General features: G+C 74.8%; 41 protein-coding genes and 2 pseudogenes. 23 read left to right on the top strand and 20 right to left on the bottom strand.

Annotated elements, in window-relative coordinates:
• From ACFXPX_RS28185 to ACFXPX_RS28195, 3 genes are all read left to right on the top strand, one after another.
• The coding region (locus tag ACFXPX_RS28185; protein WP_380643941.1) for a serine hydrolase at positions 1-1,147 on the top strand (1,147 nt) is incomplete at its 5' end.
• A gap of 315 nt (positions 1,148-1,462) precedes the next feature.
• Entirely contained in the window at positions 1,463-3,277 is a 1,815-nt protein-coding gene (locus ACFXPX_RS28190; protein ID WP_380643942.1) for an alkaline phosphatase family protein, read from the top strand.
• Between the two features lie 203 nt (positions 3,278-3,480).
• Positions 3,481-3,756 carry a hypothetical protein gene (locus ACFXPX_RS28195; RefSeq protein ID WP_380530712.1) on the top strand — a complete coding sequence of 92 codons (276 nt, stop codon included), beginning with the start codon at positions 3,481-3,483 and terminating at the stop codon, positions 3,754-3,756.
• Between the two features lie 59 nt (positions 3,757-3,815).
• On the opposite strand, the gene ACFXPX_RS28200 is transcribed toward ACFXPX_RS28195, so the two are convergent.
• Positions 3,816-4,382 carry a TetR family transcriptional regulator gene (locus ACFXPX_RS28200; RefSeq protein WP_380530709.1) on the bottom strand — a complete coding sequence of 189 codons (567 nt, stop codon included), beginning with the start codon at positions 4,380-4,382 and terminating at the stop codon, positions 3,816-3,818.
• A 220-nt stretch (positions 4,383-4,602) separates the two neighbouring features.
• Between ACFXPX_RS28200 and ACFXPX_RS28205 the strand changes: the two genes are divergently transcribed.
• A complete protein-coding gene (locus ACFXPX_RS28205; protein ID WP_380588134.1) occupies positions 4,603-5,787 on the top strand; it encodes an MFS transporter in 1,185 nt (394 codons plus the stop codon).
• A gap of 68 nt (positions 5,788-5,855) precedes the next feature.
• Complete coding sequence (locus ACFXPX_RS28210) at positions 5,856-6,245, top strand: nuclear transport factor 2 family protein (RefSeq protein WP_380588137.1); 390 nt, start codon at positions 5,856-5,858, stop codon at positions 6,243-6,245.
• A gap of 78 nt (positions 6,246-6,323) precedes the next feature.
• Here the strand turns inward: ACFXPX_RS28210 and ACFXPX_RS28215 are convergent, their stop codons facing one another.
• The gene (locus ACFXPX_RS28215) at positions 6,324-6,860 is read right to left on the bottom strand and encodes an NUDIX hydrolase (protein WP_380643943.1); all 537 of its coding nucleotides are present in this window, start codon (positions 6,858-6,860) and stop codon (positions 6,324-6,326) included.
• A gap of 119 nt (positions 6,861-6,979) precedes the next feature.
• Between ACFXPX_RS28215 and ACFXPX_RS28220 the strand changes: the two genes are divergently transcribed.
• The gene (locus ACFXPX_RS28220; protein WP_380643944.1) at positions 6,980-8,503 is read left to right on the top strand and encodes an HD domain-containing phosphohydrolase; all 1,524 of its coding nucleotides are present in this window, start codon (positions 6,980-6,982) and stop codon (positions 8,501-8,503) included.
• Positions 8,504-8,703: 200 nt separating this feature from the next.
• A pseudogene (locus ACFXPX_RS28225) lies at positions 8,704-9,105 on the top strand (class I SAM-dependent methyltransferase); the annotation flags it as partial.
• A 263-nt stretch (positions 9,106-9,368) separates the two neighbouring features.
• Here the strand turns inward: ACFXPX_RS28225 and ACFXPX_RS28230 are convergent.
• The 6 genes from ACFXPX_RS28230 to ACFXPX_RS28255 form a co-directional block, all read right to left on the bottom strand.
• Positions 9,369-9,908 (bottom strand): GNAT family N-acetyltransferase, encoded by a 540-nt coding sequence (locus ACFXPX_RS28230; protein WP_380643945.1) that lies wholly within the window; start codon positions 9,906-9,908, stop codon positions 9,369-9,371.
• Between the two features lie 155 nt (positions 9,909-10,063).
• Positions 10,064-10,717: a TetR/AcrR family transcriptional regulator gene (locus tag ACFXPX_RS28235; protein WP_380643946.1), complete on the bottom strand. Its 654-nt coding sequence runs from the start codon at positions 10,715-10,717 to the stop codon at positions 10,064-10,066.
• Positions 10,714-12,264: an MFS transporter gene (locus ACFXPX_RS28240; protein WP_380643947.1), complete on the bottom strand. Its 1,551-nt coding sequence runs from the start codon at positions 12,262-12,264 to the stop codon at positions 10,714-10,716. Before ACFXPX_RS28240 ends, ACFXPX_RS28235 begins: the two co-directional genes overlap by 4 nt.
• Positions 12,265-12,475: 211 nt before the next feature.
• On the bottom strand, positions 12,476-13,015 hold the full coding sequence (locus ACFXPX_RS28245; RefSeq protein ID WP_380396498.1) for an RICIN domain-containing protein: 540 nt from the start codon (positions 13,013-13,015) through the stop codon (positions 12,476-12,478).
• Positions 13,016-13,242: 227 nt separating this feature from the next.
• A complete protein-coding gene (locus tag ACFXPX_RS28250; RefSeq protein WP_380643948.1) occupies positions 13,243-14,718 on the bottom strand; it encodes an MFS transporter in 1,476 nt (491 codons plus the stop codon).
• Between the two features lie 39 nt (positions 14,719-14,757).
• Positions 14,758-15,450 carry a TetR/AcrR family transcriptional regulator gene (locus tag ACFXPX_RS28255; RefSeq protein WP_380523373.1) on the bottom strand — a complete coding sequence of 231 codons (693 nt, stop codon included), beginning with the start codon at positions 15,448-15,450 and terminating at the stop codon, positions 14,758-14,760.
• A gap of 133 nt (positions 15,451-15,583) precedes the next feature.
• Here ACFXPX_RS28255 and ACFXPX_RS28260 point away from each other — a divergent pair, with 133 nt between their 5' ends.
• The 5 genes from ACFXPX_RS28260 (at position 15,584) to ACFXPX_RS28280 (ending at position 21,299) form a co-directional block, all read left to right on the top strand.
• Positions 15,584-16,441 (top strand): methyltransferase domain-containing protein, encoded by an 858-nt coding sequence (locus ACFXPX_RS28260; RefSeq protein ID WP_380643949.1) that lies wholly within the window; start codon positions 15,584-15,586, stop codon positions 16,439-16,441.
• Between the two features lie 107 nt (positions 16,442-16,548).
• A complete protein-coding gene (sigK, locus tag ACFXPX_RS28265) occupies positions 16,549-17,250 on the top strand; it encodes an ECF RNA polymerase sigma factor SigK (RefSeq protein WP_380588199.1) in 702 nt (233 codons plus the stop codon).
• Positions 17,247-18,227, top strand: a complete 981-nt coding sequence (locus tag ACFXPX_RS28270; RefSeq protein WP_380643950.1) for a MerR family transcriptional regulator — start codon at positions 17,247-17,249, stop codon at positions 18,225-18,227. Before sigK ends, ACFXPX_RS28270 begins: the two co-directional genes overlap by 4 nt.
• Positions 18,228-18,320: 93 nt before the next feature.
• Positions 18,321-19,814, top strand: a complete 1,494-nt coding sequence (locus ACFXPX_RS28275) for an SDR family oxidoreductase (RefSeq protein WP_380523370.1) — start codon at positions 18,321-18,323, stop codon at positions 19,812-19,814.
• A 159-nt stretch (positions 19,815-19,973) separates the two neighbouring features.
• Entirely contained in the window at positions 19,974-21,299 is a 1,326-nt protein-coding gene (locus tag ACFXPX_RS28280) for a cryptochrome/photolyase family protein (protein WP_380523369.1), read from the top strand.
• Between the two features lie 72 nt (positions 21,300-21,371).
• Here the strand turns inward: ACFXPX_RS28280 and ACFXPX_RS28285 are convergent, their stop codons facing one another.
• On the bottom strand, positions 21,372-22,424 hold the full coding sequence (locus ACFXPX_RS28285; RefSeq protein WP_380643951.1) for an Lrp/AsnC family transcriptional regulator: 1,053 nt from the start codon (positions 22,422-22,424) through the stop codon (positions 21,372-21,374).
• Positions 22,425-22,569: 145 nt separating this feature from the next.
• Here ACFXPX_RS28285 and ACFXPX_RS28290 point away from each other — a divergent pair.
• Positions 22,570-23,285: pseudogene (locus tag ACFXPX_RS28290) on the top strand (SDR family NAD(P)-dependent oxidoreductase).
• A gap of 126 nt (positions 23,286-23,411) precedes the next feature.
• Here the strand turns inward: ACFXPX_RS28290 and ACFXPX_RS28295 are convergent.
• Entirely contained in the window at positions 23,412-25,361 is a 1,950-nt protein-coding gene (locus ACFXPX_RS28295) for a putative Ig domain-containing protein (RefSeq protein ID WP_380588202.1), read from the bottom strand.
• A gap of 727 nt (positions 25,362-26,088) precedes the next feature.
• Between ACFXPX_RS28295 and ACFXPX_RS28300 the strand changes: the two genes are divergently transcribed.
• The gene (locus tag ACFXPX_RS28300) at positions 26,089-27,594 is read left to right on the top strand and encodes a PTS transporter subunit EIIC (RefSeq protein ID WP_380643952.1); all 1,506 of its coding nucleotides are present in this window, start codon (positions 26,089-26,091) and stop codon (positions 27,592-27,594) included.
• Between the two features lie 167 nt (positions 27,595-27,761).
• Positions 27,762-28,508 (top strand): G1 family glutamic endopeptidase, encoded by a 747-nt coding sequence (locus tag ACFXPX_RS28305; protein WP_380643953.1) that lies wholly within the window; start codon positions 27,762-27,764, stop codon positions 28,506-28,508.
• 72 nt (positions 28,509-28,580) lie between these two features.
• Here the strand turns inward: ACFXPX_RS28305 and ACFXPX_RS28310 are convergent, their stop codons facing one another.
• Entirely contained in the window at positions 28,581-30,569 is a 1,989-nt protein-coding gene (locus ACFXPX_RS28310; RefSeq protein WP_380643954.1) for a heavy metal translocating P-type ATPase, read from the bottom strand.
• Between the two features lie 122 nt (positions 30,570-30,691).
• Between ACFXPX_RS28310 and ACFXPX_RS28315 the strand changes: the two genes are divergently transcribed.
• Complete coding sequence (locus ACFXPX_RS28315; RefSeq protein WP_380408408.1) at positions 30,692-31,051, top strand: ArsR/SmtB family transcription factor; 360 nt, start codon at positions 30,692-30,694, stop codon at positions 31,049-31,051.
• 55 nt (positions 31,052-31,106) lie between these two features.
• Here the strand turns inward: ACFXPX_RS28315 and ACFXPX_RS28320 are convergent, their stop codons facing one another.
• The 3 genes from ACFXPX_RS28320 to ACFXPX_RS28330 all read right to left on the bottom strand — a co-directional run bounded on the left by ACFXPX_RS28320 (position 31,107) and on the right by ACFXPX_RS28330 (position 33,614).
• A complete protein-coding gene (locus ACFXPX_RS28320) occupies positions 31,107-32,075 on the bottom strand; it encodes an NAD-dependent epimerase/dehydratase family protein (RefSeq protein ID WP_380643955.1) in 969 nt (322 codons plus the stop codon).
• A 68-nt stretch (positions 32,076-32,143) separates the two neighbouring features.
• Positions 32,144-32,770, bottom strand: coding sequence for an ester cyclase (locus ACFXPX_RS28325; RefSeq protein ID WP_380643956.1), 627 nt, complete (start codon positions 32,768-32,770; stop codon positions 32,144-32,146).
• Positions 32,771-32,852: 82 nt separating this feature from the next.
• A complete protein-coding gene (locus ACFXPX_RS28330) occupies positions 32,853-33,614 on the bottom strand; it encodes an SDR family oxidoreductase (protein ID WP_380643957.1) in 762 nt (253 codons plus the stop codon).
• Between the two features lie 133 nt (positions 33,615-33,747).
• On the opposite strand from ACFXPX_RS28330, the gene ACFXPX_RS28335 reads away from it, so the two are divergent.
• On the top strand, positions 33,748-34,647 hold the full coding sequence (locus ACFXPX_RS28335; RefSeq protein ID WP_380523358.1) for a LysR substrate-binding domain-containing protein: 900 nt from the start codon (positions 33,748-33,750) through the stop codon (positions 34,645-34,647).
• A 48-nt stretch (positions 34,648-34,695) separates the two neighbouring features.
• On the opposite strand, the gene ACFXPX_RS28340 is transcribed toward ACFXPX_RS28335, so the two are convergent.
• The 3 genes from ACFXPX_RS28340 to ACFXPX_RS28350 all read right to left on the bottom strand — a co-directional run bounded on the left by ACFXPX_RS28340 (position 34,696) and on the right by ACFXPX_RS28350 (position 36,538).
• Positions 34,696-34,884, bottom strand: a complete 189-nt coding sequence (locus tag ACFXPX_RS28340) for a hypothetical protein (protein WP_380588175.1) — start codon at positions 34,882-34,884, stop codon at positions 34,696-34,698.
• 39 nt (positions 34,885-34,923) lie between these two features.
• On the bottom strand, positions 34,924-35,268 hold the full coding sequence (locus tag ACFXPX_RS28345) for a hypothetical protein (protein WP_380523356.1): 345 nt from the start codon (positions 35,266-35,268) through the stop codon (positions 34,924-34,926).
• A 109-nt stretch (positions 35,269-35,377) separates the two neighbouring features.
• Positions 35,378-36,538 (bottom strand): iron-containing alcohol dehydrogenase, encoded by a 1,161-nt coding sequence (locus ACFXPX_RS28350; RefSeq protein WP_380643958.1) that lies wholly within the window; start codon positions 36,536-36,538, stop codon positions 35,378-35,380.
• Between the two features lie 132 nt (positions 36,539-36,670).
• Here ACFXPX_RS28350 and ACFXPX_RS28355 point away from each other — a divergent pair, with 132 nt between their 5' ends.
• Positions 36,671-37,627, top strand: coding sequence for a LysR family transcriptional regulator (locus ACFXPX_RS28355; RefSeq protein ID WP_380643959.1), 957 nt, complete (start codon positions 36,671-36,673; stop codon positions 37,625-37,627).
• 125 nt (positions 37,628-37,752) lie between these two features.
• Here ACFXPX_RS28355 and ACFXPX_RS28360 read toward each other — a convergent pair whose 3' ends face one another.
• Positions 37,753-38,151 (bottom strand): SAV_915 family protein, encoded by a 399-nt coding sequence (locus ACFXPX_RS28360; protein ID WP_380523352.1) that lies wholly within the window; start codon positions 38,149-38,151, stop codon positions 37,753-37,755.
• Positions 38,152-38,368: 217 nt separating this feature from the next.
• The gene (locus ACFXPX_RS28365) at positions 38,369-38,959 is read right to left on the bottom strand and encodes a TetR/AcrR family transcriptional regulator (protein WP_380523351.1); all 591 of its coding nucleotides are present in this window, start codon (positions 38,957-38,959) and stop codon (positions 38,369-38,371) included.
• 118 nt (positions 38,960-39,077) lie between these two features.
• On the opposite strand from ACFXPX_RS28365, the gene ACFXPX_RS28370 reads away from it, so the two are divergent.
• Complete coding sequence (locus tag ACFXPX_RS28370) at positions 39,078-40,325, top strand: NADH:flavin oxidoreductase/NADH oxidase family protein (RefSeq protein WP_380643960.1); 1,248 nt, start codon at positions 39,078-39,080, stop codon at positions 40,323-40,325.
• A 99-nt stretch (positions 40,326-40,424) separates the two neighbouring features.
• Here the strand turns inward: ACFXPX_RS28370 and ACFXPX_RS28375 are convergent, their stop codons facing one another.
• Positions 40,425-40,886 (bottom strand): ArsI/CadI family heavy metal resistance metalloenzyme, encoded by a 462-nt coding sequence (locus tag ACFXPX_RS28375; protein ID WP_380643961.1) that lies wholly within the window; start codon positions 40,884-40,886, stop codon positions 40,425-40,427.
• Positions 40,887-40,975: 89 nt separating this feature from the next.
• Here ACFXPX_RS28375 and ACFXPX_RS28380 point away from each other — a divergent pair, with 89 nt between their 5' ends.
• The 4 genes from ACFXPX_RS28380 to ACFXPX_RS28395 all read left to right on the top strand — a co-directional run bounded on the left by ACFXPX_RS28380 (position 40,976) and on the right by ACFXPX_RS28395 (position 44,036).
• On the top strand, positions 40,976-41,347 hold the full coding sequence (locus ACFXPX_RS28380; protein ID WP_380643962.1) for an ArsR/SmtB family transcription factor: 372 nt from the start codon (positions 40,976-40,978) through the stop codon (positions 41,345-41,347).
• Positions 41,344-42,090 carry an aquaporin gene (locus tag ACFXPX_RS28385; RefSeq protein WP_380643963.1) on the top strand — a complete coding sequence of 249 codons (747 nt, stop codon included), beginning with the start codon at positions 41,344-41,346 and terminating at the stop codon, positions 42,088-42,090. The genes ACFXPX_RS28380 and ACFXPX_RS28385 overlap by 4 nt, the downstream gene beginning before the upstream one ends.
• A gap of 29 nt (positions 42,091-42,119) precedes the next feature.
• Positions 42,120-42,548 (top strand): arsenate reductase ArsC, encoded by a 429-nt coding sequence (locus ACFXPX_RS28390; RefSeq protein WP_380643964.1) that lies wholly within the window; start codon positions 42,120-42,122, stop codon positions 42,546-42,548.
• A gap of 123 nt (positions 42,549-42,671) precedes the next feature.
• Positions 42,672-44,036 (top strand): hypothetical protein, encoded by a 1,365-nt coding sequence (locus ACFXPX_RS28395; protein ID WP_380643965.1) that lies wholly within the window; start codon positions 42,672-42,674, stop codon positions 44,034-44,036.
• Positions 44,037-44,075 lie beyond the last annotated feature (39 nt).

The raw sequence follows: 44,075 nt of genomic DNA on the forward strand, positions 1-44,075 counted from the left end.
GTACGTGACGGACCACGTGACGATCGCCGACCTGTTCTCGCACCGCAGCGGCCTGCCCGACCACGCTGGCGACCTGCTGGAGGACCTCGGCTACCAGCGCGACTACATCGTCCAGCACCTGCGCGACCAGCCGCTCAGCCCGTTCCGGGCGACCTACGCCTACACCAACTACGGCCTGACCGAGGCGGCGGTGGCCGTCGCCAAGGCCAAGGGGGTGGCCTGGGAGGACCTCGCGGCGGACGTCCTCTACAAGCCGCTGGGGATGGGCTCCACCAGCTCCCGGCGCTCCGACTACGACGCCGCGGGCAACAAGGCGGCGCCGCACGTGAAGACGGACGGCGGCTGGCAGGTCAGCACCACCGAGAACGCCGACTCGCAGTCCCCGGCCGGCGGGGTGAGCTCCACCGTGCAGGACCTCGCCCGCTGGATGCGGTTGCAGCTCGCCGACGGGAAGTTCGAGGGCCGGGCGGTGATCGACCCGGCGGCCCTGAACGAGACCCGCACCCCGCACTACGTCAACAGCCCGCCGAGGGCGCCGGCCGCCACCGCGGGCTTCTACGGCCTCGGCTGGAACGTGAACACCGACCCCGAGGGGCGGTTGCGGCTGAACCACTCCGGCGGCTTCGAGCTGGGCGCGGCGACCACGGTGACCCTGCTGCCCTCCGAGCAGCTGGGGATCGTGGTGCTGACCAACGGCCAGCCGACCGGCCTCCCGGAGGCGGTCGCCGAGGAGTTCTTCGACCTCGCCCAGAACGGTCGCGAGACGGTCGACTGGCTGTCCTTCCTCGGCAAGGTGGTCCCCGCCGCCGCGGCGAGCCCCGTCTCGAAGACCGACTACGCCAAGCCCCCGGCCGGAGCCGCCCCGGCCAAGCCGAACTCCGCCTACACCGGGACGTACGGCAGCGGCTACTACGGGACGCTGACCGTCGGCGAGCAGGACGGCGGGCTGGTGATGACGGTGGGTCCCGCCGGGCTGCGGTACCCGCTGACGCACTTCGACGGCGACGTGTTCAGCTTCGCCAGCAAGGGCGAGAACGCGGTCGGCCTGTCCGGGGTGACCTTCACGGTCGGCGGCGACGGGCGGGCCGCCAAGGTGGTCGTCGAGCAGCTGGACGTGGACGGCCTCGGGACCTTCACCCGTTCCTGACGTCCAGTTCCTGACGTCCGGTTCCTGGTGTCCCGTTCCTGAGGCCCGCTTCTCGGCGTCCCGTTCCTGACGTCCTGCGCGCGAGGCCACCGGGCCCCGACCGCCCCCCCCCGGAGCTGCGACGGACCGTCCGTCGGCCGCTCCCGGGAGGGCGGTGCGGGGCCCGCTGCGCGAAGTTGTCTGACCAAGTTCGGCCCGTGTTCGCCCGCGCGCCCTTCCCCGGGCGGCGTGGAACCGGTACTTCTGTGTCCCGCCCGTGGTGCACCGCCACCGGGCACCCACCCTCACGCAACCACACGGGACGAGGTACCCCCCATGCGACTTCGCTGGAGCCCCTTCGGCGGACTGCTCGCCACCCTCCCGCTCGTCGGCGCACTGGTCGTCGGCGCCCCCGCCGGCGCCCAGGCGGCGGGCGGCAGCGGCAACCTGATCGTCAACGGCGACGCCGAGGCCGGCGGCTACTGCACCAACGACTGGAGCGCCGCCACCACCGTCCCGGGCTGGACCGTCCAGGCCGGCGGGATCGACGTGATGTGCTCCACGGTCGGCTCCTTCGGCCTGCCGGGCGACGGGCAGACCGCCGGCAAGGCCTTCTTCGCACCGGGCAACTTCGGGGACGGCTCGATGAGCCAGACCGTCGACGTCTCCTCGGCGGCCACCGCGATCGACGGCGCCGGCGTGCACTACAACCTGGCGGGCTGGCTGGGCGGTTGGACCACGTACGGCGGCTACGCCGCGGTGAGCCTGCACTTCCAGGACGCCGGCGGCAACCCGATCGGCGCCACCGCCAAGCTGCCCACCGTCTCCGCGACCGACCGCGGCCTGGGCACCAAGTTCCTCTCCCGCAACGCCACCGGCGCCGTCCCGGCCGGGACCCGCTCGATCCAGGTCGAGGTGCAGTTCCTCTCCACCGCGAACGAGACCGGCTACCTGGACAACCTCTCGCTCACCCTCGACACCCCGGTCGCCGCGCCCGCGCCGATCGCCCCGCCGGCCTCCCGAGTGCCGGGCTACGACCACGTGTTCACCGTGATGATGGAGAACACCGACTACGCCCAGATCATGAACGACCCGGCGGACACCCCGTTCATCCACAGCCTGATGTCCCAGGGCGCCACCCTCACCGACTCGCACGGCGTCTACCACCCCAGCGACGAGAACTACCTGGCGATCGCGGGCGGCGACACCTACACCAAGGGCGCCACCTACTGGCCCAACATCAACTCCCCGCAGCGCAACCTCGGCGACACCATCGAGGACGCCGGCAAGACCTGGAAGGCCTACGAGCAGGGCATGGGCACGCCCTGCAACACCACCAAGGCCTACGACAGCTCCTACATGCCCGACGACGCGCCGTTCATCAACTACACCGACATCAGCGGCAACCCGGCCCGCTGCGCGGCCCACCTGTTCGACACCTCGCAGCTGACCACCGACCTCAAGTCGGCGGCCACCACGCCGAACTTCTCCTGGATCGCCGCCGACGACTACTACGACGGCGAGGCCTCCGGCAACGGCAGCGCCACCAGCCTCAAGACCCAGGACGGCTGGCTGCAGCAGACCCTCGCCCCGGTGCTGTCCTCCCCGGCCTGGACCCAGCAGCGCTCGCTGCTCGTGCTGACCTGGGACGAGAGCCAGAACGAGGGCTACAACCACCTGGCCACCGTCGTCGTCGGCTCCCAGGGCACCGTTCCGGCCGGGACCAGCAGCCCGCTGCACTACGACCACTACAGCATCGGCCGGACCTTCGAGTCCGCCCTCGGGCTGCCCGGTCTGACCGCCAACGACACCTACGCGACGCCGCTGAACGCCGCCTTCGCGCCGTCCACCGCGACCGGCCCGACCCTGACCGGCGACCTCAACGCGGTTGCCGCCGGCGGCAACCTCACCCTGCGCTACGCCCTGCCCACCGCCGCCCAGGCCGGTGCCAAGAACTGGATCGGCTTCTACCCGGCGGGCGTCACCCCGGGCTCCCGCTCCTCGCTCACCTGGTCCTACGCCCCGAACCAGAGCGGCGCCCTCACGTTCGCCAGCGGCAAGCTCGGCGGCGCGGGCCGGTACGACGCGTACCTCCTGGCCAACGACGGCTACTCGGTGCTGGCCGGTCCGTTCACCGTCACCGTCGGCTGACGACGGGAGAAAGCCGAGGGGGCCCGCTCGGAGAAGTCCGGGCGGGCCCCTTGCCCTTCCCCCGTCCGGGGTGCGGCCGCCGCCGGCCGCGGCCGTGACCGACCCTGCCGCTGAGCTGGACCTGACAGGCAACTTGCCCGAATCGCTGCGGAGTTCGGCGATTGGTTGAGACCATTCCGGTGAAATCGAGACCGGGAGTGGCCTTGTCCGTGCCGACCGCCGGGTTGTCCGTGCGCGCCCGCATCCTGCTGACCGTCACCGCCGTACTGCTGCTCGCGGCGGCCGCCTTCGGCTTCCACCGCGCGATCGGAGTGCACAACTCCGACCGTTTCAGGGGGTGTTGGCAGCTCACCCCGGCCCCCCGCGCCCCGCACCGCTGCGGCGCCCCACCGTCGTCGGTCCGGACCTCGGCCGCCGCCCCGCTGCCCGGCGTGAAGGTCACCCGGCGGGCGACACCGGGTGGTGCGGTGTCGAAGTGAGGGCGGGGCGGGGCGGCGAAGATCGTCCCAGCGGCCCGCTGCGGGGGTTGGGCGCCGGGCTACGCCTGCTCGGCCGGCGTGCCCGGGGCGGGGAGGGTCCCGACGGCGCGGGCGATGTCGGAGCGGAGCTCGTCCAGACTGTGGTCGGGGCCGAGGACCATGCGGCGGAGCTGGGGCATGGCCAGGCTCCAGCCGACCAGGCCGAGGGCGAAGAACAGGCGGGTGCGGGGGTCGCCGCTGCCCTGGGCGGCCTGGAGCTTGTCCTGGTAGTGGCGGGTGCGGGCCTCCTCGCCGGGGACGGGCCCGTCGCCGAGTTCGAGGGCCTCCCACATGAGCAGCCGCAGCGCCTCGGGGTGGGCGCGGTGGTAGTCGAAGAGGCGCTCGGCGTAGGCGGGCAGGTCGTCGTCGCCGGGCGGGACGGCCTCGGCGAGGTCGGCCATCAGGCGTTCGAGGACGGCGGCGAAGAGCTTGTCCTTGTCGCCGAAGTAGTCGTAGATCGCCCGCTTGTTGGCCCGGGCCTGGGCGGCGATGCGGTCCACCCGGGCGCCGGCGACGCCGTGGGCGGCGAATTCGGCGGCCGCCGCCGTGAGGATCCGCTCTTTGGTCGCCGTCGAGTCGTAGGCCATGGAGCGATGGTAACGAACCGGTTCGTTTGACGATCCCGCGGCGGTCTGCGACGCTCTCCCCGAGCTTCCGAACCAACTGGTTCGTTCGAATGGAGTGGTGATGCCCAGGACCGGTCCGCCCGCGCCTACCTCGCTCGTGCCCGCCTCGCCCGCGCCTACCTCGCGTGCGCCCGTCCCACCTGCGCCCGTTCCGTCGCCGCCCGCCGAGCTGGGTCGGCGGATGCCGCTGGTGATGGCGCTGGCCTGCGGCGTCAGCGTGGCGAACGTCTACTTCCCGCAGGCCCTCGCCCCGCTCGTCGCCGACGGCTTCGGCATCGCGCCGGGCGCGGCGGCGGGCGTGGCCACGGTCACCCAACTCGGGTACGCCGCCGGGATCTTCCTGCTCGTCCCGCTCGGCGACCGGCTGCCCCGCCGCCCGTTGATCAGCGTGCTGCTGGCCGTGACGGGCTGCGCACTGCTCGCCGCCGGGCTCGCCCCGAGCAGCGGTCTCCTGCTCGCCGCCGGTGCCGTCGTCGGCCTGGCCACGGTCGTCCCGCAACTGCTGCTGCCCCTGGCGGCCGGCCTGGTCGCACCCGACCGGCGCGGCGCCGTGATCGGCACCCTCCAGGGCGGCCTGATCGGCGGGATCCTGCTGGCCCGCACCTTCGGCGGCGTGCTCGGCGACCACCTCGGCTGGCGCGCCCCCTACCTGGTCGCCGCCGGGCTCACCGGCCTGCTCGCGCTCGTCCTCGCCCTGGCCCTGCCCAGCACCGCGCCCGCCACCCGCGAGCGGTACCCGGCGCTGCTCGCCGACACCGTACGGATGCTCCGCACCGAGCCGGCCCTGCGCCGCTCCGCGCTCTACCAGGCCACCCTCTTCGCCGGGTTCAGCGCCGCCTGGACGGCACTCGCCCTGCTGCTCACCGGGCCCCACTACCGGATGGGCGCCCAGGCGGTCGGCCTGCTGGCCCTGATCGGCGCGGCCAGCATGTTCTGCGCCCCGGCCGCCGGCCGCTGGGTCGACCGGCACGGCCCGGACCGGGTGAACGGCTGGTGCATCGCGGCCACCCTCGCCGCGGCCGCCGTGCTCACCGCGGGCGCGGCGGGCGGAGCGATCGGCCTGGCCGGGCTCGTCGTCGGCCTCCTGCTGCTGGACGTGGCGGTGCAGTGCAGCCAGGTCGCCAACCAGGCCCGGATCTTCGCCCTGAACCCGGCGGCCCGGAGCCGACTGAACACCGCCTACATGACCTGCTCGTTCCTCGGCGGCAGCGCCGGATCCTGGCTGGGCATCCGGGTCCACGCCCGCTACGGCTGGCCGGGGGTGTGCGCCCTCATCGCCCTCGCCGCGGCCGTCGCCCTCGCCGCCCGACTGCGTCGACCCGGCCGTACGGACACACCGTCGACGCCCCCGGCCGAGGCCGGGTGAACGGCCGCCGGGCCTCCGCCGCTGCCACGCCCCCGACCCTCCCGCTCCACCATCCGAAAGGACCTTCCATGACCTTCCCCGCCATGCCCGCCGCCGTCCTCCAGTTCTTCCGCGCCTCCCAGGACGGCGACGCCGACGCCTGGGCGGCCGCCTTCGCCGAGAACGGCGTCTTCCACGACCCCGTCGGCACCGCGCCGATCACCGGACGCGCAGCGATCCACGAGTTCATCGCCTCCGTGCTGCCCAACTTCCGGCCCTTCCTCGGCCTCACGCCCCTGGAGGCCCACACCGTCGGCCACCACGTCGCCGTCTCCTGGCGCGGCGCCGCCGTCGCCCTGGACGGCAAGCCGGTCAACTGGTCCGGCATCAACGTCTACGAACTGGACGACACCGGCCTCATCCGGGAGGCCAGGGCGTACTTCAACAGCGCCGTCTTCCAGGCCCAGTTGACCGGCTGACCGCCTGACCGCCTGAGCCCGGCCCACCGGGCGTGGCGGGGCTGTCGGCGGCACGAAGTCGGCTGCCCCGCCCGCCGGTCAGAGGATCCGAAGGCGGTCGAGGGCGAGGTAGGCCGCCGCCGTGTCGGTCATCGCACCCCGGCGGAGCACGCGGTCGCGGAACTCCTGGAGGGGGAGGGTGACCACGTCGATGAACTCCGTGCGCTCGGGGTCCGGTTCGGCGACGCGCACGCAGTCGGTGGCGAGGAAGGCGTAGCGGCGGATGGTGGAGTAGGCGTCGTGCCAGTAGGAACCGGCCTCGGTGATGGTGCCCTGGTAGCCGGTCTCCTCCAGCAGTTCACGGCCGATGGCGTCCATGGCCCGTTCACCGGGATCGATGACGCCCCCGGGAAGTTCGTGCAGCACGCGGTCGGGCCCGGGGCGGTACTGGCGGGCCAGGATGACCTGCCGGTCAGGGGTGAGCGCGAGCACGGCGGCGCCCGGACGCTCGCGTTTGAGGTGGAACTCCTCCTGCTGTCCGTCCGGCATCTCGAAGTGGACCTGATCGACGGCCCGGCCGAACTTCTCGAAGACGGTCGTGCGTTGGATCTCGCGCCACGGCGTGGTGTCGGTCATGCGAGGACTGTACGGGGCCGGGCCCGGTAGGAGACCGGGCTTCCTCCACCGATCGAGATCAGGGCGCGTGGGGGCGTAGCGTGGTGATGGTGACGAGCCGCGCGACGGGCGGAGCGGGGGTGCGTCTGGCGGAGCTGGTGGCCGCGCTCTCCCTGGGCGTGGACCTCGGGTTCGGCCAGCCGATGGAGCACGTGCTGCGCCAGTGCCTGATCGCGTTGCGACTGGCCGAGCGGCTCGGCCTGGACGACGACACCCGGTTGGTCGTCTACTACACAGCGTTGCTGGTCAACGTCGGCTGCCATTCGGACGCGCACGAGCAGGCGAAGTGGTTCGGCGACGACATCACGTTGAAGTCCGGCAAGTACGCCCACGAGCAGCGCAGTCTGGCGGGCGCGGCGGCGACGCTGCGGTTGATCGGATCGGGCAACCCGCCGCTGCACCGGTTCCGGGTCGGCCTGGAGTTCACGCTCGGCGGGTTCCGCGAGATGAACGGGATGATCAGCTCGCACTCGGCGCTGGCCCGCGAGCTCGCCCGCCGGCTCGGTCTGCCGGACGCCGTGCAGGAGGCGGTGGCCTGTTCGTACGAGCAGTGGGACGGGCGCGGCTGGCCGGGAGAGCGCAAGGGCGAGGCCGTGCCGCTGCCCTCCCGGCTGGCTCAGCTGTCCGAGTACGTCGAGGTGGCACACCGGATCGGCGGGACCGGCGCGGCCACGGCGCTGGCCAGGCGTCGGGCGGGGACGCAGTTCGATCCCGGGCTCACGGCCGAGTTCTGCCGGGAGCCCGAGGAGATCGTGGGCGGGCTGGACACGGTCCGTACCTGGGAGGCGGTGATCGGGGCCGAGCCCGCGCTCGGCATGCGGCTCGGGGAGGAGGAGTTCGACGCGGTGCTGCTCGCGGTCGCCGACTTCGTGGATCTGAAGTCCCCGTACACGCTGGGCCACGGCCGTGCCGTGGCGGAGCTGGCCGAGGCGGCGGCGCTCGGGCTGCGGATGGGTCCGGCCGAGGTGACGACGCTGCGCCGGGCCGGCCTGGTGCACGGCCTGGGCCGCCTCGGCGTCTCCAACGCGATCTGGGACAAACCGGGACCGCTGGGCGCGGGGGAGTGGGAACGGGTCCGGCTGCAGCCCTATCTGACGGAGCGGATGCTCCGGCAGTCCCCGGCGCTCGCGCCCCTGGGCGAGGTCGCCGTGCAGTACCGCGAACGGCTGGACGGCTCCGGCTACCCGCGCGGGCTCGCGGGCGGCGCGATCTCCTGGCCGAGCCGGATCCTGGGCGTCGCGGACGCGTACCGGTCGATGACCGAGCCGCGCCCGCACCGGGCGGCGCTCCGGGCGGCGGAGGCCGCCGCGCAGCTGCACGCCGAGGTCGCCGCCGGACGCCTGGACGGCGAGGCGGTCGCCGGGGTCCTCGCGGCCGCCGGGCACCGCACGCCCCGGCGCGGCGCCGGGCCCGCGGGCCTGACCACCCGGGAGATCGACGTGCTGCGGCTGCTGGCCCGCGGCTGCTCCAGCAAGGAGATCGCCGCACGGCTGGTGATCTCGCCCAAGACCGCGCGCAACCACATCGAGCACATCTACGCCAAGATCGGGACCTCGACCCGGGCCTCGGCCTGCCTCTTCGCGGTGCAGCACGGTCTGCTCTGAGAGCGGGGCCGGCTCCGGAAACGACGGCCCGGAGGAAGATGTCGAAGATGAGGCATCCGCCCCATGTGCCGGGCACGGCACGGGCCTAGCGTCGAGGCAGAACCGTCGAGGCAGAACCGTCGAGGCAGAACATCGGACCGTGGAGCGAGGCAGTCATGGGCGTCAGAAGCACACTGTTCGCGGTGACCTACGACCGGATGATGGCCAAGGCCGAGCGCCAGGGCCTGACCGACCTGCGCCGCCGGTTGATCGCCGAGGCCGGCGGCCGGGTGCTCGAAATCGGCGGCGGCACCGGGGCCAACCTCGCCCTCTACGGCGACGGCGTGGAGTCGCTGACGGTCACCGAGCCCGAACCGGCGATGGTCCGCCGGCTGGAGCGCCACGCCGCGGAGCGGGCTCCGCGCACCACGGTCCTGCGGGCCCCGGCCGAGGACCTTCCGTTCGAGGACGACAGCTTCGACGTCGTCGTGTCCACGCTGGTGCTCTGCGGGGTGAGCGACCAGCAGCGGGCACTGCGCCAGCTCGGCCGGGTGCTGCGCCCCGGCGGGCGGCTGCTCTTCCTGGAGCACATGCGCTCGGAGGACCCGAAGGCGGCCCGCCACCAGGACCGGATGAACTGGCTGAACCGGCTGGTGGTCTGCTGCGAGTGCAACCGTCCGACGCTCGACTCGATCCGGGCGGCCGGATTCGTCGTCGACCACGTCGAGCGCCAGGTCTTCCCCACGAGTCCGTCCTTCATCGGCCCGGCCGTGCTGGGCAGCGCCAGGCTCCCGGCGGCGACCCCCTGGTCGGGCCACCGCCCTGCTGCGGCCCGACCGAGCGACCAGGCCACAGAGCCGAGGGCCGAGCCTCCAAACCGAGAGGGTCAGACCCTCACGTCACGGGCGATGCGGTACAGCACGTTCGGACGCAGCGGCCCTTCGGGCGCGGTGGTGTCCTCGAAATCGTCAGCCGGGTCTCGGGTCATGCCGATCCGGCGCATCACTGCCTGGGAACGGAGGTTGGTCGCAGTCGTCACCGCGAGGATCTCGGGGAGTTCGAGCGTGTCGAAGCCGAAGGCCAGGCCGGCGAGGGCGGCCTCGGTGGCGTAACCGTGGCCCCAGGCCGAGCGGGCGAGCCTCCAACCGATCTCCACCCCGGTGAACGGCAGACCGTCATCCACCTGGTCCAAGCCCGCGAAGCCGACGAACTCGCCCGTGGCCCGCACCTCGACCGCCCACCATCCGTAGCCTCGCCGGTCGAACTCGGCCTGGAACCGCGCCACGGAGGCGTCGCTCTGTTCACGGGTGAGCTGGTCCCCCAAGTGCTCGCGAACCTCGAGATCAGCATTCATCGCCGCCCACGGTTCAAGGTCGGATTCTTCCCATCGACGAAGGATGAGGCGGTCGGTACGCAGTTCAGCCATGTTGCCCAGCCAACGTGAGCTCCGGCCCCAAGGCAATCCATTTTTCTCAGGACGAACGGGTCGGCCGGAAATCCCGGCTGCATCGTACTGGCCTCTACCGTCGGAGGCGCCTGACGCGGGCCCGCGCGGACGGGGCCACGAGCGTGGCCGTGGGATCAGAGGGTCATCCCCCTGGCGAGGAGGTCCATGGTCCGGTCGACGAGGTCGTGCAGGTCTTCCTGCTGGCCGCCGCTGACCCACTGCCACAGGGTCTCGTCGACGGCGGCCATCACGGCGACGCAGATGACGCGGACGGGCAGGGAGTCGGCGGGGTGTCCGGCGCGTTCGGCGAGGACAGCGGCGAGCATGTCCGCGTCCCGTGCGGCCTGTTCGGCGGTGCGGCCGCGGATCACCGGGACCTCGCGCACGAGGCGGGTGCGCTGGACGAGTTCGGTGCGGTCGGTGGCGTGGAGGTGGTCCAGGGTGTCGAGGACGGCGTGGCGCAGGGATTCGAGGACCGGTTCGCCGGCGGGGCGGGACCGCAGTCCGGCTGCCAGGAGCGGGTCCTGCTCGTCGGTGAGGACGATGTCCTCCTTGGTGGCGAAGTAGCGGAAGACGGTGCTGGGCGAGACCTCGGCGGCGGCGGCGATCTCCTCGACCCGGGTGGCCTCGTACCCGTTCTCGGCGAACAGGCGGTAGGCGGCGCGGCGGATCGCCTGCCGGGTCCGGGCCTTCTTCCGTTCCCGCAGCCCGGACCGGTCACCGGTGGTGCCCGTGGTGCCCGTGGCGGGTGTGGGGGGCGTGGCTGGCGTGGGGGTCTCGGGGGTCATCGTTCGGCGGTCCTTCGGTCGGGGGCGGTGGTTCCAGGTCGGGGTGCGGGGGCCGGTGCGGGGGCGGGCAGGAACCGGAGCACGAGCAGAGCGACGGTCAGTGCGGCGGCCGCGCAGGCCGCCAGGAGGACACGCGTCCCGTCGGTGAAGGCGCGGTCGGCCGAGGCTGCCAGCCGGCCGTCCGTGAGGCGGTCGGCCACCAGATGGGCGGCGGCGACGGACTGCCGGGCCGCCACGGCCTGGGCGGCGGGGACGGCGTCGGTGTCCAGCCGGGCCGCGTACACGCTGGTCAGGATGCCACCGAGCACCGCCACTCCGAGCGCGGAACCGCACTGGCGCAGCGTGGTCAGCAGGCCGGAGCCGCTGCCGGCGCGTTCGGTGGGCAGTGCGCCCAGGGCGGCACCCACGGCGGGCACGATCGCCGTACCGAGTCCCAGGCCGGCCAGTGCCAGCCACAGCGCCAGGGCCGGGTATCCGCCAGCCTGCCCCACGGCCGCGCCGAGGAGGGTGGCGGCGGACAGGGTGAGCAGCCCGCCGCCGATCACGGCGCGTGGGCCGAAGCGGGCGGTGAGCGCGCCGGTCAGCCTGGGGGCGGCCGCCATGGCGGCCATCAGCGGCAGCATCGCCAGTCCGGCGCCCTGGCCGTCGTAGCCGCGGACGTCCTGGAGGTGCTGGGGCAGGGCGAACATGAGGGCGGCCAGGACGAACGAGACCAGCGTGGCCGCCGCCGTGCTCCACACGAACTCCGGCTGCCGCAGCAGGGACAGGTCCAGCAACGGCCGCTCCCGGCCGCGCGAGCGCCGTACCAGAGCGGCCAGCAGCACGGCCGAGGCCGCGGCCGCGCCCAGGACCGGAGGGCTGGCCCAGCCCCGTGCGGGTCCTTCGTTCAGGGCGAGGACCAGAGCGCCCAGTCCCGCGACCGTCAGCGCGGCGCCGGTGACGTCGAGCCGGGGCGAGGCCGGGTCCCGGCTCTCCGGCAGCAGGAACACGCAGGCCGCGATGCCGGCGAGCGCCAGCGGCACGTTGACCAGGAAGACCGAGCCCCACCAGAACCGCTCCACCAGCCAGCCGCCCAGCAACGGGCCGAGCGGGAACCCGAGCGCGGACACCGCCGACACGACGCCGAGGGCCCGGTCGCGCTCCCGCGGGCCGAACAGGGACGGCAGCACGGACAGTGCCAGCGGCATGACCAGTGCGGCACCCGCACCCATCAGCGCACGGGCCACGAGGACCGGCCAGACCGTGTGGGCGGAGGCACCCAGCAACGAGGCGCCCAGGAAGACCCCCAGGCCGGCGACGAGCACGCGCCGCCGGCCGAAGCGGTCGCCCAGCAGCCCGCCCGGGAGCATCAGGGCCGCGAGCACCACCAGGTAGCCGTTCACCATCCACTGCAACTGCCCGCCCGTGGCACCCAGCTCCGCCGAGATCGAGGGCAGCGCCACGTTCAGGACCGTCGCGTCCAGGCCGAGCAGCAGATTGCAGGCCACCAGGGCCGCCAGTGCCCACCAGCGCCGCGAGCGGGACAGCGCCGACGACGGGCACGCCATGCCAACCTCCAGGAGAACCGAACCACGAATATGACACCAGACTCCCATATGGGAGTCGACTGTCAAAATAGGCGGCCCGGGCGACGGGCCGCACCGGCCCCTGGGCATGCAACGGCGAGGCCCCGTGCTCCCGGGGTCGGGAGTACGGGGCCGTTGTGCGCGTTGGGGTCAGGCCGCTCGCGTGCGAGTGGCCGGGCCTGCCGTGGTCGGGCTACATCGGAAAGATCGGGGCGGAGACGACGTTCTCCTCGGCGCTGTCGTAGCAGGAGAACAAGCGGGCCTGGGCGCCCTGGTAGAGCCCGCCCCAGGAGTTGAGGCAGTTGGCGGAGGCGACCTTCGGCTGCATCTGCCTGCCGTTGCCCTTGTGGACCCAGTTGAACCAGGTGTCGTTCGCGGAGCCCTGGGTGCAGGGGTACAGGCGCATGTGGTTGCCGGTGACGTCGCCCCCCTCCCAGTTGTTCACGCACAGGGTGTGCACGTGGTCGTTGCTCGTGGCCGCCTGGATCTGGAAGTGGGTGGCGTCCGCCGGGTACAGCGACCACTGCTGGGCCTGGGTGCCGTTGCATCCCCAGATCTGGACCGTGGCGCCGGAGACGAAGTCGGCGCCGGAGACGTCGAGGCAGTAGCCGTTGGCGAACCGGACCTCACCCCAGACGGACCTGGTATCGGCGTGGGCGGTGCCGGTGCCGAGCGTGGCGGCGAGCAGAGGTGCTGCGGCGACGGCGGCGAACGTGGCCAGGAGTTTGCGCATGATGATCTTCCCCCGTTGATCGACAAGCTGTTGATCACGATCGTAGGGGAATCCCTCCGCACGATGATCACCGAGCGGCAACGAACAGGAGACGAAGCGGGGTCGTGGGCCCGGGGCCGGCGGCGGCCTCCGCATCCCGCCCAGGGTTCGGCGGGCAGACGCAGGGTGTCGACGGCGCCGCGCGGCGAGCGGATGCAGCGCCCGGGGGATGCGGCGCCCCGGGGGATTCAGCCGCGGGCCGCGCGGGGGCCCGGGAGGGCGAGGGCCAGGAGTGCGGCGACGGTGGTGAAGGCGGCCGCGGCGAGCAGGGCCCGTCCGTAGCCGGCGGTGGCGGCCTGGGCCGCGGTGCCGCCGTGGGAGGCGGCGGTGTGCGAGGCGACGGAGGCGAGCGCGGCGAGGCCGAGGGCGCCGCCGACCTGCCGTGAGGTGTTCACCAGCCCCGAGGCCAGCCCGGCCTCCTCGGGCCGGGAGCCGGCGGTGGCCGCGACGGTGAGCGGCATCGTGGCCAGGCCCAGGCCCAGGGTGCAGAGGACGAACGGCGGCAGGACGTCGGTGGTGTACGAGCCGTCGGCGGTGATCTGCGACAGCCAGCCGAACCCGGCGGTGCTGACCGCCGTGCCGAGGACCATCAGCGGGCGCGAGCCGGTCCGCCCGATCAGCCGGGTGGCGATCCGGGCGCCGGCGATGATCGCGAGCGCGCCGGGGACGAAGGCCAGGCCCGCCCGCAGTGGGTCCCACAGGAGGACCTGCTGGAAGTAGAGCGAGAGCAGGAACCACATCGCGAACATGGCCGCCCCCAGGGCGAACACGGTCGCGTTGGCCAGGACCAGCACGGGGCGGCGCAGGATCGTGAGCGGCACCAGCGGCTGGGCGGTGCGGGCCTCGATGACGGCGAACGCGGTGAGCAGCGCGAGGGCGGCCGCGACGGGGGCCCACACCTGGGGCGCGCCCCACGGGTGGGTCTCGGTGGCGACGATGCCGTAGGTGAGCAGGGTCAGCCCCAGGGTGACGGTGAGCGCCCCGGGCAGGTCCAGGCGGCGGCCGGCGCGCGGACGCTGCCCGACGGGGACGGAGCGGACGGCGGCGACCACCAGGACCATGCCGATCGGCACGTTGACGAAGAACACCCAGCGCCAGCCCGCGTACTGGGTGAGCACGCCGCCCAGCACCGCGCCGGCCGCGCCGCCCGCGGCCATCACGGCGCTCCAGGCGCCCATCGCCCGGGTGCGGGCGCGGGGTTCGGTGAAGGTGGTCATGATCAGGGTCAGGGTGGCCGGGGCGAGCATCGCGCCGCCGACGCCCTGGGTGGCGCGGGCGGCGATCAGCAGCGGGCCGTTGCCGGCCAGGCCGCAGACCAGGGAGGCGGTGGTGAAGGCGGCCAGCCCGGTGGTGAAGGCGCGCTTGGCGCCGATCAGGTCGGCGAGGCGGCCGCCGAGCAGCAGCAGCCCGGCGAAGCCGAGGGTGTAGGCGTTGACGATCCACTGGAGCCCGGCCGGGCTGAGGCCGAGGCTGTCGCGGACCTGCGGCAGGGCGACGTTCACGATCGACACGTCGAGGACGACCATGAACTGGGCGGCGCAGGCGATCCACAGGACGGTCGAGCTCCGGCGGTCCGGGGCGGAGGTCCTGTCCGCACTTCCGTCCTGGGTCAGTTCGGCGGGCGGGGTGGTGCGTGCGCGCGGTGCGGGGGCTGGCTCAGGCATGGGGGAAGAGTAACTCTATAAATAGAGTCCTCCTATTTCCTATCCGACTGCGGTGGGCGCTGCATGTGCCGCGTCCAGGGCCGCGTCCCCCGCGTAGGCGGTGGCGATCCGCCCGAAGCCGCGCCGCAGCACCTCGTCCACACCGGCTTCGACGTCCCCGACCGGCGCCCCCTGGGCCAGCAGTCGGTGCCGGGCGCCGAACGCGGCGGAGGCCACCGCGCCCACCAGGCCGGCGAACAGCTCCTGGTCGGCCACGGCCGTCCGGCCGGCGGCCCGCTCGGTCAGCGCCGCGAGCAGCAGCTCCCGCCGCTCCCGGTCCAGCACCAGGTACGCGTCGCGCAGCGCCGGGCTCGCCAGCAGCACGCCCGCGAAGGTCCGGGACCGGGGCAGGCCGTCCTCGTCGAGCCCGATCCGGGTGACGGAACGGAAGCACGCCTCCAGGGCGGCGATCAGTCCCAGGGTGGTGCCCGCCCCCGCCACGGCCGCGGTCAGCCCCTGGTTGAAGTCGGCCCGGCGGCTGAAGAAGATCTCCTCCTTCGTCCGGAAGTGCGTGAACACCGTCGCGGGCGCGACCTCGGCCGCCGCCGCGATGTCGGTGAGCCGCACCTCCTCGAAGCCGTGTGCGGCGAACAGCCGGAACGCCGCGTCCCCGATGGTGCGACGGGTCCGCTCCCGCTTGCGTTCGCGCAGGCCGGAGGTGGTCTCGGCGGGGGTGTCGGTGCGGGTGGGCATGGATCAAGCCTAGCCGTAGTCGCCGGATTTCTGGAGTCGCTCCATTTCCGGGCCGCGCCAATGCCTTCGGTCGGACGGTTCGATGACGTAGGGTCAGCAGTCGACAGCGGAGCGAAGCGAAGGGTTGGACCCCATGGCCGAGCAGGGTGCCGCAGGCGCGGTGGAGACGGCGCGCCGTTACTACGGGAGCGCCGAGGTCGACGGCTTCTACGCCACGGTGTGGGGCGGGGAGGACATCCACACCGGGACGTACCTCGAACCGGACGAGTCCATCGCGCGGGCGTCCCGGCGCACCGTGGAACGGGTGGCGGCGAAGGTCGCCGGGCGGCTCGGGCGCCCCGGGGCCACGGTGCTGGACCTCGGGTCCGGGTACGGCGGTGCGACCCGCTACCTGGCCGGGCGCTTCGGGTGCCGGGTGGTCGCGCTCAACATCAGCGAGCGGCAGAACGCGCACCACCGGGCCGTCAACGCGGCCCAGGGGCTCGACCGGTCGATCGAGGTCGTCACCGGCTCGTTCCAGGACATCCCCTTCCCGGACGGCCACTTCGACGTCGTCTGGTCGCAGGAGGCCTTCTGCCACAGCCCCGACCGCGACCGGCTGCTCGCCGAGGTCGCCCGGGTGCTCCGGCCCGGGGGCGAGGTGGTCTTCACCGACGTGATGGCCGCCGAGGGGGTCGCGCCCGAGACGCTGCGGGCGGTGGTGGCGCGACTGGAGGTGGCCGAACTCGCCACCCCCGGCTACTACTTGAAGCGGTTCGCCGAACTCGGCCCGCTCCGGGTCGACTTCGACGACGAAGGCGGGCAACTCCTCACCCACTACCTGCGCCTGGTGGCGGAGACCGAACGCCGGGCCCCGGAGCTGCGCCGGCTCATCGGGCCGGACTACGTCGCGGGGCTGCTGGAGAACCTGCCGCTCTGGGTGGAGGCGTGCCGGCAGGGCCGGTTGAGCTGGGGGATCTTCCACGGCCGGGACGGCCGCGACGGGCACTGACCGGTCGGGGCCGCTGACCTGGACGGCCCGCCGGGCCGGCAACGCTGCGAAAACGATGCGACTACCGGTGCAGCGTGTGAGTGCGCGACGGTCGGAACGTGCAGGCAATCACCGACCGGCCACCCACCGCGCGGCCCACCGGACCCGCCGTACCGGCCGTACCCGAGCGGACCGCCGACGGGCGGGCCCGGTTGCGCGTGCTGATGGCCGGGACCGCCCGGGGCGACGAGCGGGCCTTCGAGGAGCTCTACGCGGCCACCGCCGGCGCCGTGCTGGGCCTGGTGCTGCGGGTGGTGCGCGACCGCGCGCAGGCGGAGGAGGTCGTCCAGGAGGCGTTCTGGCAGGTCTGGCGGGAGGCCCCGCGCTACCGCCCCGAGCGGGGCGAGGTGCTGACCTGGATGCTCACCGTGGCCCACCACCGCGCCGTCGACCGGGTCCGCTCCGCCCGGGCGGCCGCCGACCGGGACCGCGCCGCCGCGCTGCGCGGCTACACCCCGGACTTCGACCAGGTCGCCGAGCAGGTCGAGGGCGCGCTGGAGCGCGAGCTGGAGCGCCGGACGGTCCGGCACGCGCTGGCCGGGCTGACCGAGGTCCAGCGCGAGTGCCTGCTGCTGGTCTACTTCGGCGGCTGCACCCACACCCAGGCCGCCGCCGCGCTCGGCGCGCCGCTGGGCACCGTCAAGACCCGCATCCGCGACGCCCTCGGCCGGCTGCGCGAGGAGCTCGGCGACGCGGCCGGGCCCCCGCCCCGGCCGCGCGCGCGTCGGCCGACCGGGCCCCGGCGCCCCGTCGTAGGCTCGCGGCCGTGACCGCCCCGACCGCACCGGCCCCGGCCGGACTGACCACCGGAGCCCTCGCCCGCCGGCTCGGCGTCTCGCCCACCACCATCCGGTCCTGGGAGCGCCGCTACGGCATCGGCCCGGCCCACCGCGCCCCCGGGCGGCACCGCCGCTGGGAGCCGGAGGACGTGGCCGTCCTGGAGGAGATGTGCCGGCTCACCGCCCGGGGCGTCAACCCCGCCGAGGCCGCCCGGACGGCCCTGGCGTCCGGGTCCGGCCCTGGAACCGGCTCCGACTCCGGGTCCGGCTCCGGGCCCGGGCGGTCGACCGCCCGGACGGGGACGGCCTCCGGCGGCAACACCCTGCCGGTGGGCACCGTGCGCCCCGAGTGCCGGGGCCTGGCCCGGGCCGCCGTCCGGCTGGACGCCCCCGAGGTGGCCCGCATCCTGCGCCGCAGCGTCGACGAGCTCGGCGCCGTCGTCGCCTGGACGGAGGTGATGACCCCGGCGCTGCGGGCGGCCGGGCGCAAGTGGGTCGCCGAGGGCGAGCGCTACGTCGAGGTGGAGCACCTGCTGTCCTGGCACGTGGCGGCCGCGCTGCGCCGGGTCGCCGACCGGCCGGAGCCGCTGCCCGGCCCGGCCGTGCTGCTCGCCGGGATGCCGTCCGAACTGCACGCCCTCCCGCTGGAGGCGCTCGCCGCGGCGCTGGCCGAACGCGGCCTGCCGTTCCGGATGTTCGGCCCCGCCCTGCCGCCCGAGGCGCTGCTCGAAGCGGTGCGCCGGACCGGCCCGCCCGCCGTGCTGCTCTGGTCGCAGGTCACCCGCACCGCCGACCGGGCCCTGGTCGAACGGGTGGTCCGGACGGCCTGGGGCCCGCAGGGCGCGCGCACCCAGCCGGTGGTGCTGGTCGCCGGGCCGGGCTGGGCCGGCCCCCGCCGCCCACCGGGCACCCTGCGGCCGCGCGACCTCGCCACGGCCGTCGACCACCTGGAGGCGCTGCTCCGCTGACCAGGACCGGGGCACCCCCCCGGCCCCCGGACACCCGCCGGGCACACCCACCGGGCACACCCCGCCGTACGGAAGGAACCGAAGGAGCGGACCATGGACGAGCCGACCCCGACCGGCAAGCACTGCCTGGTCACCGGCGCCACCGGCTACATCGGCGGCCGCCTGGTCCCCGAACTGCTCGCCGCCGGGCACCGCGTCCGCTGCCTGGCCCGCGACCCGGGCCGGCTGCGCGACCAGCCGTGGCGCGCCGAGGTGGAGGCGGTCGCGGGTGACGTCACCCGGCCGGAGGCGCTGGACGGCGCCTTCGACGGCGTCGACGTCGCCTACTACCTGGTCCACTCCCTCGGCACCGGGCCGGACTTCGAGTCCACCGACCGCCGCGCCGCCCGCGCCTTCGCCCGCGCGGCCGCCCGGGCCGGGGTCGGCCGGATCGTCTACCTCAGCGGGCTGGTGCCCGCCGGGGTGCCCGAGGCCGAGCTGTCCCCGCACCTGCGCTCGCGTGCCGAGGTCGGCCGGGTGCTGCGGGAGGCCGGGGTGCCCACCGCCGAACTGCGGGCCGCCGTCATCATCGGCTCCGGCTCCGCCTCCTTCGAGATGCTCCGCTACCTGACCGAACGCCTGCCCGCCATGGTCACCCCGCGCTGGGTCAACACCCGGATCCAGCCCGTCGCCGTCCGCGACGTGCTCCACTACCTGGTCGGCGCGGCCGGGCTGCCGCCCGAGGTCGACCGGGCCTTCGACATCGGCGGACCGGACGTGCTGACCTACCGGCTGATGATGCAGCGCTACGCCCGCGCGGCCGGCCTGCCGCCACGGCTGATCCTGCCGGTGCCGGTGCTCACCCCGGCGCTGTCCAGCCACTGGGTCGGCCTGGTCACCCCCGTGCCCGGGCCACTCGCCCGCCCGCTGGTGGAGTCGCTGCGGCACGAGGTCGTCTGCCACGAGCACGACGTCGCCCGCTGGATCCCCGACCCGCCGCAGGGCCTGACCGGTTTCGACCGCGCCCTCGAACTCGCCCTGCGCCGCATCCGCGAGGCCCGGGTCACCACCCGGTGGTCCTCCGCCTCGCTGCCCGGCGCCCCCAGCGACCCGCTGCCCACCGACCCCGACTGGGCCGGCGGCAGCCTCTACCAGGACCTGCGGGAACGGCGGGTGGACGCCGACCCGGCCGCCGTGTGGCGGGTCGTCGAGGGCGTCGGCGGCGACAACGGCTGGTACTCCCTCCCGTTCGCCTGGGCGCTGCGCGGCACCCTCGACCGGCTGGCCGGCGGGGTCGGCCTGCGGCGCGGGCGACGCGACCCGGAGCACCTGCGGGTCGGCGACGCCCTCGACTTCTGGCGGGTCGAGGAGATCGAACCCGGGCGTCTGCTGCGGCTGCGGGCCGAGATGCGGCTGCCCGGCCTGGCCTGGCTCGAACTGCGGGTCTCCCCGGACGGCGAAGGCGGCGCCCGCTACCGCCAGCGCGCCCTGTTCCACCCGCACGGACTGGCCGGCCACGCCTACTGGTGGTCGGTGGCGCCGTTCCACTCGGTGGTCTTCGACGCCATGGCGCGCAACATCACCGAACGGGCCCGGCATGCCGCCTGACCGGTCGCCCACCGTGGCGGGGCGGGCCGCGGGCGCACCGCCAATCCGCGCGGCGACCCGCTCCGAAGGACCGGGAACGGTCCGGCACCCGCCGCACCCGCCAGGCTCACCGAACCCCACCCCCAGAACCCCGACCGCACCCGCTCCGAGGTCCCGCCGATGACCGTCTCGATCGCCCTGTTCACCCAGGACCTGCGCCTGCACGACAACCCCGTGCTGCACGCCGCCCGCGCCGCCGCGGACCAGGTGGTGCCGCTGTTCGTCCTCGACCCGGCCGTCGAGGCGGCCGGCTTCGCCGCCCCCAACCGGCTGGCCTTCCTGGCCGACTGCCTCGCCGACCTGGACGCCTCGCTGCGCCGCACCGGCTCCCGGCTGATCGTCCGCCGGGGGCCGACCGCCGAGCAGACGGCCGGGCTCGCCGCCGAGACCGGGGCCGGGACGGTGCACGTCGCCGCCGGGGTCAGCGGCTACGCCCGGCGGCGCGAGGCCGCGCTGCTCGCCCTGTTCGGCGACCGGCTGCACGTCCACGACGCCTCGGTGACCGTCGTGCCGCCCGGCCGGGTCGCCCCGGCGGGCCGCGACCACTACGCCGTCTTCACCCCGTACCACCGGGCCTGGCAGCAGACCCCGCACCGCACCGTGCTGGGCGCGCCCCGGGTGATCCGCACACCGGACGGCATCGGCAGCGAGAACCTCGCGGTCAGCGGCCCGTTCTCGCCCTCGCTGCCGCGCGGCGGCGAGACCGCGGCCCGGGAACGCTGGCGGCGCTGGGACGTCGACGCGTACGCCGACGTCCACGACGACCTGGCGGCCGACGACACCTCCCGGCTCTCCCCGTACCTGCACTTCGGCTGCCTGTCGGCCACCGAGCTGACCGCCCGCGCCCTCCAGCGCGGCGGCCCCGGGGCGGAGGCCTTCGTCCGGCAGCTGGCCTGGCGGGACTTCCACCACCAGGTGCTCGCCGCCCGGCCCGACGCCGCGCACCGCGACTACCGCACCCGGGAGGACCGCTGGCACCGGGACGAGCACGAGGCCCAGGCCTGGCGGGAGGGCCGCACCGGCTACCCGATCGTCGACGCCGGGATGCGCCAGCTCGCCGAGGAGGGCTGGATGCACAACCGGGCCCGGCTGCTGACGGCCAGCTTCCTCGCCAAGTCCCTCTACCTGGACTGGCGGATCGGCGCCGCCCACTTCCTCTCCCTGCTGGTCGACGGCGACGTCGCGAACAACCAGCTCAACTGGCAGTGGGTGGCCGGCACCGGCACCGACACCCGGCCCAACCGGGTGCTCAACCCGCTGCGCCAGGCCGACCGCTACGACCCCGACGGGGCCTACGTACGGCGCTGGGTACCGGAGTTGGCCCACCTGCCCGGGCCGGCCGTGCACCGCCCGTGGATGCTCGCCCCCGAGTACCCGGACCCGATCATCGCCCCCGACGCGCTGATGGTCCGGATGCGCGCGGCCCGGGAGCTGGACTCGCCGTAGCACCACCGCCGTAGGGCCACCGCCGTTCGTACCGCTCCCCGCTCCCCGCTCCCCGCTTCCGGCCACGGTCGCTCAGCGTTGTGGACGGGCGCCGGCCGGGCTGACGAGGCGGTCGCCGACGAGCCGGGTGCCGGCCTGCTTGACCTGCCTCAGCACGGGGGAGACCTCCATGCCCTGGAGCCCGGCGAGGGACCCGATCCGTTCCGACGTGAACTCGAACAGTTCGTCGAGGTCCCGGCAGTGCGCGACGGCGTGGAGGTTCCAGGGCCCGGAGACGGCCGCGGCGAAGGCGATCCCGGGCTCCTGCGCCAGGGTGCGGCCCGCGCTCTTCAGCTCCGAGGGGTGCACCCGGAGCCAGAGGTGGGCGCGGGCGTGGTAGCCCAGGGCCGCCGCGGCGATCTCCACGTCGAGGTGGACGGCGCCGTGCCGGAGCAGGGTGTCCAGGCGCCGGGAGACGCGCCCCGGGGTGAGCCCGGCGGCCGCGGCGAGGTCGACCAGACCGGCCCGGCCGTCGGCGGCGAGCGCGGCGAGCAGCTTCTCGTCCTCCGGGGCGAGGTGCAGCGGATCGCGGGGGACGACCGGGGACTCGGTGAACGGGGGTCCGTCGCCGCCCAGTGCCGCCTCCTCCTGCGGGGACAGCGTGCCCTGGAGGGCGGACCAGTAGTGGCCGCGCCCGCCGAGGAACTGGCGGAGCATGGCGACGGCGTTGATGTCGAGCACCGCGGCCGTACGGGGCAGCCGCTGCCCGAGGAGGTCCTCGCGCTGTTCCCGGGTCCGGGACTGCGTCGCGCAGGTGATCTCGCAGCCCGCCGCGTCCAGCGACACCCAGTTGACGTCGTCCCGCCCGGCCAGCGCGTCGGCGATCGCCGGGGCGCTCCCGGGGCGGCAGCGCAGCCGCACCAGCCACCTGCTCTGCCCCAGGGCGCCCGGGTTGACCACGCCGGCCACCCGGATGACGCCGTCGGCGCACAGGCGGCGGTAGCGGCGGTTGACAGCGCCCTCGGTCAGGCCGAGGGCGGTCGCGATCGCGGCGAACGAGGCCCGCGGAGCGATCTGCAACGCCCGGATGATTCGCACGTCGTCGGGCTGGATCGGAGTGGATTCCGACATCGGGGACCTTGCCATGGGGGCGATCCTACGGACGGGGGCCGGTGGCTCGCCCGGGTGGCGGTGCGGGCGGAACACTCGGCGGTGCCCGAAGCGGGAAGCAGGGCTCGCAGCAGCGAGACCCCGAAGACCCGAAGACCCGAAGAGATGGGGATGACGCCGGATGTCATCGACAGGCAGCGCACCGCACCCACCGACCGCCCTGATCGTCGGGGCCTCTCGCGGCCTCGGCCACGCGATGGCGGCGGAGGTCCTCGACCGGGGCTGGTCGGTGGTCGGCACGGTGCGCGACCCCGCGGCCCGCACGCCGCTGCACGAGCTGGCGGACCGCGCCGGCGGGCGGGTGACCGTCGAGCAGCTCGACGTCAACGACCCCGGCCTGCTGCCCCCGCTGCACGAACGGCTGGCGCACCGACGGTCCGACGTGCTCTTCGTCAACGCGGGCACCACCAGCAACGAGCGGACACCGATCGGGGCGGTCACGACCGCCGATTTCGTCGACGTGATGGTCACCAACGCGCTCGGCCCCCTGCGCGTCATCGAAGCCTTCGAGGACCTGGTCGCCCCTGCGGGCCTGATCGGGGTGATGTCCTCCGGGCAGGGCAGCATCACGGACAACACGTCCGGCGGCCGCGAGGTCTACCGGGGCAGCAAGGCGGCCCTGAACATGTTCCTGCGGAGCTTCGCGGCCCGGCGCAGCGGCACCGGGCGGGCCTTCCTGCTCCTGGCGCCGGGCTGGATCCGCACGGACCTGGGCGGCCCGGACGCGCCGTTCACCGTCGAGGAGACCGTCCCCCTGCTGGTGGACGTCCTGCTGTCCGGCTGGGCACGCCCGGACTGGCGTACCTGGACCGGTTCGGCCGGACCGTCCCCTGGTAGGTCCCGCCGGGCGCAGGCACGGGGTTGACGGGTGCCGGCGCGGGACAGGTCGGTGCCGGACAGGCCGGTGGGCCGCAGCGAGGCTGCGGCCCACACGGGTTGGAGCTGTGCGCGTCGTACGGTCGCTCAGGAGGCGTTGAGGGCCGCGTCGTCGATGACGAAGCTGGTCTGCAGGGAGGAGTCCTCGGTGCCGGTGAACTTGAGGGTCACGCTCTGGCCCGCGAAGCTCGACAGGTCGAAGGTCCGCTGCACGTAGCCGGTGCCGGCGTCGACGTTGGAGTAGGTGTGCAGGGTGGTGGAGTTGGCCTGGACGGTGAGCTTGTCGTAGGCCGTGGTGCCGGTCTCGGCGGTGTCGACGTGCAGCCAGAAGCTGAGCGTCGCCTTGCAGCCGGCCGGGATGGTGACGGTCTGGCTCAGGGTGTCGGTGTGGGTGCTGCCGTAGCCGTCGAGCCAGGCCTTCCAGGAGCCGGAGTGGCTCGGCTCGCTGCTGGAGTTGTCGATCACGCCGCTGGACGCGGTCCACGGGGAGGCGGTGCCGGTCTCGAAGCCGGGGTTGCCGAGCAGCTGGCCGCCGCCGGTGCAGGTGCCGCCGCCGGAGCCCGCGACGGTCCAGGTGAAGGAGGCGGAGCCGGTGGCGCCGGTGGTGTCCTTGGCGGTGACCGTGACGTTGTTGCTGCCCGCCGTGGTCGGGGTGCCGGAGATCAGGCCGGACGAGGAGTTGATCGACAGTCCGGCCGGCAGGCCGGTGGCCGAGTAGCTGAGGCTCTGGCCGGAGGCCGAGTCACTGGCGTGGATCTGCAGGCTGGCCGCGGTGCCGACGGTGCCGCTCTGGTTGCCGGGGCCGGTGACCGTGACGGTGTTGCCGCCGCTGCTGCCGCCGGCCGTGAAGGCGGCCAGGCCGTTGGGGGTGCCGAGGCCGGTCGGTCCGTCGTAGCCGGCGCCGGCGGTGCAGAGGTAGGTCGGCGAGCAGGTGCCGTTGGCGCCGCTGGTCACGTCGTTCAGCGAACCGGCGTGCTGGTAGGCGTACTTGGCCGGGACGTCGCCCGCGCCCGGGGCGCCCGCGTCGGCGTAGACGGCGGCGATGATCGGCGCGGAGGCGCTGGTGCCGCCGTACACGGCCCAGCCGCTGCCGCCGTAGGTCTGGTAGACGGCGACGCCGGTGGCCGGGTCGGCGACGGCGGAGACGTCCGCGATGGTGCGGTTGGCGCAGCCGCTGTCGGTCTGCCAGCTGGGCTTGGGGTCGTAGGCGGAGCAGCCGGAGCCGGCGCCCTCGCCGCCGGAGCTGGTGCCCCAGACGGACTCGCTCCAGCCGCGGGCGTTGGAGGCGCGGGTCAGCGAGGTGCCGCCGACGGAGGTGACGTACTGGGAGCCGGCCGGGTACTGGGCGCCGTAGCCGGAGTCGCCGGAGGAGGCGGTGATGGCCACGCCGGGGTGGTTGAAGTACTGGCTGTCCGAGGTGGTGTCGCTGGAGTCCTCGGCGCCGCCGTAGCTGTTGGAGACGAACTTCGCGCCCTGGGCGACGGCCTGGTTGACCGAGGCGCCGAGGTCGCCCATGGTCGCCGAGTTGGCCTCGACCAGCAGGATGTGGGCGTTCGGCGCGACCGCGGAGACCATGTCGAGGTCGAGGGAGATCTCGCCCGACCAGCCGGTGTCGGAGGTCGGGTAGCTGGTGCCGCCGTTCTGGTCGATCTTCTTGAAGCAGCCGTTGGCGGTGGTGCACGCAGGCAGCCCGTACTGCGTGCGGTAGGTCGCCAGGTCGGACTCGGCGTTGGGGTCGTCCTGCGCGTCGATGATGGCGACGGTCTGACCGGCGCCCCCGTTGGCGGGCAGGGCGTAGGCGCTCTGCAGGTCGCCGGGGCCGAGGCCGGACGGCGTCGCGTCCGGCGAGACCGCGTTCAGGGCGAAGGCGTGCGGCTGGACGACGTCGGTGCGCACCAGCGCGTCGCAGGCCATCCGGTGCGGGCCGCTCGGCTTGGCGCACACGTGCCGGACGCCGCTGCCGGCGGCACCGGCCTGGCCGGACCAGGTGGCCGAGGCGTCGGCCGGGGTGGCGAGCGCGAGGCCGGCGGCGACCACGGCGCCGACCGCGAAGGTCGCGGTGCCGGCCCGGAGCCGGCGGTGCCGCAGGGGGGAACGGAGGAAGTTGCGCAACGGAGCCCTCCCAGGTGGGGGGTGGGACCCCGGGGGCGCCGAGGAGGCCGTCGTCAGGCGGCCGGTCGGCGGGCAGGCCCGGGGTGTGAGGGGGAGACGCGCACGAGCAGACGGCTGCCCTGGAGGGTCGGCGGGGCACGGCACGTCGGCCCGTGGGGGACGGGGGCGCCGCCGGACGATCGATGATCGGGGCATGCCAAGGAGGTGGTGCCGAGCCTTCACGGCGTCAGCGGTAGGAAGGTAGCCAAGTCCGGTGGCGGCGAACAAGGCGGAAGTCCACCCCATGACCGAGGCTTGACCGGGCGGGATCCCGCCACTGGCGCCGCCTCGCCGCCGGCCGCGCTGAGCGGCGGTTCACCTCGCACACGGAACGGCCGAGGCCGGGCCGGGCCCCGCGTCGTACGGCCGGGCCGGCGCGGTGGGCGGCCGGGCGGCTTCGGTTCGTCAACACCCCACCGCACGAGGGCGGTTCAGCGGCGGTGGGGGAAGGAGCGCCGGGGTGTCAGGGCGCATCGGGTCAGGGTCGGGTCGGGGTCGGGTCGGGGTCGGGTCGCGTCAGGGCGCGTCGGGTCCGTCGCGCAGGATGGGGCGTACGGGGTTCGCCGGGCGGGACCCGGTTGGGCGCCGGGGCGATTCGGGTACCTCCCTTGGCATGTCGGACGAGAAGAACCGCGCCGTGGCCGAGGCGATCCTCCCGCTGGTCGGCGGCGCCGCCAACATCCGCTCGGTGGCCCACTGCATGACCCGGCTCCGGCTGGGCCTGGCGGACCGCTCCCTGGTCGACCGCGCGGCGCTCGCGGCGCTGCCGGCCGTCCTGGGCACGGTCGACGACGACACCTACCAGATCGTGCTCGGCCCGGCGGCCGTCGCCGGGGTCACCGCGCAGCTGCTGCGGCTGCTCGACGCCGGCGGTGGGGCCGAGACGGCGGACGGTCCGGTCCCCACTGCCTCGGCCCCCACCGCCTCGGCCCCCACCGCCGAGGACCTCGCCGGGCGCGGGGAGCGGATCCGGGCGCAGGCCCGGGTGCGCAACGCGACCCCGGTCAAGCGGGCGCTGCGCCGGATCGCGAACGTCTTCGTCCCGCTGATCCCCGCCCTGATCGGCTGCGGCATCGTCGCCGCGCTCGCCGGGGCGCTGGCCAACCTCGGCTGGGCCCCGGCCCTGGTCGCCGCGCTGACGGCCGTCTCCTCGGGGTTCATGTCCCTGCTCGCCGTCTTCGTCGGCTACAACACGGCGAAGGAGTTCGGCGGCACGCCCGTGCTCGGCGGGGCGGTGGCCGGGGTGATCGTCTACGCCGGGGTCGCCAAGGTGGAGGCCTTCGGCCAGCACCTCACCCCCGGCCAGGGCGGCGTGGTCGGGGCGCTGCTCGCCGCGCTGCTGGCCGTCCAGCTGGAGCGCTGGACACGGCGGATCGTGCCCGCCTCGCTGGACGTCCTGGTCACCCCCACCGTCACCGTCCTGTTCGGCGGGCTGGCCGCCCTGTACGGCCTGATGTACGTCGCCGGGGAGGTCTCCACCGGCATCGGGCACGCCGCCACCTGGCTGCTCGCCCACGGCGGACTGCTCGCCGGGATGGTGCTCGGCGGCCTCTTCCTGCCGCTGGTGATGCTCGGCTTGCACCAGGCGCTGATCCCGATCCACACCACCCTGATCCAGCAGCAGGGCTCCACCGTGCTGCTGCCGATCCTCGCCATGGCCGGCGCCGGGCAGGTCGGCTGCGCCGCAGCCGTCTACCTCCGGCTGCGCCACAACGCCTCGATCCGGGCGACGATCCGCTCCGCCCTCCCGGCCGGGCTGCTCGGCATCGGCGAACCCCTGGTCTACGGGGTCACCCTGCCGCTCGGCCGCCCGTTCGTCACGGCCTGCGTGGGCGGCGCCGCCGGTGGCGCCTTCGTCGGCGTGGCCGGCCAGCTCGGCAGCGCCGTCGGCTCCACCGCCGTCGGCCCGTCCGGCTGGGCCCTGTTCCCGCTGCTGGCCGGCCCGCACGGCCTGGCCGCGAGCGCAGCCGTCTACGGCGGCGGCCTGCTGACCGGCTATGTCGTCGGCTTCCTGGCCACCTACTTCTTCGGCTTCACCCGGGCGATGCTCGCCGAGTACGACGCGCCGGCCCCGTCGCCGGTGCTCCCCGCAGTCGAGCCGGTCGCCGGCACCGAGTAGCGCGCTCCCTTCGCGCCCCGCCCCTACGCACCCGCTCCTTCGCGGTCTGCCCCGTGACGCCTTGACGGGGTGACGGTTCGTTATGTCCGCGTGACCTCTCGGGCTGACCCGGCGGGTCTACCTTTGTCGACGCTCGGCCAACTCCACCCCCTCACAAGGGAGTAGCCATGCCCGAAGCACGTCGGCGCACCCTCGCCGTGACCACCGCCCTGCTGACCGTCCTCGGCGCCGCCGCACCGGCCGTCGCCGCCACCGCCCCCACCCTCGTCCAGGCCCCGCTCGCCGCCCACCACGGCGGCGGCACGCTGCACAGCACCAGCGGCAACTGGTCCGGCTACGCCGCCACCGGCGGCCGGTTCACCAGCGTCAAGGCCAGCTGGGTCCAGCCCGCCGTCTCCTGCACCGGCACCGACACCTGGTCCAGCTTCTGGGTCGGCCTGGACGGCGACGGCAGCAACAGCGTCGAGCAGACCGGCACCGAGGCCGACTGCTCCGGCGGCTCGCCGGTGTACTCGTCCTGGTACGAGATGTACCCCGCGTACCCGGTCAACTTCAGCAACACCGTGCGGCCCGGCGACCACTTCACCGCGAGCGTCACCACCAACGGCAGCGGCTCCTTCACCCTCACCCTCGCCGACACCACGGCGGGCTGGAGCCGGACCGTCAACAAGTCCCTCAAGAGCGCCGCCCTGGCCTCCGCCGAGGTGATCGCCGAGGCCCCCTCCAGCTCCACCGGGGTGCTCCCGCTGTCGAACTTCCACTCGGTGGCGTTCAGCGGCGCGAGCGTCAACGGCCAGAGCCTGGGCGGGTTCAACCCGGACGCCATCACGATGGCCTCCGGCGGCGTCACCAAGGCCACCACCTCCGGGCTGAGCGGCGGCAGCGCCTTCTCGGTGAGCTGGAAGCACAGCTGACCCCGAGCGTGCGGAAGGCCGCCGCCCCCCTTCGGTGCCGGGGGCGGCGGCCTGAGCTGTTCGGCCGGTGGCTCAGCGCCCGGTCCCGGCCCGGGTCCTGGTCCAGGCGGACTCGCGGAGCAGCCGCAGGCCGTTGAGGCCGACCAGGACGGTCGAGCCCTCGTGGCCGAGGACGCCCAGCGGCAGCCGGAGGGTGGCGACCAGGTCCCAGACGGCCAGCACGGAGATGAACACCGAGGCGATCACCAGGTTCTGCACCACGAGCGACCGGGCCCGCCGGGAGAGCGCCACCACGGCCGGGACGGTGGCGAGTTCGTCGCGCACGATGACGGCGTCGGCGGTCTCCAGGGCAAGGTCGGAGCCGGCCCGGCCCATCGCGAGGCCGGTGTGGGCGGCGGCCAGCGCGGGCGCGTCGTTGACGCCGTCGCCGACCACCAGGACCTTCCGCCCGGCCTGCTCCTGCTCGCGGACGGCGGCGACCTTGTCCTGCGGCAGCAGGCCGGCCCGCACGTCGGTGATGCCGACCTCGGCGGCCAGTCGGGCGGCGGCGCGCGGGTTGTCCCCGGTGAGCAGCATCGGGGCGGTGCCGGTCAGGGCGGTGAGCGCGCGGACGGTGGCGGCGGCGTCGGGGCGCAGCCGGTCGGCGATGCCGAGCAGGCCGACCGGGACGCCGTCCCGTACGACCAGGACGGCGGTGCGGCCGCCGTCCTCCAACTCGGCCGCCAGGGCGGCGGCTTCGGCCCGGACCTCGTCCGCGGCGCCGCTCGGCATCCGGGCCGGGGCGCCGACCGCGACGGCGTGCCCGCCGATGGTGGCGGTGACGCCGATGCCGGGGGCGGAGGTGAAGTCCTCGGCCGCGGCGAGGGCCAGGCCGCGGGTGCGGGCGGCGTCGACGACGGCGCGGGCGAGCGGGTGCTCGCTGGGGTGCTCGGCGGCCGCGGCCAGTGCGAGCAGCTCCTCCTCCGACAGGCCGGAGCCGGTCAGCGGGCGGAGGTCGGTGACCCGGGGGGTGCCCTCGGTGAGGGTGCCGGTCTTGTCCAGGGCGACGGCGTCGGCCTGGCCCAGGCGTTCCATCACGACCGCGGACTTCACCAGGACGCCGTGGCGACCGGCGTTGGCGATCGCGGAGAGCAGCGGCGGCATGGTGGCGAGGACCACGGCGCACGGCGAGGCGACGATCATGAAGGTCATCGCCCGCAGCAGCGAGCCGGTGAAGGCGGCGCCGAGGGCGAGCGGCACGGCGAAGACGGCCAGGGTGGCGACCACCATGCCGATCGAGTAGCGCTGCTCGACCTTCTCGATGAACAGCTGGGTCGGCGCCTTGGTCTCGGAGGCCTCCTCGACCAGCTGGACGATCCGGGCGATCACCGAGTCGGCGGCGTCCCGTTCGACCCGGATCCGCAGGGCGCCGGTGCCGTTGAGGGTGCCGGCGAACACCTCGTCACCACGCTGCTTGGGTACGGGCAGCGGCTCGCCGGTGATGGTGGCCTGGTCGACCTCGCCGGCGCCGTCCAGGACCCGGCCGTCGGCGCCGATCCGCTCGCCGGGGCGCACCAGGACGGTGTCGCCGACGGCGAGCCGTTCGGTCGGCACGCTCTCCTCGGCGCCGTCGGGCAGCAGCCGGGTGGCGGTGGGCGGGGCCAGGTCGAGCAGTCCGCGGACGGAGTCGGCGGTGCGGGCGGTGGCCAGGGCCTCCAGGGCGCCGGAGGTGGCGAAGATGACGATCAGCAGCGCGCCGTCCATGACCTGGCCGACGGCGGCGGCGCCGAGCGCGGCGACGATCATCAGCAGGTCGACGTCGAGGGTCTTCTCGCGCAGGGCCTGGAGCCCGGCCCAGGCGGGCTCCCAGCCGCCGGTGGCGTACGCGAGGGCGTAGAGCGGCGCCCAGGCCCAGGCGGGGGCGCCGGTGAGCTGGAGCGGGAGCGCGATCAGGAAGAGCGCGGTCGCGGCGGCGGCCCAGCGGGCCTCGGGGAGGGCGAACACCCGGGTGCGGCGGCGCAGGGCGCTGTCGGGGCGCGGTGCGGCGGGCGTCGCGGGGCGCTCGATCAGGGTGGTGGGCATGCGGACGGGACCCTTCGGGGCAGGGCGGAACCGGTGGCTCGGGGCAGGGCGGAGCCGGTGACTCACTCACCATACATGAACATATGAACGCTTCTTCATGTATGAGTTGTACTATTGCCCGCATGGGTCATGGAGCAGCCCCCGCAACCGCCGTCCCGCACACCCGCCTGGACGAAGCCAGTGCCGCCCGGGTGGCCACCACCCTGCAGGCCCTGGCCACCCCCTCCCGGCTGCTGATCCTCTCCCGGCTGCGCGAAGGCCCCTGCGCCGCCACCGAACTCGCCGCCGAGGTCGGGCTGGAGCAGTCCGCCTGCTCCCACCAGCTCCGGCTGCTGCGCAACCTCGGCCTGGTCGTCGGACGGCGCGAGGGCCGCTCGGTGGTCTACGCGCTGTACGACAACCACGTCGCGGCCCTGCTCGACCAGGCCGTCTACCACATCGAGCACCTGCGGCTCGGGCTCAGCGACACCGAGCTCGACTGAGCCACAGGGTCGCTGAAGGGTCCGCTGGATGACTGGACGGCTGCCCGGTCGCAGTTCAGCGGTGGTGCCAGGCGGCGAGGAGGTCGGCCTCGGCGGTCGGGGTCAGGGCCTGCGGCAGCGGTTCGAACGGCTCGATGTCACGGGCGGTGTCCGCCACCGGGCGGAGCCGCAGGCCGGTGCCGAGCGCTGCGGCGGGGTCGGCGGTGTTGGTGGCCCGGCGCAGCGGGTCGGAGTGCCACAGCGGCAGCGCGCGGTCCTGGACGCCGGACGTCCGGAGGAAGTCGTCGTCGGCCCAGGTGAGCGTGGTCCCGGCCGGGGCGACGGCGGAGGCGACGGCATCGAGCAGGTCGCCCATCGTGAACGGCGGGGGAGTCGCGGCGTGGTAGGCGCCGGTGGCGCGCTTCGTCAGCAGGTCGAGCATCCAGTCGGCGAGGTCGCGGGCGTCGACGACCTGGAGCGGGGCGTCGGGCCGGCCCGGGGCCAGCACCTCGCCGCCACGGGTGATCCGCTGCACCCAGTGGTCGAAGCGGTGGGTGTAGTCCTGGGGGCCGATCACGTACGTCGGCCGCACCAGCAGGGAGTCCGGGCCGAAGCGCTCGACGGCCGCGCGCTCGCACTGGACCTTGAGCATGCCGTAAGTGGCCGGGGTGATCTCCTCGGGCTCCGGGCTGTCGGCCGGGAGCAGCGGGGAGTCCTCGGTGAACCCGGGCGCGGCGGGGGTGTCGTAGACCGCCATGGAGGAGACCAGGAGGTAGTGACCGGCCGCGCCGGGGTCCAGGGCATCGGCCAACTGCCTTACCTGGCGCGGGTAGTAGGCGCTGACGTCGACGGTGGCGTCCCAGCTCCGGCCGCGCAGCGCGGTGAGGTCGGCGTCGCGGTCGGCGATCAGGTGGGTGGCCTCGGGGAGCAGGTGGGCGCCGGAGCGGCCGCGGTGCAGCACGGTGACGTCGTGCCCGGCGGCCAGCGCGGCCCGGGCGAAGTGGAGGCCGACGAAGCGGGTACCGCCCATGATCAGTATGCGCATCGGACCATGGTTACAGCTCGGCCCGGTTCCGGCCACGGGATTGCCGGAACCGGGCCGATCGTCAGGACTCAGCTGCCGACGCCCAGTTGGGCCAGCAGTGCCTGGTTGTCCTCGATGTGCCAGTCCTCGACGATCCGGTCGGTACCGACGTGCTGGATGTCGATGGCGTTGAACTCGACGGCCTGGCCCCGCCCCCGGACGCCGTCGAAGGTGCCGGTGAAGTGGCCGCGGAAGACCAGCCGGGCGGTGATCCGGTCACCGGCGACCAGGACGTCGGACAGCTCGCAGGTCAGGTCGGGGACGGCGGCGCGGAAGTTCTTCGAGGCGAACAGCGGTCCGGCCGGGCCCTGGGGGCGGCCGGGCGGGAGCGTGTTGTCCCGGAACTGCGGGTCGATCGCCGCGTCCAGGTAGCGCTGCTGCCCGGTGTTCCAGAAGGTGTACAACTGCTGGGCCAGGTGCACTTCCTGGGCCGCGCGCCGGGTGCCGATCGAGCGGTCCGCGGTGAGCGCCTTCGGCTGGACCAGGTCGGGCGAGCGGTCGATCAGGTTCTGCGGCCAGCTGGGGGCGGGGCGGTGGTGGCCCCGGTCGGGGGAGGGGGCCGGGGCGGCGGCCGCGGTGCCCGTCGCGAGGGCGGCGACGGTGGCGAGGACGGCGGCGGTACGGGTGGCGCTGCGGCTCGGGATCGGCCAGGGCATGGGGAGTTGCTCCTCGGGGCGGGGGTGGGTTGGGTCGAGGCGGGTCGGGTCGGGGCGGGGCGGGCTGGGCGGCGGCAGGCGGTCAGGCGAGCCGGCCGCCGCCGTCCACGTGCAGCACGGTGCCGGTGACGTACGGGTTGTCGATCGCGTACAGCACGGCCTTGACGAGGTCCTCCGGGGTGCCGACCCGGCGGGCCGGGTTGCGGGCGGCGACGCCGCGCAGGAAGGCGTCCTTGTCGGCGCCCAGGCCGTCCCAGGAGCCGGTGTCGACGATGCCGGGGGAGACCGCGTTGACCCGGACCGGGGCGATCTCCACCGCCAGGGCCTGCACCAGGAAGGCCAGCGCGCCGTTGGTGGTGGCCATCACCGTGCGGGCGGGAGCCGGGCGCCAGGCGGCGACCCCGGAGAAGAAGGTGAACGAGCCGCGCTCGGAGGCCTGCCCGGCCAGGTGCTTGGCGAGCAGCAGCGGGCCGATCACCTTGGCGGCGAACGCCCGCTGGACGTCGGCGAGTTCGAGGTCCCGCAGCGGGCCGTTGGCGGGCATCGCGGCGGTCGAGACCAGGTGGTCGAAGGTGCCGACCCGCTCGGCGAACCGGGCGATCGACTGCTCCTCGACGAGGTCGACGGGCAGGACCTCGGACGGTCCGGCGAGTTCGCCGGCCGTCCACTCCAGCTTGCGCGGGTCGGGGCCGGCCAGGACGACCGTGGCGCCGGCCGCCGAGGCGGCGGTGGCCACGGCGCGGCCGGTGCGCGAACCCGCGCCCACCACGATCAGGCGCTGCCCCAGCAGCGAGGTGCCCTGCGGCGGAGTGGCGGCGGACAGCGGCGGGGTGCCGATGGACATGGGGGTGCTCCTTCGGGGGCGTCGGGGATCCGGCCGTCCGCTGTGTCTCGGGCGGCGGCCGCACGTCGACTCTCTCCCGGAGCGCTGCCATGAGTCCAAGGCTTGTTCTCTACCACTGCCATAGAATCCGCTCATGGCAACGCCGACGCTCCGACAGCTCGAATACCTGGTCACCGTGGTCGACACCGGCTCGTTCACCCGCGCCGCCGAGCAGCTGCACGTCACCCAACCCGCGCTCTCCCACCAGGTCCGGGCCCTGGAGGGCGCGCTCGGCGGCCCGCTGCTCGAACGGCTGCCGCGCGCGGTCCGGCTCACCCCGACCGGCCGGGCCGTCCTGCCGCACGCCCGGGCGGCACTGGCCGAGGCCGAGCGCCTGCAAGCGGTGGCCCGGCGCACGAGCGGGCTGGAGGAGGGGGAGCTGGAGGTCGCCGCCGTCTACTCGATCAGCCTCGGCATCCTGCCGCCCGTCCTGAGGGCCTGGCACCGGCGGCACCCCGGCGTACGGATCCGGCTGCGCGAGTACTCCCACGCCGAGCGGCTCCAGGAGGCGATGGCCGCAGGGCGGGCCGACCTCGCCATCGGCCCGGTGCCGGACGGCTGGGAGGGGCCGATCCGGGAGCTCGGCGTCGAGGAGTTCACGGTCGTACTGGCCTCCGACGACCCGCTCGCGGCCCGCCCCACCCGCTCGATCGCCCTCGGCGAGCTCGCCGACCGGGCCTGGGTCCACTACGCCCCCGACAACGGCCTCGCCGAGCTGCTCGACCAGGCCTGCGCCCGCGCGGGCTTCCACCCCCGGGCGGCCGTCCGCGCCGAACAGACCTCCGCCGCACCACTGCTGGCCGCGGCCGGCCTCGGCCCGGCGCTGGTGCCCGCCGACATCGTGCCGCCGCACTTCGACGGCCTGCTGCTGCGGCCCGACCCGCCGGTCCGCCGCGCCCTCGCCGCCTACACCCGCACCCGCCCCGACCCGCTCACCGTGGCCTTCACCGAGCTGCTGGCCCAGCGGGCCCGGATCAACCCGGGGACGGGCTGACGCACCCGCGCGGCGGCCCGGTCCGGCCGCCGCGCGGGTGGTGACGCCTCAGTCGTCCGACGTGCTCCCGGCGTCCGCCGGAGTGTCGGTGGTCGGGTCCTCGGTGGCGGCTGCTTCGGCGGGGGTGGTTTCGGTGGGGGCCGCCGCATCGCGGTCGGCGCTGCCTCCGGTCATGTCGGGCACCGGCTTGCCTCCTGTCACGTCGGGCACGGGCTTGCCTCCAGTCCAGTCGGGCATCGTCCTGCCTCCTGTGGTCCGGGCCGGAACGACCCCCTCTCACAGTGCGGCAAGGACGTCCTGGTGTACACCGTCGAGGACGAACCCGTTGTCCAGCCGGACCCGGACCGTCACCCGCCGCCCCCGCTCCCGGTGCTCGGCCCACTCCGGCTCCAGCGCGGCGAGCTGCGCCACCAGCCGCTCCCGGCTGGCCTCGGGCACGGTGTGCCCGTAGTCGTCGAACAGCGCCTTGAGCCGCTGGTACTCGCGCACCCCTTCGCTCTCCGGGAGTTCGCCGTCCACCCGCTCGACGGTGCCCTCCGCCCCGGCGCCCAGCGACAGGAAGCCGACGGCGGCAGCCGGGTCGCCGGCGACGGCCTCACCGAGCCCGAGGTCTTCCGTCAACCTGACGCGTCGTCCTGCCTCCAGGGTCATCCGTGCGCTGCCTCTCGATCGATCGCCGCCCACCGGCCCGGTCGGCCGGCGGCCCGGCCATTATCCGTGCCGGGTCGGATCAGCCGTAGATCCGGGCGTACAGCTCCCGGATCTGCTCGGTGGTGGGGACGACGGGGTTGTTGGCGGGCGAGCCGGAGGCCAGGGCCTGCTCGGCCATGACGGGGGTCAGCCTGGTCCAGTCGTCCCGGTCGATGCCGTGGCTGCGGGGCGTGGGCACCGCCAGGTCGAGGCAGAGCGCGCGGAGCGCGTCGACGAGCCGGTCGGCGGCCAGGTCGTCCGGGTCCGCGGCGGTCGCGGCGCCCAGGGCGCGGGCGCAGTCGGCGTAGCGGGCGCGGGCGCCGTGCACCGAGAAGGCCGTCACGGCGGGGAACAGCATCGCGTTCGACAGCCCGTGGGCGACCTGGAAGTGGGCGCCGATCGGGCGGCTCATGCCGTGGACGAGGGCGACGCTGGAGTTGGAGAAGGCCAGCCCGGCCTGGGTCGCGGCCAGCATCGTCGCCTCGCGGGCCACGGTGTCGGTGCCGTCCGCGTAGGCGCGGCGCAGGTGGCGGCCGATGGTGCCGATCGCGGTGAGGGCCAGGCCGTCGGTGAACGGGTTGGCCCTGCGGCTCACGTACGCCTCGACGGCGTGGGTGAGGGCGTCGAGGCCGGTGTCGGCGGTCAGCCGGGGCGGCATCGACAGGGTGAGGTCCGGGTCGATCACGGCGGCCAGCGGCTGGAACGCCGGGCCCAGGCAGAGCATCTTCTCGTCCGTGTCGCTGTCGGTGATGACGGTGACCTGGGTCGCCTCCGAGCCGCTGCCGGCGGTGGTGGGGACGGCGATCACCGGCAGCGCCGGGCCGGGGGTGACCCGGGGCGCCTTGTAGTCGCGCATCCGGCCGCCCTGGACGGCGAGCAGGGCGAGGGCCTTGGCGCTGTCCATCGGGCTGCCGCCGCCGAAGCCGACGACCGAGTCCGCGCCGTGCTCCTCCAGGGCCTTGAGGCCCGCGGTCAGGGAGTCGGTGGTCGGGTCGGGCACGGTGTCGGCGAACAGCCGGGGGCTCACTCCGGCGCCGGTGAGCGTGGCGCTGAGGCGTTCCGCAGCGCCGGTGCCGACCAGGAACGCGTCGGTGACCAGCAGCGGGCGGCTCAGCCCCAGGCCCGCCATCACCTCGCCCAACTCCTCGACGGCGCCCCGGCCGACGCGCATGATCCGGGGCAGGGACAGGCTGGCGACCATCGGGGACCTCTCGACGCTGGGGAGGGCGGGGCGGGCAGGCCCGGCCGGGTTCGACTGTGCCGTCGGCGGGGCCGTGCGTTCAATCGCCAATCGCGCAGACCGGCTGTGCACAAATGCAGATAGCGTGGTGCGGTGAACTCCCGTTCCCACCCGGCCGCTACGGATCCCGCGGACACCCGCGGGCGCGACCCGCGCAGGCTCCGCGCCGACGACCTCCGCTACCTGCTCGCCGTCGCCCGCACCGGCCGGCTGGTGGCCGCGGCCGACGCGCTCGGGGTCGACCACACCACGGTGTCGCGCCGCATCACCGCGCTGGAACGGGGCCTCGGCGTCCGGCTGATGGAACGCGGCACCGAGGGCTGGGCACTGACCGACGCGGGGAAGGCCGTCTCGGAGGGCGCCCGCGCGATCGAGGACGCCCTCGACCAGGTCGTCGACGCGGTCTCCGGCCAGGACGCGCCGTCGCTGCGCGGCACCGTACGGGTGAGCGCCCCGGACGGCTTCGGTACCGTATTCGCCACCCCCGCGCTGGCCCGGGTGCGTCGGCGCCACCCCGGTCTGCAGGCCGAACTCATCACGGCAACCCGCCAGTTGACCCTGCACCCGGCCGGCTTCGACCTCGCGCTCGCGATCGGCCGGCCGCCGCGCAGCCGACTGGTGACCGAGCACCTCACCGACTACGCGCTGGGCCTGTACGCCGCCGACGAGTACCTCGCCCGGCACGGGAGCCCCCGCACGCCCGCCGAACTCCGGGACCACGCGCTGGTGTTCTACATCGAGTCGATGCTCCAGGTCGGCGACCTCGACATCGAGCGCCACCTGCCCGGCGTCACCCCGGCGTTCTCCTCCACCAACGTCTTCGCCCAGGTGGAGGCGACCCGGCTGGGGGCCGGGATCGGCGTGCTGCCGGCCTTCCTGGCCGAACGGGCCGGACTGCGGCGGCTGCTGGCCGAGGAGGTCGACATCCGGCTGCCGATCGTCCTGGCCGTGCGCCGGGAGGCCGTCACCCGCCCCGCCGTGCGCGCGGTGCGCGACGCCCTGCACCGCGAGGTCGCGGAGCGCGCCGACGAGCTGCTCCCGGCGACCTGAGCGGGGCCGCTGCGCGTCACCCGCGACGGACGGGGAGGACGGACCTCCGGACGGCGGACCGGCCATCGACGCCGTCCGGAGGTGACTCGGGGGGAGGGGAGAGGGGCGAGGGGCGGCGGGAGCGGTCAGGCGGCGGAGAGCCGGCCCGGCCGCTGCGGGACCGCCACGGCGGGGCCGGGCGTGGGCGGGTGCGGCAGGTGCCGGTACGGCGCGGAGGGGCCGGGCGCGGACGGGGCGGGTGCGGGGGCGGCGAGCTGGGGGTCGACGGTGAGCGTCGTGACGCCCAGCGGCTCGGTGAGGGCGCGCAGGGCCGGCTCGGCGAGCGCGATCCACGGCTGGGCGGGCCCCAGTACGGCGGTGAGCCGCTGCGGGGTGGTGAAGGCGACGGCCGTACGGTCGCCGAGAGCGGTACGGAAGATCCGGGCGGTGTGGCCCAGCGGACCCGACCGGACGGGTACCAGGAGCGGTCCGGCCGGGTCGCGCGGGGAGGGCTCGGGGTCCTCGGAGCTCAGGTGCTGCTGCATGGCGTGCCTCACGGGTGCGGCGGAAGGGAGGTGCGCCCCGCGATCGCCGGGCGCGGTAACGACGTTATGCCCGTGGGGCCCGGGGGAGCGTCGGCCCCTGACGCGTCCCTGATCCCGGCGGTCGCTTCCCTGATGGCACGTTGACGGCGCCGCGTTCCCATCGGCGCCGCGTTCCCATCGGCGCCACGTTCCCATCGGCGCCGCGCCTTCGTCGGCGCTACGCCTTCGTCGGTGCGATGGCGAAGGCCGCCAGGACGGCCGCCGTGACCTGGGCGGAGACCGCCTCGGGGGAGGCGGCGTCGAGCTTGCCGTCCAGGTGCAGGAAGGCCAGGCCGTGGACCAGCGCCCACACCGCCGTGGACAGCGCCTCCGGGTCGGCGCCGGGGAACACACCGTGGACGATGCCGTGGACGTACTGGCGGACGGCGGCGGTCGCGGCCGCCCGTTCCTCGTTGGCCGGGTTGCAGGGCTCGGCGAACATCGCCCGGAACAGCGCCGGGCGGTCGAGGGCGAAGCGCACGTAGGCGACGGCGACGGCGGCGAGCTCGTCGGGCGTCGCGGGCGCGGGGTGGGCCGCGGTGAGGGCGGCGGCGAGTTCGAGGTAGCCCTCCGAGGCGACGGCGGAGACCAGGGCCTCGCGGTCGGCGAAGTGGCGGTAGGGGGCGGTCGCCGAGACGCCGGCCCGCCGGGCCACCGCCCGCAGGGACAGGCCCGAGCCGCCGTCCTCCTCCAGCAGCTCCCGCGCGGCGCGCAGGCAGGCGGCGCGCAGGTCGCCGTGGTGGTACGAGCCGGTCGTCGGCTGTGGCATGGGTCACCCTCCCAGATGTATGCACCGCTCACATTTCTCGCCTAATGTGAGCGATGTACACATCCTAGGCGATGTCCGTCGCGAGCGATGCGACGGCTTCGATGGAGAGGAGACCCGAATGGCCAGCCAGCTGTTCTCACCCCTGCACCTGCGCTCGGGGGCCGTCCTGCGCAACCGGATCGCCAAGGCGGCGATGGAGGAGAACATGGCCGGCGACGGCCAGCTGCCCGGCCGGCGGATGCTGGAGCTCTACCGGCGCTGGGCCGCCGGCGGCACCGGCCTGCTGATCACCGGCAACGTCATGGTCCACGCCGAGGCGCTGACCGGCCCGGGCGGCGTCGTGCTCGACGAGGCCGCGCCGCTGGAGCCGTTCACCGCCTGGGCCGAGGCCGCCAAGTCCGGCGGCGGGGCGGTCTGGATGCAGATCAACCACCCCGGCCGCCAGGTCGCCGCCGACATGCCCGGCGTGGTGTGGGGCCCGTCCGCGGTGGGCGTCGACCTGGGGCGGCACAGCAGCCGCTTCGGCCGCCCCACCGCGATGACCCCCGAGCAGATCGGCGCGACCGTCGACCGGTTCGCGACCACGGCCGCGCGCGCCGCCGAGGCCGGGTTCGACGGCGTCGAGATCCACGCCGCGCACGGCTACCTGCTGTCGCAGTTCCTGTCGCCCCTGGTCAACCGGCGCACCGACGCCTGGGGCGGGTCGCTGGAGAACCGGGCTCGGATGCTGCTGGACGTCGTCCGCGCCGTGCGGGCCGCCGTCCCGCGGGCCTTCGCGGTCGCGGTCAAGCTCAACTCCGCCGACTTCCAGCGCGGCGGCTTCGACGCCGACGACGCCCGGCAGGTGATCGCGATGCTCGCACCGCTCGGCGTCGACCTGGTCGAACTCTCCGGCGGCAGCTACGAGAGCCCTGCCATGACCGGCCGCCCCGCCGACGACCGCACCCGCGCCCGCGAGGCCTACTTCCTGGACCTCGCGGAGGAGTTGGCCGCCACCAGCCCGCTCCCGCTGATGCTCACCGGCGGCATCACCCGGCGCGACACCGCCGAACGGGTCCTGGCCGGCGGCGTGGAGGTCGTCGGCATCGGCACCGCCCTCGCCGTCACCCCCGACCTGCCCGAGCGCTGGGCCGCCGGACGCGAGGCCGACCGCGGGATCCGCCCGGTCGCCTGGTCCGACAAGGCCCTGGCCTCGGCCGCCACCATGGCCCAGGTCCGCCACCAGCTCCGCCGCCTCGCCCGCGGCCGCGCCCCCAGGCCCGGCACCCACCCGGCCGTCGCCCTCCTCGCCGAACAGCTCCAGCAGCGCCAGGCCCTGCGCCGCTACCGCACCTGGCTGCCCACGGCCCGCGCCGCGCGGCCCTGACCCGCGCCGCGCGGTCCTGACCCGGGCCGTGCGGTCCGGTCCGGGCCGTGATCGGAGCCGGTCGAGGGTGGGGCCGGCCGCCGGTGGTGGTGAGGGGGGTCAACCGCAGGCGCAGCCTGCGGCGGCGGGTGCCGGTTCGGTGCAGCAGGCGGCGGTGGTGGTGGGGGCGCCGTCGGCGCTGCTGCCGAGGGTGTCGGCGTCGGCCTTGACGACGTAGACCTCCCAGGGTTCCCGGCCGGGTCCGTGGACCCAGACCTTGTCCTGGAGGGCGTAGCAGCAGGAGGTGTCGTTCTCCTCGAAGGTGGCCAGCCCGGCGTCCTTGAGGCGGGCGGTGGCGGCGGTGACCTGCTCGGTGGTCCCGACCTCGACGCCGAGGTGGTCGAGGTGGGTGGGGGCGTCGGCCTCGCCCTGGAGGAGGACGAGCTTGAGCGGCGGGTCGGTGACGGCGAAGTTCGCGTAGCCGGGGCGGCGCTTGGCGGGTTCGACGCCGAACAGGCGGGAGTAGAAGTCGACGGAGCCGTCGAGGTCGGCGACGCGGAGGGCGAGTTGTACGCGGGACATGGTGGTTCTCCCCGGTCCGTGGTGTTGATTCGACAGGTGTCGATATGGGCGAGGTTGCCACCTGTATAGATGGCTGTCAACATAGACGTATGTCGAATCTGCAACTGCCGGTGCTCGATCAGGACGACGCGGCCGTGTGCTGCTCGCCGTTGGTCCGCGAGCCCCTGGGCGAGGCGGCCGCCGTCGACCTGGCGAAGGCGTTCAAGGCGCTCTCCGACCCGGTGCGGCTGCGGCTGTTGTCGCTGATCGCCTCGCATGAGGGGGGCGAGGCCTGCGTCTGCGACCTGACCGGGCCGTTCGACGTGTCGCAGCCGACGATCTCGCACCACCTCAAGGTGCTGCGCGAGGCCGGGCTGGTCGGGTCCGAGCGCCGGGGGACGTGGGTCTACTACTGGGTGCTGCCCGCCGCGCTGGCCAAGCTGTCCGCGCTGCTCCAGGCACCCGCCGGGGAGTCCGGGTGACCGGGTCGGCGCCGCTGGGCCGGCGGGCGGCCGTGGAGTTCGTCGGGACCGGCGCGCTGGTCGCCCTCGTGGTCGGCTCCGGCATCCAGGCCACCAGGCTCTCCCCGGACGTCGGCGTCCAGCTGCTGGCCAACTCGCTGGCGACCGTGTTCGGCCTCGGTGTGCTGATCCTGCTGCTCGGACCGGTCTCCGGTGCCCACTTCAACCCCGTCGTGACGCTGGCCGCCTGGTGGACCGGGCACCGTGCCGGGGGCGGGCCCGGGCTGCGGGAGGTGGCGGCCTACGTCGCGGCGCAGGTCGCCGGGGCGGTCGGCGGGGCGGTGCTCGCGGACGCGATGTTCGGCGAGCCGCTGGTGCGCTGGTCGACGCATGCCCGCTGGGCTCCGCAGCTGTGGCTGGGCGAGGTCGTCGCGACCGCCGGCCTGATCCTGCTGATCTTCGGCCTGGCCCGGGTCGGGCGCGCGCACTTCGCCCCGGTGGCGGTCGCCTCCTTCATCGGCGCCGCCTACTGGTTCACGTCCTCGACCAGCTTCGCCAACCCGGCGGTGACCATCGGCCGCGGGTTCACCGACACCTTCGCCGGCATCGCCCCCGCCTCCGTGCTGCCGTTCATCGCCGCCCAGCTCGTCGGCCTGGCCGTCGGCATCGGGCTGGTCGCGGCGCTGTTCGGCCGCCCGACCCCGGCCGCCGAGGACGTCGTCGTCCCGCACGGCGACCACCAACCGGCCGCGGCCGCCCGCTGACCCCGCCCCGTACACCCGAAGGACCCCTCGTGAGCACTCCCGCCGTCCCGTCCGTCCCGTCCGTGCTGTTCGTCTGCGTGCACAACGCCGGCCGGTCCCAGATGGCCGCCGCCTTCCTCACCCGCCTCGGCGGTGACCGGGTCGAGGTCCGCTCGGCCGGCTCCGCACCGGCCGGGGCGGTGAACCCGGCGGTGGTCGAGGCGCTGGCCGAGGTCGGCATCGACATCTCCGCCGAGGTGCCGAAGGTCCTGACCGTCGAGGCGGTCCGGGCCTCCGACGTGGTGATCACCATGGGCTGCGGCGACGCCTGCCCGTTCTTCCCCGGGAAGCGCTACCTGGACTGGACGTTGGAGGACCCGGCCGGCCAGGGCGTCGAGGCCGTGCGCCCGATCCGCGACCGGATCGAGGAGTTGGTCCGCGGCCTGCTCGCCGAGCTGGGCGTCCAGCCCGGAGCGTGACCGGCCCGCCTCTCCGTACGCCGACCGACTGTCCCGCCGGACGTGTCCGGAGCACGGCAACCGGGCAGGGGGCTGGTGGCGTCCCCGAAGGGGCGGGGGTGGAGCGGGAGTTGGGAGGGGACGATGGGACGGCAGGAGTTGGGGCCGGAGCTGGCCGCGCTGGCGCGGGCGGCGTTCGCGGAGTCGGGGTGGGAGGTCACCCTGCACGGGGACGTCGCCCGGGACGCCCACGGGCGTGACTACGGGCTCGGCGGGCTGCTCGAACTGGTGGGGCGGCGGGCGGACGTCCCGTTGCCGGAGCTGGTCCGGGCCCACGTCCGGGAGCTGGTCGCCGCCGTGCGGGGACCGGGGGCGGCTGGTGGTCCGCCGGAGGAGGTGACCGCCCGGCTCTATCCGCTGCTGTTGGACGCGGCTTCGCTGTCCGAGTCCGCGCGGCACCCGCACGCGCTCGAAGTCGCCCCGGGGGTACTGGAGTTCCTCGCCCTGGAGTCGCCCGTCGGCTGGCAGGTGCTGACCTCGGAGGCCGTCACCGAGCTGGGCGTGGTGCCGCGGCTGCGGGAGGCCGCGCGGGCGCGGCTGGCCCGGCTGCCCGTCGAGCGGCACGAGGTGCTGCCGACCGGGCAGGGCGGCGCCCTCCACGTCGTCACCGGGAACTCGGCGCTGACGGGGAGCCGGGTCCTCGCCCTGGACGCCGTCCACCGCGAGGTCACCGGCCGGGAACTGCCGCCGGACGGTGCGGTGGTGGCCTTCCCCACGCCGTTCCGGCTGCTGTTCGCGCCGTTCGACCTCCAGGTGCCGGGCGTGCTGGAGGTGCTGATCGAGACGGCCGCCCGGGAGTACGACGCGTCGGGCGCGCCGCTGTCCGTGCACACCTACTGGTGGCGCGACGGGAGGCTGACCCCGCTCACCGGCGTGGCCGAGGGCGGACTGCTGGAGCTGGTGCACGCGGACGAGGTGATCGCCGCCGTCACCCGGCTGGCCGGTGCGGAGGGGGACCTGCCCGCGTCGCGCCCGCACCACTACCGCTTCGCGCACCGGCTGCTGCCCTCGCTGACGCACCTGGGGTCGGTGCCAGGGGAGCGGATCGACGCCGAACTGCTGCGGCTGTGGGAGGAGTTCGGCGCGAGCCTGCCCGCGGAGCAGCGGGTGGCGCCGGAGGGCCTCCAGGGCGGGTTCGTCCAGGTCGGGCAGCACCGGATGCTCCTGGTCGGGCTCCCGAGGCCGCGGGCGGCCACCGAGGCCTTCGCGGTGGTGCTGGCCTGGCCGGGGGACGGCTCGGCGCAGCGGTTCTTCACCCTGGAGTACGGGATCGACCCGATCACGGGCGAGCGCGGGGCGGTGCTGGGCGAGTGGGAGGGGGAGGGCCGCCACCGGCTGCACCGGACCGGCATGACCCCTCAGGCCCGGCCGTTCCTGCACGCCGTCACGACGCTCCTCGACCCGCCTCCGCCGCCGGCGAAGCGGCGCGGACTGTTCCGCCGCCGCTGAGCGAGGGCGCTGAAAGCCGGGCGGCCCGGCCGGGAGGGG

Source organism: Kitasatospora sp. NPDC059146, from assembly GCF_042786665.1.
In the GTDB taxonomy this organism is placed as follows: domain Bacteria; phylum Actinomycetota; class Actinomycetes; order Streptomycetales; family Streptomycetaceae; genus Kitasatospora.

Bases quoted from the DNA above. Each gene is read 5' to 3' on its own strand.
- ACFXPX_RS28190 (WP_380643942.1), top strand. From the start codon at position 1,463: ATGCGACTTCGCTGGAGCCCCTTCGGCGGACTGCTCGCCACCCTCCCG.
- ACFXPX_RS28200 (WP_380530709.1), bottom strand. From the start codon at position 4,382: ATGGCCTACGACTCGACGGCGACCAAAGAGCGGATCCTCACGGCGGCG.
- ACFXPX_RS28205 (WP_380588134.1), top strand. From the start codon at position 4,603: ATGCCGCTGGTGATGGCGCTGGCCTGCGGCGTCAGCGTGGCGAACGTC.
- ACFXPX_RS28210 (WP_380588137.1), top strand. From the start codon at position 5,856: ATGACCTTCCCCGCCATGCCCGCCGCCGTCCTCCAGTTCTTCCGCGCC.
- ACFXPX_RS28215 (WP_380643943.1), bottom strand. From the start codon at position 6,860: ATGACCGACACCACGCCGTGGCGCGAGATCCAACGCACGACCGTCTTC.
- ACFXPX_RS28230 (WP_380643945.1), bottom strand. From the start codon at position 9,908: ATGGCTGAACTGCGTACCGACCGCCTCATCCTTCGTCGATGGGAAGAA.
- ACFXPX_RS28235 (WP_380643946.1), bottom strand. From the start codon at position 10,717: ATGACCCCCGAGACCCCCACGCCAGCCACGCCCCCCACACCCGCCACG.
- ACFXPX_RS28240 (WP_380643947.1), bottom strand. From the start codon at position 12,264: ATGGCGTGCCCGTCGTCGGCGCTGTCCCGCTCGCGGCGCTGGTGGGCA.
- ACFXPX_RS28245 (WP_380396498.1), bottom strand. From the start codon at position 13,015: ATGCGCAAACTCCTGGCCACGTTCGCCGCCGTCGCCGCAGCACCTCTG.
- ACFXPX_RS28250 (WP_380643948.1), bottom strand. From the start codon at position 14,718: ATGCCTGAGCCAGCCCCCGCACCGCGCGCACGCACCACCCCGCCCGCC.
- ACFXPX_RS28255 (WP_380523373.1), bottom strand. From the start codon at position 15,450: ATGCCCACCCGCACCGACACCCCCGCCGAGACCACCTCCGGCCTGCGC.
- ACFXPX_RS28260 (WP_380643949.1), top strand. From the start codon at position 15,584: ATGGCCGAGCAGGGTGCCGCAGGCGCGGTGGAGACGGCGCGCCGTTAC.
- ACFXPX_RS28275 (WP_380523370.1), top strand. From the start codon at position 18,321: ATGGACGAGCCGACCCCGACCGGCAAGCACTGCCTGGTCACCGGCGCC.
- ACFXPX_RS28280 (WP_380523369.1), top strand. From the start codon at position 19,974: ATGACCGTCTCGATCGCCCTGTTCACCCAGGACCTGCGCCTGCACGAC.
- ACFXPX_RS28285 (WP_380643951.1), bottom strand. From the start codon at position 22,424: ATGGCAAGGTCCCCGATGTCGGAATCCACTCCGATCCAGCCCGACGAC.
- ACFXPX_RS28300 (WP_380643952.1), top strand. From the start codon at position 26,089: ATGTCGGACGAGAAGAACCGCGCCGTGGCCGAGGCGATCCTCCCGCTG.
- ACFXPX_RS28305 (WP_380643953.1), top strand. From the start codon at position 27,762: ATGCCCGAAGCACGTCGGCGCACCCTCGCCGTGACCACCGCCCTGCTG.
- ACFXPX_RS28310 (WP_380643954.1), bottom strand. From the start codon at position 30,569: ATGCCCACCACCCTGATCGAGCGCCCCGCGACGCCCGCCGCACCGCGC.
- ACFXPX_RS28315 (WP_380408408.1), top strand. From the start codon at position 30,692: ATGGGTCATGGAGCAGCCCCCGCAACCGCCGTCCCGCACACCCGCCTG.
- ACFXPX_RS28320 (WP_380643955.1), bottom strand. From the start codon at position 32,075: ATGCGCATACTGATCATGGGCGGTACCCGCTTCGTCGGCCTCCACTTC.
- ACFXPX_RS28325 (WP_380643956.1), bottom strand. From the start codon at position 32,770: ATGCCCTGGCCGATCCCGAGCCGCAGCGCCACCCGTACCGCCGCCGTC.
- ACFXPX_RS28330 (WP_380643957.1), bottom strand. From the start codon at position 33,614: ATGTCCATCGGCACCCCGCCGCTGTCCGCCGCCACTCCGCCGCAGGGC.
- ACFXPX_RS28335 (WP_380523358.1), top strand. From the start codon at position 33,748: ATGGCAACGCCGACGCTCCGACAGCTCGAATACCTGGTCACCGTGGTC.
- ACFXPX_RS28340 (WP_380588175.1), bottom strand. From the start codon at position 34,884: ATGCCCGACTGGACTGGAGGCAAGCCCGTGCCCGACGTGACAGGAGGC.
- ACFXPX_RS28350 (WP_380643958.1), bottom strand. From the start codon at position 36,538: ATGGTCGCCAGCCTGTCCCTGCCCCGGATCATGCGCGTCGGCCGGGGC.
- ACFXPX_RS28360 (WP_380523352.1), bottom strand. From the start codon at position 38,151: ATGCAGCAGCACCTGAGCTCCGAGGACCCCGAGCCCTCCCCGCGCGAC.
- ACFXPX_RS28365 (WP_380523351.1), bottom strand. From the start codon at position 38,959: ATGCCACAGCCGACGACCGGCTCGTACCACCACGGCGACCTGCGCGCC.
- ACFXPX_RS28370 (WP_380643960.1), top strand. From the start codon at position 39,078: ATGGCCAGCCAGCTGTTCTCACCCCTGCACCTGCGCTCGGGGGCCGTC.
- ACFXPX_RS28375 (WP_380643961.1), bottom strand. From the start codon at position 40,886: ATGTCCCGCGTACAACTCGCCCTCCGCGTCGCCGACCTCGACGGCTCC.
- ACFXPX_RS28380 (WP_380643962.1), top strand. From the start codon at position 40,976: ATGTCGAATCTGCAACTGCCGGTGCTCGATCAGGACGACGCGGCCGTG.
- ACFXPX_RS28395 (WP_380643965.1), top strand. From the start codon at position 42,672: ATGGGACGGCAGGAGTTGGGGCCGGAGCTGGCCGCGCTGGCGCGGGCG.